The sequence below is a fragment of the Streptomyces abyssomicinicus genome (genome assembly GCF_008974245.1).
GTDB lineage: Bacteria > Actinomycetota > Actinomycetes > Streptomycetales > Streptomycetaceae > Streptomyces > Streptomyces abyssomicinicus.
In genome coordinates this window covers 549,147-602,655 of sequence record NZ_BBZI01000009.1, presented here as the reverse complement: position 1 = coordinate 602,655, position 53,509 = coordinate 549,147, and the positions used below count along the sequence as shown (strand labels likewise).

Here is a 53,509-nt window from a genome sequence, read left to right as displayed (position 1 = left end):
AGCGGGATTTGTCTTCCGGGCTGTTGGGCCCTTCCGACGTCTCAAACCTTAGCGGATCTTTCCCGTGGCGCCCAATCGGGTCCCATTCGGGTCCGGCGGGGATACCTCGAGCCCACGCGAATTCCATTCCGGGCATGCCGAAATAGTTCTCGCGAGGAGTGATCGTGCTTGGTGTGAGGTGCCGCTGAGAGCGGCGAACGGTTGCCTGCGAACCGTGACGGCTCGGTGGCAACTCGAAGAACCTTACGGACCGCAGGGGGTCGTGTCAAGGCGCCCGGGTGTGACGTCCGATGCGGGGGTCGGGCCGCCCTCAGTCCAGGTCGGTCAGACGACCGCCGGCGTCCGGCTGGGCGTGTTCGACGCGGATGAGGAGGCGGGTGAGGAGCTCCCCGAGGGTGTGGCGCTCCCCGGAGGAGAGGTCCTGGAGGAGGTCCTCCTCGAAGACGCTCGCCAGGCGCATGGCGTCGAGCCACTTCTCCCGGCCGACCGGCGTCACCTCGACGATGACGCGGACCCGGTTGGACTCGTCGCGCTCCCGGGTGACCAGACCCTCGGCGACCATGCGGTCGATGCGGTGGGTCATCGCGGCCGGCGTGAGGCCGAGACGCTTGGCCAGTTCGCCGGGTCCCATTCGGTAGGGCGCTCCGGAGAGCACCAATGCCTTGAGGACCTCCCACTCCGCGTTGCTGATGCCGAGGTCCGCGGTCTGGCGGCTGTAGGCGACGTTCATCCGGCGGTTGAGCCGGGACAACGCCGACACGACCTTCTCGACCTGAGGATCCAGGTCCTGGAACTCGCGCTGGTAGGCCGCGATCTGCTCCTCGAGCGGCGGCTCACCGGGCGCCGCTGCAGTCCGGTCTGCGGAGTTGTCGGCCATGTGCGGAGTATCGCATGCACAGGCTTCGCACCTGAAGCCCTTGAGGATGTAATGTTTAGCTTCGAACTTTAGGTTCTAAGTGTTCAGAGCTAACGATCGTGCGAGGCAGGTGACAGTGAGCAAGGCGATGCGGCGGATCCAGGTGGGCAGCGCACTCAGTGCGTTCGGTCTGGGTTTCACCGTTCCGTATCTGTACGTCTACGTGGCACAGGTGCGAGGGCTCGGCTCCGTGACGGCGGGGCTGGTCCTCGCGGTGTTCGCGGTGGCCGCCCTGATCGTGCTCCCGTTCGCCGGGCGGGCCATCGTCTCGCGCGGCGCGCTGCCGGTGCTGATCGGTTCGCTGGTGGCCGCCGCGGGCGGCTCGCTGGCGCTCGGCCTGTCGGCCGGCGCGGGCACGGTGCTGCTGTCGGCGGCGCTGCTCGGCGCCGGCCAGGCCGTGATGCAGCCCGCGCTCGCCACGCTGGTCGTCGACTGCTCGTCCACGGCCTCGCGCACGCGGGCGTTCGCCACCCAGTTCTTCCTGCAGAACCTGGGGCTGGGCGTCGGTGGCCTGATCGGCGGCCACCTGGTGGACCCGACGCGGCCCAGCTCGTTCACTCTGCTGTTCTCCATCCAGGCGGCGATGTTCGTGCTGCTGACCGGCCTGATGGCGACGACGCGGCTGCCGAGGGCCGGGCTGCCGGACGGCTCGCCCGAGGAGGTCCCCGCGGTCAAGGCCGACTGGCGTTCGCTAATGCGCAACCGGGCCATGGTGTGGCTGTGCGTCCTCGGCTTCGTGCTCTTCTTCGCCTGCTACGGACAGTTCGAGTCGGGGCTGAGCGCCTACGGCGTGGAGGCCGCCGGCATCTCGACGTCCACGCTGGGCACGGCGCTGGCCGCCAACACGGCGGTGATCGTGCTCGCCCAGTTCCTGGTGCTGCGCTTCGTCGAGCGGCGCCGGCGCTCCCGCGTGATCGCGGCGGTGGGTCTGCTGTGGACCTTCGCCTGGGCGGTCGCCGGGTTCTCCGGGCTGGCCGACGTCAGCCAGGCCGTCGCGACGGTCTCGTTCATCTCCGTGTACGCGCTCTTCGGCCTGGGTGAGGCGCTGCTCTCGCCGACCTTGGCGCCGCTGGTCGCGGACCTCGCTCCGACCGGGCTCGCCGGGCAGTACAACTCGGCCTTCGCACTGGTCAAGCAGCTGGCTCTGGCGATCGGTCCGGCCGTGGGCGGGCCGATGGGCGCCTCGCTGCACGGACCGTACGTCGTGCTGATGATGGTGTTCTGCGTGGGCATGGCCGGACTGGCGATCATGCTGGAACGGCGGCTCACCCCGGCGCAGAACCACCCCTACGCCTGGCGCAGCCGGATCGTGGCGCAGGGCGCGCCCGCCTCGCCGCCGGCCGCGCCGGTGGGTGCGGACGCCTGACGCCCAGGGGCGGGCACCGGGCCCCCGCGGCTCCGCGCTTCCCGCGGTGCGCCGCACCGTGATCAGCGCAGTGCGAACTCGCACCAGACGGCCTTGCCGCCGCCCGGGGTGCGGCGGCAGCCCCAGCTGGAACTGATGGTGGCCACGATGGCGATGCCCCTCCCCGACTCGTCGCCCGGTTCGGCGCGGCGCCGTCGCGGGAGGTGGTCGTCGGCGTCGGTGACCTCGACGATCAGGCGGCGGTCGGTGCGGCGCAGGCGCAGGCGCATCGGGGGGATGCCGTGCTGGAGCGAGTTGGCGACCAGCTCGCTGGCCGCCAGTACGCCCAGGTCGCAGAGGTCCGGCGGGAACCGCCAGCTGGTGAGGACGCCCGAGGTGAAGGCTCGGGCGTGCGGGGCGGCCTCGGCTCCGCCCAGGAGTTCCAGCTCGGCGTTGCGGAAGAGGTCGGCCTCGGCTCCCGTGCGCTCGGGGTGCTGGAGGACGAGCACCGCCACGTCGTCGTCGTGGTCGGCGGTGACGCCCGCGGAGCGCATCAGGCGGTCGCAGATCACCTGGGGGCTTCCGCCGGCGCCCGCCAGCGCCCGCTCCAGCGCGGTGATGCCCTCGTCGAGGTCCTTGTCGCGCCGCTCGACGAGGCCGTCGGTGTAGAGGACGGCGGTGGAGCCGGGGGTCAGCGGCACCGACGCGGAGCCGTGCACCCAGCCGCCCGCGCCGAGTGGCGGGCCGGTGGGCTCCTCCGTGCGGACGACCTCGCCGCTCGCGTCGCGGACCAGGATCGGCAGGTGGCCGGCCGAGGCGTAGACCAGGCGGCCCTCGTTGGGGTCGTGCACCGCGTAGACGCAGGTGGCGATCTGGTTGGCGTCGATCTCGGAGGCCAGGCCGTCCAGCAGCTGGAGCACCTCGTGCGGCGGAAGGTCGAGGCGGGCGTAGGCGCGGACCGCCGTGCGCAGCTGTCCCATCACCGCGGCGGCGCGGACCCCGCGGCCCATCACGTCGCCGATGACCAGTGCCGTACGGCCGCCGCCGAGGGTGATCACGTCGTACCAGTCCCCGCCGACCGCGGCCTCGGTGCCGCCGGGGTGGTAGGTGGCGGCGATGCGCAGGTCGTCCGGCTGTTCCAGCTCCTGCGGGAGCAGGGAGCGCTGGAGGGTCACCGCGGTCTCGCGCTGCCGGCGCTCGCTGGCGCGCAGCCGCTCGGCGGCCTCGGCGTGGTCGGTGACGTCGGCGGCGAAGATCAGCACGCCGCCGTGCCGCTCGCCCGCCACGTCCACGGGGGTGCAGGTGAAGGTGTAGCAGTGGCCGTCGGGGGCCTTGCGGGACTTCAGGGTGCGCGGGCGGCCGCTGCGCAGGACCTGGTCGAGGAGGGGGAGCAGGCCGATCTCGACGAGTTCCGGGAGGCCGTCACGGGCCGGTTCTCCCGGTCCGCGGGGCCCGAAGGCGGCGGTGTAGGCGGCGTTCACGTAGGCGACACGGTGGTCCGTGCCGTGGACCAGGGCGACGAGGGCGGGGACGCGGTCCAGGACGTCGTGGACGGCGAGGTCCTCGACGGCGGTGGCGCCGGGCCGGCGCGGATCGCCGGGCCGTTCGGCCCGGGCGGCGGGGACGGACCCGTCGGCCCGGCGGGCCGGGGCACCACCGTCCGGGGCTCCTCGGTCCTGGGCCTCCCGGTCCGGGGCCCCTCGGTCCGGGGAAGGGTTTGTTCCCGCCCGCGCTGCGGCGCGGCGCTGCGTTCCGGGGAGCCGGGCGCTCCAGCGCGTGAAGTTCACGAATCCTTGCCTCGGGTTGTCGTCTCCGGCCTGCTCCGGAATGCGGCCGGTTCGCCGGCCGCCGCGGACGGTGGATAAGTGTGGCAGTCCCGGAGCGGTCCGGGGCGGTTTGCACCGACATCCGTTGGACGCCTGGCGCGTTTGCGGAGTTCCTCCGTCCGGTCAGATGGACCCGTTCGGGTCGTCCGACGGGCCGTCGGAATGCTTTCCACCGACGGCCCGTTCGAACTCCGCTCGGGGATGCTCCAGCGAGCCGAGGGAGACGATCTCGCGGGCGAAGAGACCGGCGAGGGTCCATTCGGCGAGCACCCGCGCCTTGCGGTTGAGGGTGGGCAGACGGCCCAGGTGATAGGCGCGGTGCAGCAGCCAGGCGGGGCGCCCGGTGAGCCGGCGGCCGCGGAGCTGGGCGACGCCTTTGCGCAGACCGAGGGAGGCGACCGCGCCGAGATGGGCGTGGGCGTAGCTCTCCGGCGGCTCGCCCCGCAGGCTGCGCACCAGGTTGTCGCCGAGGACCCGGGCCTGGCGGACCGCGTGCTGGGCGTTGGGGGCCACGGTCGCGCCCGGCGCGGCGGCGGTGATGTCGGGGACCGCGGCCGCGTCGCCGGCCGCCCAGGCGTGCGGAACGCCCTCGACGGCGAGGTGCTCGGTGCAGCGCAGGCGCCCCCGGCCGTCCAGCGGCAGACCGGTGGCGGCGAGCAGCGGGGAGGGACGCACACCGGTGGTCCACACGAGGGTGCGCGCGGGCAGCCGCGCGCCGTCGTCGAGCATCACGACACGGTCGGTGCAGGAATACAACCGGGTGGACAGCCGCACGTCCACGCTGCGGCGGCGAAGCTGGGTGAGTGCGTACCGGGCGAGGCGCGCGTCGACCTCGGGGAGGATCCGGTCGGACGCCTCGACCAGGACCCAGCGCAGGTCCTCGGGGGCGATGGTGTTGTAGTGCCGGACCGCGTACCGCGCCATGTCCTCCAGTTCGGCGAGCGCCTCCACGCCGGCGTATCCGGCCCCGACGAAGACGAAGGTCAGGGCAGCCTCACGGACCGCGGGGTCGCGGGTGGAGGCGGCGATGTCCAGCTGCTCCAGCACGTGGTTGCGCAGGCCGATGGCCTCCTCCACGGTCCGGAAGCCGATGCCGTGGTCGGCCAGGCCGGGCACGGGGAGGGTGCGGGAGACCGAACCGGGGGCGAGGACCAGCTCGTCGTAGCCGATCGACTCGCCGCCGGGTGCCGACGGGTTGCGGGCGGCCCGCTCGGCGGAGGCGGCGGTGGTGTACCGGGCGAGGCGCCGGCCGTGGTCGATGCCCGTGACCTCGCCGACGACCACCCGGCAGTCGTCGAGGACGCGGCGCAGCGGCACCACGACGTGGCGCGGGGAGATCGACCCGGCGGCGGCCTCGGGGAGGAACGGCTGATACGTCATGTACGGATCGGCCGTGACCAGGACGACCTCCACGGCGCCGGACCGGAGCTCCGCGCGCAGGCGTCGCTGCAGCCGCAGGGCCGCGTTCATGCCGACACAGCCGCCGCCCACCACCAGCACCCGGGTGCGCTCCTTCACCATCACCCTCCCATGACGCACCCCGTTCCGGACTTTGTCCACAGCCTTGGCAATTCATGTGACCGGCGGCCGTTCCCGGCGACCGTCGGTGGCACCGCGGCGGCGTAAGCGGAATGCGCAGGTAGGAGGGGAAGCGGGGGCTCGCAAAGGGTGTGCGGTCGGGCCTGGCGCGCCCTGTACTCCATTCGTGCGGACCCGCACCCGGAACGGGGCTCTTCTGAATTGACGTCCACTCAACTATGTTCGTCTTGCGTCGGGGTGTGGGGGGATGCGCGGTTCGGTTGCGCGTCGGGCGGGTTTCGGTACACCTGCCGTCCCCGTGGCCCGGCCGTCCAAGGTGGGGAGTCTCCGGGGGGAGACGCATGAACCGGGGGGATCGGAAAATGCAGACGCAGGAATCTCACTGGCCGTCCGCGCCCGTGGCGCGGGCGGTCTCGGCGCCGGTCACCGCGACGGTGAGCGGCACCGGCAGCGCCATCGCGCACGCGACCGCTCGCGGGATGCGCACGACGCCGTTGCGCGTCGACGCCCAGCGGAACCTCGAGCACGTGCTGCGCGCGGCCCGCGAGGTCTTCGGTGAGCTGGGCTACGGGGCGCCGATGGAGGACGTCGCCCGGCGGGCCCGGGTGGGTGTCGGCACGGTCTACCGGCGCTTCCCCAGCAAGGACGTGCTGGTGCGGCGGATAGCCGAGGAGGAGACGGCCCGTCTGACCGAGCAGGCGCGGGCCGCGCTCGGCCAGGAGGACGAGCCCTGGTCGGCTCTCTCCCGGTTCCTGCGCACCTCGGTCGCCTCGGGTGCTGGGCGCCTGCTGCCGCCGCAGGTGCTGCGGGTCGGTGTGGCGGACGACGCGCGGGTGCCGCAGCAGCGGACCGTTCCGGCCGGCTCCGGGGAGTCCGGGATACCGGACGACGACGCCGGTGCGGCGGCGCTGCTCGACGTGGTCGGCCGTCTGGTCGACCGGGCGCGTGCGGCCGGCGAGTTGCGGGCGGACGTGTCGGTGGCGGACGTGCTGCTGGTCATCGCGACGGCGGCGCCCTCCCTGCCGGATCCGGCACAGCAGGCGGCGGCGTCGTCGCGGCTGCTGGACATCCTGCTGGAGGGACTGCGCTCGCGGCCGTCGTGACGTGGGCCGGACGGCGCGCCCGGAAGTGATGCCCGGGTGCGCCCCCGGATTGTTCCCGGCGAGGGTGAGGCGCGGGCCCGGCCCGGGGTGAAACCGCCCGGAAGAGTGGTCGTTCCGCTTGTCCGGCCGTCGGTCCGGTTCCCTGTGCCACGCTGGCCGCGACAGGACGGACCGGCGTGCGGGGGCCAGCCGATACATGGGCATGGACGAGCGGAACGAGCAGGGCGCCGTGACCGGCGGAGGAACCGACGGCGGTGCCGGTTGGATTCCCGAGCAGGCGGGGCCGGGTGCCTCCGCGCATGACGCCGGGGGCGCGGTGCCCCGGGGGCAGGAACCCTGGCTTCCCGCACAGCGGGACGCGGGCAGTGCCCTGGAGGGCCCCGACACCGCTCCCCCCGGTTCCGACGCCGAACTGATCGTGCGGATGCGGTCCGGGGACGACTCCGCGTACGAGGCCCTGTACCGCCGGCACGCCGACGCGGTCCGCCGTTACGCCCGCACCTGCTGCCGTGACCCGCACACCGCGGACGACCTCACCGCCGAGGTGTTCGCCGGCATGCTCCAGGCGGTGCGCGGCGGTGCCGGTCCCCGGCACGCCGTCCGCGCCTATCTGCTGACCACCGTCCGCCGCACCGCGGCCGGGTGGACCAGGACCGCGCGTCGTGAACAACTGGTCGACGACTTCGCCGTCTTCGTCGAGCAGACGGGCGGCACGTCCGACCGGGCGGACGACGACACGCTGGAACTCGCCGCCGACGTCCGGGCGATGCACCTGGCCGAGCAGTCTCTGGCCGTGCGGGCGTTCCGCTCGCTGCCCGAGCGGTGGCAGGCGGTCCTGTGGCACACCGAGGTCGAGGACGAGTCCCCCGGGGAGGTCGCCACCCTCTTCGGCCTGGACGCCAACGGCACCCGGGTGCTGGCAAGCCGGGCCCGGGAAGGGCTCAAGCAGGCCTATCTCCAGGCGCACGTGAGCGCGGCCCTCACCGCCGACGCGGAGTGCGCGCGGTACGCGGACCGGCTGGGCGCCTTCGCCCGGGGCGGGCTGCGGATCCGGGCGGAGCGGGGGATGCGCAGGCACCTGGAGGAGTGCGCGCGGTGCCGGACGGCGGCCGGGCAGATCAGGGACGTCGCGCAGGGCATCCCGGCGGTCGTGCCGGTGGCGGTCATCGGCTGGTTCGGCACCGCCGGGTACGCCAAGGTGGCGGGACTGCTCGCGGGCGGCGCCGGGACCGGCGCGGCGTCCGTGGGCGGCTCGGCCGCGGCGGGCGGTGGGGCGGCGAGCGGTGCGGCGGGTAGCGCCTCGGGTGGTGCGGCGGGCGGAGCCGGCGCGGGCGGTGGTGCGGGCGGCGGGGGCGGTGGCGGAGGCGGGGCGCTGGGGGAAGGGCTGGGCGCACCGGCCAAGGCGGGCATCGCCGCGGGTGTGGTGACGGTGGCCGCCGCGGTGCTGGCACTGGCGTTGGTGGGCAACGACGGCGCCCCGCGGGAGACCCCGCCGGTGGCCGGCCCGCCGCCCGTGTCGGAACCGGCCGCCGCGCCGGAGGACGTACCGGAGCCTCCGCCCGCCGCGGAGCCCGCCGTGCCGGCGGACGCCGGACCCACGGCGGGTCCCGCGCCCGAGCCCCGGCCGTCTCCCGCGAGGTCCTCGGCGGAGCCGGCCCCCTCGCCCTCCCGCACCGCCGGTCCGAAGTCCGTCACAGAGCCGGAGCCCGACCCCAAGCCGTCGGAGGCGCCACCGCCGCTGCCCGAGCCGGTGGTGCCGGCCGAGTACCGGTGGAGCGGACTGCCGTACGGCATCACCGGGGACGGCACCGGCCCGGAGATGCGGATCGGTGAGAGCACCTGGGTCTGGCAGCGGCGGTCCCTGTCGGTCGCGGGGGTGACCTATCCGCACGGGGTGACGGTCAACGGATGGTCGTCCGTGGTCGTGGACCTCAACCGGCCGTGCACCTCGTACCGGGCGATGGCCGGGATCGACGACATGGGGGCGGGGCTGGGCAGCGCCGTGTTCTCCGTCTTCGCCGACGGGGAACGGCTGTGGCGCTCCGGCGTCCTGCGCGGAGGTGATCCGGCGGTTCCGGTGTCGGTCTCCCTCTCCGGGCGGAGGACGGTCCGTCTGGTCGTCGAGCCGCACGACAGCGGCGTCCTCGTCCCCGCCGACTGGGCCGAGTCCCGGTTCACCTGCGGATGACCCCGGGTTCGCCTACGTGGTGATCCCGGCGGGCCGACCACGCCACCGCGCGGGCAGCGGCGGGCAACCGCCCTGCTCCGCCTGCGGGCGGCACGAACCGCCGGTACGGCACCCGCGGCCCGCCGGCCCTCGGAGCGACCGGGCGACGGAGCGACCGGGCGACGGGGTGACCGGCCGACCAGGCGACCGCGTGCCCCAGCAACCCGGCGACCGGCCGACCAGGCGACCGCATGCCCCAGCAACCCGGCGACCGGCCGACCAGGCGACCGCATGCCCCAGCAACCCGGCGACCGGCCGACCAGGCGACCGCATGCCCCAGCAACCCGGCGACCGGCCGACCAGGCGACCGCGTGCCCCAGCAACCCGGCGACCCGGCGACCCGGCACCGCGGAACCGCACCGCTGGGCACGGCTCGGCGGACCGTCGGCCGGTCAGCGGCCCGCCGTGCCGAGGGCCTTGCGGCGTGGCGGGGTGAGGCCGGCCGGGGCGGCACGGCGGCGGGCGGTGCCGGTCCAGCAGGTGCCGCGCCGGGACAGCAGGCGCCGGAGCCACAGCTCCAGCGACACGATCTCCGCGAGCCCCGCCAGCGGCAGCGGCTCACCGTCCGCGCCGGCCCGCAGCGCCCGCCGCACCACCCGCGCCTCCACCAGCCCCGCCTCCGCCAGGAACGGCGAGGCGAACAGGTCGCCCAGGGCGTCGCCCGCCACCCGCAGCCCGGCCAGGTCCGCCGCGGCCGCCGTGGCATGACTGGGTGCGCCCCACCCGGGCGGGAGGTCGGCCACGCCCGCGCCCTCGAGTACCGAGCGGAGGATCGCCGCCCGCGCCCCCGGCCGCACCCGCAGCGTCTCCGGCAGGGCCCGCCCCGCCCGCACCACCTGGTTGTCGAGGAACGGCGCGTGCAGCCGCTGCGCCCGCAGTTCCGCGGCCTGCTCCAGCACCCGCAGGTCCGCCGCGTGGCGGGCCAGCGCCGCCCGGGCACGGAAATCGCCGGGGCGCTGCCCCGGGCCGACGGCCGCCGCGCGCAGCGTCGCCGCCTGAAGGCGTCCGGAGACGTCGGCCAGGGCCTCTCCGGTCAGCCAGCGTGCGGCGGGGCCGGGTGTGGCCCACACCAGGGCGGCCAGCGAGGCCTCCACGGCACCGGCGACGGCGGTCGTGTCGTCGAACCGGCGGTGCCGCAGGCGTTCCGCCAAATCGTTCATGCCGGCCAGGTAGGAGGTGCGGGCCAGCTTGCGGGCGGCGCCGTACACCCGGGCCGGGACCAGCACCGAGCCGTCCGCCTTGGCCAACGCCATGGTGGGCCGGACCAGGTGGCGGCGCTTGCGGTCCATCAGCAGGTCGGCGAGCCGGGCGGGGTGGGCGTCCAGGACCTGACGGGCGCCGTGCCCGGTGAAGTGGTCGGCGCTGCCCGCCGCGAACCGGGCGCGGTGCCGGGTGGCGGTGACCAGGGACGGACCGGGCTCGTCGGTGAGTGGCCCGTCCAGGTCGGCGTAGGGCAGCGCCTCCTCGCCGCCCGCCACGACCACGTGACGCAGCCGGGGGTTGGCGGCGAGGGTGCCCGCCCGTTCCAGTTCGGCCTCGCGCCCGCGCACCGCCAGGTCGTTGAAGGTGACGGCGAGCAGCCGCTCCCCCGCACCCGCGCCGTGGCCGAGCACGGTGCCGGGGCGGCCGGGCAGCCCGGCGGCGAGCAGGGCCAGCGTCCCCGAGCCGGGGCCGCCGGACAGGTCGGCCCCGATGCCCGGTACCGGCATCCGGGCCGCACGCCGGTCGGCGGGCCCCATGCCTGGCACCGGGCCGGGGTCGATGCCGGTGCCCGGCATGTGCCGGGGCGCGGCCAGCCGCGTGCGGACCGCCTCCACCAGCGCCTCGCGCAGCGCGTCCACGGCGCTGTGCGGATCGGCGGAGGGCGCGGCCACGGCCAGCGACGCCACCGGCTCGTACCCGGCGACCTCCCGCGCGCCCGCGCGCAGGATCAGCGCGTGCCCGGGCGGGATGCGCCGCACTCCTTCGTACGGAGTCGAGTCCTGAAGGGCGGCCGGCACCTCGGGGGCGGCGAGCAGCGCGGCCAGGTGCCCGAAGTCGAGGTTGGCGCCGATCAGGTCGGCGAGGGGCAGCGCGGCGGTGGCGTAGGCGGTGCCGCCCCGCCAGGGCGTGTGGAAGACGGGGCGGGCGCCGGCCAGGTCGCCGCAGACGGTCGTGCGCCGGTCGACCTGGACGACGACGGTGTAGCTGCCCGGCCAGGCGGTGAGGTGGCGCAGCGCCCCGCCGCGGGCGGCGAAGAGGCCGGCGAGCAGCTGGTCGTCGGAGGCCCCGCAGAGGCCCACCACGGCGATCCGGGCGCGCTCGTCGGCGACCAGGACGCGGGTCTCGTCGGGCCGCCAGTCACCCACCGCCCACAGCGGGTCGGGACCGCCCCACAGCAACTGGGCCCCTACCGGCTCGGGGTTGTCGTCCTCGAACTCGTCGGCGTATCCGCCGGGTTCGCCGTACTCCCCGAAGAGGTCCGCGCCGGGCGGCCGTTGGCCTGCGGCGGCGCTGCTCCATCCCACCAACCACCGCATCGACGCCTCCACAGGCTGTGGACAACCAGTGCACGAGCGAACCCGTGCTCCATGCTGCCACGAAGGGAGTGTCACGGAGGCATGCCGACGCGCCCTCCGTACGCGCCGCAGAGACCGCTCCCGCGGGGGGCGTGCTGACGGGGCGACTTGAATGCGCCCCCAGGCGCGCCCCGCGGACCACCGGATGCGCCCTCAATCCCCTGGCGAGGGCGGTGGTTCGACCTGTCGGCGAAGGGCATATTTTCAGCCAATTACGCGGTACGTGTGCGGATTGAGGAGGCTCGCGCACACTCTCCGTACATACCGGGAGTTACGCACGGTCCGGGAGGCGGGCTGCGCCTCCCGGACCGGTCCGCCGCCCGCGGGGATGTGGCGGCGGTGTCCCCCAGCCCGCTGGATCCAGTACAGCGGGCCGACCCACGCAGCACCCATGGAACAGTCCGCACCGCCGCCGATGGAGAGCGCACGGCCGGGCGCACGGCCACACAACGGGAGCACGTGGACACGTTCCGTACTCCCGCACGGGCAGCAATCTCGCCATACGGAACTATGCCCCTTAACGCATGGGATTCGGAGAACTACGCTGGGTTTACGAATGCCGCGGGTTTATGCCAGCGGTGGCAGCCGTCTCTGCCGAGGGGGGACCCATGTCCAGGGAGCAACGCGGGCCGAACGAGAAGCTCGGCGCCGTTCTCGCCCTCGCGGGAATCAGCAACGCGGGGCTGGCGCGGCGGGTCAACGACCTGGGGGCGCAGCGCGGCCTGACGCTTCGGTACGACAAGACGTCCGTGGCGCGCTGGGTCTCCAAGGGGATGGTGCCGCAGGGCGCCGCTCCCCATCTCATCGCCGCGGCCATCGGCCAGAAGCTGGGCCGGCCGGTTCCGCTCCACGAGATCGGGCTGGCGGACGCCGACCCGACGCCCGAGGTGGGTCTCGCCTTCCCGCGCGACGTCGGGCAGGCGGTCAAGTCGGCCACCGAGCTGTACCGGCTCGACCTGGCCGGCCGCCGGGCGGGCTCCGGCGGCATCTGGCAGTCCCTCGCGGGCTCCTTCGCCGTGTCCGCCTACGCCACCCCCGCGTCGCGCTGGCTGATATCCCCGGCCGACACCTCGGTGGCGCGCGAGGCCGGGGCCACGGAAGGCTCCGGGGCGCCGCTCAAGGTCGGGCACAGCGACGTCCGCAAGCTGCGCGAGGCCGCCGAGGACGCGCGGCGCTGGGACTCCAAGTACGGCGGCGGCGACTGGCGGTCCTCGATGGTCCCCGAGTGCCTGCGGGTCGAGGCGGCGCCGCTGCTGCTCGGCTCCTACTCCGACGACGTCGGGCGCGCCCTCTTCGGCGCTAGCGCCGAGCTGACCCGGCTGGCGGGCTGGATGGCCTTCGACACCGGCCAGCAGGAGGCCGCCCAGCGCTACTACATCCAGGCCCTGCGGCTGGCCCGCGCGGCCGCGGACGTGCCCTTGGGCGGCTACGTCCTGGCGTCCATGTCGCTCCAGGCGACCTACCGCGGCTTCGGCGACGAGGGCGTGGACCTCGCGCAGGCCGCCGTGGAGCGCAACCGGGGCCTGGCGACGGCCCGCACCATGAGCTTCTTCCGCCTGGTCGAGGCGCGCGCCCACGCCAGGGCGGGCGACGCGGCGGCGGCCGGTGCGGCGCTCAAGGCGTCCGAGAGCTGGCTGGAGCGTTCCCGCGAGGGCGACAACGACCCGAGCTGGCTCGGGTTCTACGGCTACGACCGGTTCTGCGCCGACGCGGCCGAGTGCTACCGGGACCTCAAGGCGCCCGGGCAGGTTCGGAGGTTCACCGAGCAGGCGCTGTCCAAGCCCACGGAGGAGTTCGTCCGCTCGCACGGGCTGCGGCTGGTGGTCTCGGCGGTCGCGGAACTCGAGTCCGGGAACCTCGACGCGGCGTGCGAGCAGGGGGTGCGGGCGGTGGAGGTCGCCGGGCGGATCTCCTCCGCCCGCACGACCGAGTACGTCAAGGACCTGCTGACCCGGCTCGAGCCGTACGGCGACGAACCGAGGGTGGTCGAGTTACGCGAGCGGGCACGCCCCCTCCTGGGCACCCCGGCCTGACCTCGGGGCCCGGTTCCGGCCGCGGGAGCCGGGCCACGTCCCACCGCGGGAGGCGGGCAGGCCCACACCGCGGGACCCGGGCACGTCACACCGCGGCAGCCGGGCACCCACACGGAGGGGGGAGGGAGCCAAGCCGGGCCACGCCCGGCCACCGGCGGGGAAGGGTGCCGCGGACGCGGTGAACCGTGGCGTCGGCGGGTGCGCCGTAGACTCGTGGGCATTGTGTCTGACGCCCTGAACCCCAACCGTCGCCCCGCCCGGACCCCCCGGTTCCCGGACGGGCCGCAGCCCGACCCGGCCGGGTCGCACCACGAGCGCCGCATCCGCAGCTTCCAGCCCCGCCGCAGCCGCGTCACCGTCGGCCAGGCCGACGCCATCGAGCGCCTCTGGCCGCTGTGGGGCCTGGACATCGACGGCCGCCGGACCCTCGACCTCGCCGAGCTGTTCGGCGACGACCACCCCGTGGTCCTGGAGATCGGCTTCGGCATGGGCGAGGCCACCGCCCAGATGGCCGCCGCCGACCCGGGGACCAACATCCTCGCGGTCGACGTGCACACCCCGGGCCAGGGCAACCTGCTGAACCTCGCCGAGAAGACCCGGCTGACCAACGTCCGCGTGGCCAACGGCGACGCGATCATCCTGCTCCGCGAGATGATCACGCCCGACGCGCTGGCCGGACTGCGCGTCTACTTCCCCGACCCCTGGCCCAAGAAGCGGCACCACAAGCGGCGGCTGATCCAGCCCGAGTTCCTCGACCTGGCCGCCACCCGGCTGCACCCGGGCGCCGTCCTGCACTGTGCCACCGACTGGGAGCCGTACGCGGAGCAGATGCTGGAGGTACTGACCGCGCACCCCGGCTTCGCGAACACCCGGCCCGACGGCGGTTTCGCACCTCGGCCCGAGTTCCGCCCGCTCACACGGTTCGAGGGCCAGGGACTCGACAAGGGGCACGTCGTACGCGACCTGCTGTTCCGCCGGGTCTGAGCGGCGCAGCCCGGCCCGAGGATCCGGCCCGGGGATCCGGGCCGGGGGCCGGGCCTGCGGCCGGGCGGCGCCGCCCGGCCGTCGGTCACACCGGGGCCGTGACCGAGGAGGCCGCGTCCAGCAGGGCGAGCTCCGGGTCGTCGAGGCGCAGCCGCGCCCCCGCGACGAGGGCGGGCAGCTGGTCCACCGTGCGGGCGGAGGCGATCGGCGCCACCACGGTCGGCCGCGCGGCGAGCCAGGCCAGGGCCACCGAGGCCACCTCGGCACCGCGCGCCTGCGCGATCTCGTCGAGGGCGGCCAGGACCCGCTGCCCGCGCTCGCTCTCCAGGTGCCGGCCCGCGCCCGTCGCCCGCGGGCTGTCCACCACCGCCCCGGGGCGGTACTTGCCGGTCAGGAAGCCCGACGCCAGCGCGTAGTAGGGGACGGCGGCCAGACCGGCCCGCTCGGCGACGTCCCGCAGCGGCCCCTCGTAGGTGTCCCGGGAGACCAGGTTGTAGTGCGGCTGCACCGCCACGTAGCGGGCGAAGCCCTCGCGGTCGGAGAAGTCCAGCGACTCCTGGAGCCGCTCGGCGGTGATGTTGGAGGCGGCGATCGCCCGCACCTTGCCCTCGCGGACGAGCTGGTCGAGGGCGAGGAGGATCTCCTCGACCGGCGTCTCCGGCTGGTCGAAGTGCGTGTAGTACAGATCGATGTGGTCGGTGCCCAGCCGTCGCAGCGACGCCTCCGCGGCCGCCTTGATGTTGGCGCCCGACAACCCCCGGAATTCCGGATGCTGGCTCACCTTGGTGGCGATCACGACCTCGGAGCGGTTGCCCCGGGCCTTGAGCCACCTGCCGATGACGGTCTCGGACTCGCCGCCCTGGTTGCCCTCGACCCAGGCGGAGTAGGAGTCCGCGGTGTCGACGAAGTTGCCACCGGCCGCCGTGTACGCGTCGAGGACGGCGAAGGACTCCCGCTCGTCGGCGGTCCATCCGAAGACGTTGCCGCCGAGGGCGAGCGGGAAGACCTCGATACCGGACGTGCCCAGCTTGCGAAGATCAGTCATGCCCGTGTCCAACACGCCCGTGGGGCGGCGCATTCCGGCGCGCCGCCCCACGGATCACACGATGTGGCCGGGAAGCCTCAGAGGCTGACGCCCCGGTCGGCCAGCCAGGCCATCGGGTCGACGCCGTCGCCGCCGCCCGGGTGCACCTCGAGGTGAAGGTGCGGGCCGGTCACGTTGCCGGTCGCGCCCACGCGGCCGATGACGTCGCCGGTGGTCACCTTCTGACCGACGCTCACGTTGATCGAGGACTGGTGGCAGTACCAGAGCTCGGTGCCGTCCTCCAGGGTGAGGATGGTGCGGTACCCGTAGGACCCCGCCCAGCCCGCCTCGGTGACGGTGCCGGTGTGCACGGCCTTGAGCAGCGTGCCGGTGGGGGCCGCGAGGTCGAGACCCGTGTGGTACCCGGAGGACCACATGGAACCGGCCTGCATGTAGGTGGAGGTGACCGTGTACGAGGCGGCCGGCGAGGTGTAGCTGGCGGCCAGCTTGGCGAGACGTTCCGCCTCCGCCTTGGCCTTGGCCTCCGCCTCGGCCTTCTTGGCGGCCTCCTCGCGGGCCTCGGCCTCGGCCTTCTCCATCGAGGCCTGCTCGGCGGCGGCCTGGGCGGCGGCCTCCTCGGCCTCCTTCTGGGCCTGCGCCTCGGCCTCCTGCTCCTGCTGGGCGGCCTGCGCCATGATCCGGGCGCGCAGGGCCTCGCCGGCGTCGGCGGAGGACTCGGTGTCGACGGGCGCCACGCCCATCTCGCCGAGGACGCTGGGCGCGTCGTCGGCGACGGCGGCTTCGTCCCCGGAGCCGCCGGGGAGCAGGGAGGTGACCGGGTCCAGCGACGGCATCTGCGGCATGGTGATGTGCACCGGAGCCTTGCCGGGCGCCGCGGTGGCCATGCCACCCGCGCCGACGGCCGCGATCACGCCGACGCCGAGAACGGTCGAACTGCGGGCGAGCCCGCGCTGCTTGGCCACCCGGTGGCGGCCTCTCTGGACGGACCCCTCGCTGGGGTTCCACTCCTCGAGTGAGCCCTCGCCCGCGAAGCCGGCCGCGGGGCCGTACGCGTCGACAGCTTCACGTCGGCCGGGCACGAAGGGCAGTTCAGGGGCAGGGGCAGGGCGGTTGGACGCCACGGGGGCGCGCTCCTTTCCTTCCGTCTCGCCTACCGGGTTAGCTGACGGGTTCGGAGCGGGAAGGTCTCCTACGCGCGTATACGGCAAGAACCGCGATACGCCCGATTCACCCCGGAAAGTGGTTCCCCGGTTCCCTTGCGGGATTCGGCAGAGCGCACGGAGCCGTCGCTTGTGACGGCTGGGACAGCCGCGCGCTGCGTTATCGAACGTTAATAGAAGCGGTGGCTCATTTCCAAGCCGTTCCTTCACATCGCCCAACCCTCTGGCCTGAACCTTTGGAGGCTCAACAGGGCGAACCGGACATGGCGTAGGTCACATCGACTCCATCGCCCTGGCTTGATCACGGCGGTTCGATCACCGACGCGGCCCGGCACAGGCGCTCACCGGCACCGTCGTTCACCTGCGCGGGCGCTCACCGGGACCGGCCGTCACCTGCACCGGACGGCGAGCAGCGCCATGTCGTCCTTCACGTCGCCGCCGGCGTGCAGCGCCACGTCCTCGGCCAGGAAGTCCAGCAGTTCCTCGGGTTCGCCGAAGCTCCGGCCGTTCAGGCGGACGACCGGGTCGTAGAAGACTCCGTCCGCGTCGCGCGCCTCGGCCAGACCGTCCGTGTAGAAGAGGACCGTGGCGCCCGGCATCAGCTCGACGGGAGGGTCCGGCCGCGGCGAACCCGTCAGCTCCGAGAGGGCCAGCGGCCCACCGGGTATCCCCACGCCGAGCATCCGCGGCTCACGGCCGGGTTCCAGGAGCAGCGGCGGCGGGTGGCCGTGGTCGACCAGCTGCACCCTCCGGCCGTCCCGGGAGAACTCGGCCAGCACCGCGGTCACGAAGCCCTCCATGCGCTCCAGCTCCGTCCCCTGGCGGTCCCGCTCCCGGATCACGGCCTGGTCCAGCCGCCGGGCGCACTCCTCGATGGTCGGCGCCCGCTCCGCCGCCTCACGGAAGACGCCCACGACGACCGCCACCGCCGTCACGGCGGACATCCCCTTGCCCCGCACGTCCCCCAGGATCACGCGCACGCCGTACGGGGTGTCCTGCACGACGTAGAGGTCGCCGCCGATGTTCGCCTCCTGCTGCGCCGCCTCGTACCGGGAGGCGATCCGCAGGGCGCCGAGTTCGCTCTCCGGCACCGGCATCACGGCCTGCTGAGCCGCCTCGGCCATCTGCCGGGCGTTGGCCAGCCGCACGTCGCCCCGGCGCACCACGGTGTTGACCACCGCGGCCAGCACGGCGACGGTGAGCACGGTGAACAGCTCGGTGGCCATCTGGGCCCCGTACAGCTCGTCGCGGGTCAGCCGCACCAGGACGGTGCACCCCACCGACAGCACCCCGGTCAGCACGGTGGCGCGGAGGGTGTAGAGGGGGGCGGCGATCAGCGGCGCGGCGGCGAAGAAGGGCACCGGGGTCACGTCCGTCGGCGTGAGCCGGTCGTAGATCAGCCCGAACACGAGCACCAGGAACGGCAGCACCCGCAGCACCAGCCGGGCGTGGTGGAGCCACCACCGGCCACGGCCGGCGGCGTCCTCGACCGCCGGGTCCACCGGCCCGCCTCGCCGCAGCATGGACCTCATGCTTCCGCCCCCGGCGGGACCCGGCGACCGCTGGCCGCCGCGCGGATGAACCGGGGAGAGAGCGCGCCGCCCTGCAGACGCAAACACTCAGGGCCGGAATCCTTGAAGGATTCCGGCCCTGAGTCTTCAGTAGCGGGGACAGGATTTGAACCTGCGACCTCTGGGTTATGAGCCCAGCGAGCTACCGAGCTGCTCCACCCCGCGTCGTTGTGTCTTTACTGTACGACATACCTGGGGTGAAAAGCGAATCGGTTCACACCGACCCGCCGAGGAGGTGCAGATTGGGCGCCGTGGCCCGGTCCTGGAACTCCGGCAGCAGCACCACGTCGACGCCGCCCGCCGCCAGCACCCCGCTGCCGTCGGCGCCCGGCACGAACGTGTCGGGCTCACGCCAGGCGGTGACCACCCGACGCACCCCCGCCGCCAGGATCAGCCGTGCGCACGGCGCCGGCCGGGAGGCGCGGCGGGCACAGGGCTCCAGGCTGCTGTAGACGGTGGCCGTGGGCAGCCGGGGGTCGGCCCGGTCGATCCTGGCGAGGGCCGCCTCCTCCGCGTGCACCACCGGGTCACCGCCCTCCCGGGAGTGGCCGCGGGCCAGCTCGGTCCCGTCCTCGGCCACCACCACGGCGCCCACGCTGAACGCGGTCCGGGACGGCGGGCACTCCCGGGCCAGGTCGCAGGCGAGCCCCAGCCAGTACCGGTCGGCGGCCGAGGCGGCCGGGCCGGCACCCGGGGCGACCGGACGGTAGCGGGCCAGCACCACGTCGCCGACCGGCCGGGTCTCCTCCAGCCGCAGCCGGCCCGGCGGATAGCCGCCAGGGCCGAAGAGCCGCGGCGCGGCGGGATCGCCGACCAGCAGCGGGGCGACGGCCAGCTGGAGCTCGTCGGCCAGGCCGAGCCGCAGCAGCTGGGTGTGGACGCTCCCGCCTCCCTCCACCATCAGCCGTCGCACCCGGTACGCGGCGTGCAGGTGCTCCAGGACCGCCCTCCAGTCGAGTTCCGGCCCCACCGGCACCACGTCGGCGTCCTTCAGGCCACGCAGCGCCGCCTGCGCCCGCGGTGCGCCCCCGTCGGTCGTGTAGACGGCCTTGGGGCCACCGGTCCGCCAGAAGCCGGCCCCGGGGTCGAGTTCACCCGATCCGGTGACGAGCACCTTCAGTGGGAACTCCGGCCGCCCGGCGGCGGCACGTTCGGCGCGGCGGGCCGTGGAGCGGACCACCAGGCGCGGGTCGTCGGCCCGCAGGGTGCCCGCCCCGATCAGGATCGCGTCGCTGGCCGCGCGCACCTCGTCGACCCGGTCGAAGTCCTCCGGGCCGGAGAGGAGCAGCCGTTCGGGACCGGTGTCGTCCAGGCAGCCGTCGAGCGAGACGGCGGCGGAAAGCAGGACGTAAGGGTGCGGCATGAGGCGGCTCCTGGACGCACGGCGGCGCATGGGTCCGGCCGGGACCGGCCGGGCGCATGCGCCGCGTCAGAAGTAGGCCCTGTGGGACTCGAACCCACAACCAATGGATTAAAAGTCCACTGCTCTGCCAATTGAGCTAAGGGCCCACGGTGATGTTGCTGCCCCGAGCATAGCGGGACGGGGCCCGCCCTCCGAGCGGGTATCGCCGGAGCGGCGGCGCGCGGGGAGCGCGGAGGGCCCGCACGACCGGGGTCGTGCGGGCCCTCTCAGGCGTTGTGCGCGGGCGCGTCAGCCGTTGCGCTTCCAGCGCGGCTTGTCGTCCCGGCGGCCGAAGGAGCCGCCACGGTGGTCGTCACGACGGTCGTCGCGGCGGGCGAAGGGACGGTCCGAGGCGCCGCCGGCGCGGAAGCCGGGGCGGTCGTCGCGGCGGTCGCGGTTGAACGGGCGGTCGTTGCCGCGGAAGCCACCGCGGTCACCGCGGTCGTCACGACGCTCGAAGGAGCGGCCGCCACGGTCGTCGCGGTTGAACGGACGGTCCCCGCCACGGTCGTTGCGGTCGTCACGGCGGAAGCCGCCACGGTCGTCACGGCGCTCGAACGAACGGCCACCACGGTCGTCGCGGTTGAACGGACGGTCCCCGCCACGCTCGCCACGGTCGTCACGGCGGAAGCCGCCACGGTCACCGCGGTCGTCACGGCGGAAGCCACCGCGGTCGTCACGACGCTCGAAGGGACGGCCACCACGGTCGTCGCGGTTGAACGGACGGTCCCCGCCACGCTCGCCACGGTCGTCACGGCGGAAGCCGCCACGGTCGTCACGGCGCTCGAACGAACGGCCACCACGGTCGCCACCACGGTCACCCCGGTCGTCACGGCGGAAGCCACCGCGGTCACCGCGGTCGTCACGACGCTCGAAGGAGCGGCCACCACGGTCGTCACGGTTGAACGGACGGTCCCCGCCACGCTCGCCACGGTCGTCACGGCGGAAGCCGCCACGGTCACCGCGGTCGTCACGACGCTGCGGGCGGTCCTCGCGCTCGCTGCGGTCGACGTGCTGGGCGGTCGGCTGCTCCGGCACGGAGACGGCGGCGGCCTCCTCGGCGGCCTCGGCGGCCTCACGGACCACGGCGGCCTCGGCCAGCGCGGCCTCCGGGTCGTCCCCGCGCTCACGGGCCGCACGGGCGACGAGGCGGTCGGCCTCGTCGCGCAGCTCGGCGGCGCGGCGCTGCAGGCGCTCCAGCTCCTTGGTGAGCTGGGCGACCTCGCGCTCGGCCTGGGCGGCGGCACCGGCCACCGACTCGGCCTGGAGCTCGGTCATCGAGCGGGCGCCGGTGATCTCGGCGACCTCGGGCTCGAAGGCCGTGCCGCTCTGGATGATGTGGCGTGAGGCGTCGATGCCCGCGTCCTCCATCAGCCGGAAGATCTGGCGGCGCTGGTGCGGCAGCGACAGCGAGACCACGGTGCCGGTCCGGCCGGCGCGCGCGGTGCGGCCGGCGCGGTGCAGGTAGTCCTTGTGGTCACCGGCCGGGTCCACGTTGAGGACCAGGTCGATGCCGTCGACGTGGATGCCGCGGGCGGCGACGTCGGTGGCGACCAGGACGTTGACGTAGCCGTCCTTGAAGTCCGCCAGGGTGCGGGTACGCGCGCCCTGGGTCATGCCGCCGTGCAGGGCGTCCGCCTTCACACCGGCGTCGCGGAGCTGCTCGGCGATGCGGTCGGCGCCCAGCTGGGTGCGGACGAAGATGATGGTGCGGCCCTTGCGGGAGGCGATCGCCGCGGTGACCGGAGCCTTGTCCTTGGGCTTCACGATCAGGATGTGGTGCGACATCGTGGTGACGGCGCCCTGGGCGGCGTCGACCTCGTGGCTGACCGGGTTCTCCAGGTAGCGGTCGACCAGCGTCTTGATCTCGTTCTCCATGGTGGCGGAGAAGAGCATCCGCTGACCGCCGGCCGGGATCTGGTCGAGCAGCTCGGTGACCTCGGGCATGAAGCCCAGGTCGGACATCTGGTCGGCCTCGTCGAGGACCGCGACCTCGACGTCGCCCAGCGAGCAGGCGCCGCGGCCGATGATGTCGCGCAGACGGCCCGGGGTGGCGACGAGGATGTCGACGCCGCGCTCCAGGGCGTAGATCTGGTTGCCCATCGAGGTGCCGCCGCAGACGACCTTCATCTTGAGGCCGAGCACGTCGCCGTAGGGCTGGAGCGCGTCGGCGACCTGCATGGCCAGCTCACGGGTCGGCGTGAGGATGACGGCGCGCGGGCGCTTCTTCTCGGTGCGGCCGCCGGCCAGGCGGGCCAGGGTGGGCAGACCGAAGGAGAGGGTCTTGCCGGAGCCGGTGCGGCCACGGCCCAGGATGTCCTTGCCGGCCAGGGCGTCCGGGATGGTCGCGGCCTGGATCGGGAAGGGCTTGGTGACGCCGTTCTGCGCGAGCTTGCGCACGACGCCCTCGGGCAGGCCGAGGTCGGCGAAGCTCGGGCCCGTGTCCTCGGGGGCCTGGTCCTCGGCGGCGTCCGCGCCGTCCGCGGTCTCCGCAGGGGCGTCCACGGCGTCGGTGGCGTCGGTGGCCTCCGCGGCTTCGAGGGCGTGCTCGTCGCCGTCGAACTCGGCGGTCGTCACGATCTCGTCCTCGGAGACGACGAACTGATCAGTACTGGAAATGGACATGCTTATGCGAAACCTTCCGGAGTCTCGTCGGCACGCGCCCGTCAACTCCGTGTTTCGCGAGGAACCGCCTCGATGCGGTCAGCCACGGCAAGGGAGAGAACGCGCCACACGGCGCGCTCTTTTTCGCTGCGCCGGGCAAATGGGATCAAACGATCTACCACCATACGCACCCCATGCCCTCCGGCGCAAACGAGAACGGCGAACGCGAGCCACGCCACACTCGAAGGCGGCTACACGGGCACACCGGCCTCGGGCGCCGGAGCGGTGACCGACTGCTTCGGGGACTGCGCGGAGGTGGGCTGGGCCTGGCTGGGGTCCGGGGAGGGCGGTGGCGGGGACGGCTGCGGCGGGGCCGGACTGGTGACCTCGCCGGGCGGCTCGGGGGCGGGCTCACCCGGCTCGGGGGGCGCCGGCTCACCCGGGTCCTCCTCGGGCCGGCCCGCGTCGCCGTCCTCGGGTTCCTCCGCCTCTCCGGGGCGCTCGCCGTCCTCACGGTCGGCGTGGGCTTCGGGCTTCCCGTCCCGGCCGGAGCGGCGGGTGCCGCCGGTCTCCGGGCGGGTGCCCTCGTTGTTCACCCGGGGGTCGAAGCCCGCGGCGCCGCCGGGCTCGCCCGCTCCCCCGCCCGCGCTGTCGGAGCCGCCGCTCTCCGTGGAGCGCGCCGGGCGGGCGCGGTCGCCGTCCTCCCCCGCGACATCCACGCAGCCGGTGGCCAGGGCGGAGACGGCGAGGACCGCGGCGGCGAGACGGACGGGTACGTACACACGGCGCACGGGAGCCACCTCCGAGGGCGGGCAGGGCGGGAGAGTCACCCTGCCCAACTCCCGCCGCACGCAGGAGGACACGCCCGTCCGCCACACAATCCCCTCCGGAACGGGGCCGACGGGGACCCGAGGGGCCGAGGGGGCCCACCGCCCCTCGGCGGGGGCGGCTCAGCCGTAGCCGAGGTCGTGGAGGCGCTCGTCGTCGATGCCGAAGTGATGGGCGATCTCGTGAACGACCGTCACCTCCGTCTCCGCGACCGCGTCCTCCCTGGTGTCACACATCCGCAGTGTCGGGTTCCGGTAGATGGTGATCCGGTCCGGCAGCACCCCCGCGTACCACTCGCCCCGCTCGGTGAGCGGCGTCCCCTCGTAGAGCCCGAGCAGGTCGGGATCCTCGGCGGGCGGCTCGTCCTCGACGAACACGGCGACGTTGTCCATCAGCCGCGTCAGCTCCGGCGGGATCCGGTCCAGGGCCTCCGCCACCGTTTCCTCGAACTCCTCGCGCGTCATCTCCAGCACACCGCCATTCTGTGCCACAAAGCCCCGCCGCACACCCGTCCCGGAGACTCCCGCACCACTTGCCGCGTGCCGCGTACCGAGCCGGGGACCTGGGCATACGGTCCCAATGGCCCGCATCAGCGTCCGTCCGTCCACCGTGCCGCACCGCATACGCGCCCTGCTGGACCGGAGGTCCGCCGCCGGCGGCCGGCCCGAGCTGGGCCGCCGCGCGCACCCCGTGGCACGGGCCGCCGGGCTGGTCGCGGTGGTGCTGGCCGGCGCGTGGCTGGGCCTGACGACGGTCGGCGCGGTCCGCGTGCCCGTCGGCCCCGTGAACACCACGATGGCGCTGCACCCCTCCCTGGACGGCGGCACGGAGATCGACATCCCGCCGCTGGGCGCGCTCCACCTGGACACCCATACCGCGCCCTTCCGGCTCCAGGTCGACGTCGACCAGCTGGACCCCGAACGCTCCCGCGACCTGATCGACCACCCCGAACGCATATCCGGCCTCCAGGACGCCGTCGCCGAGGACGTGGGACGCGGCATCCGCACCCTGGCGCTCCGCTCCGGCGTCGCGGTGGTGGTGGGCGCCACGGCGCTGGGCCTGGTCGTCCACCGGCGCCCGCGCCGTGCCGCGGCAACCGGCGGTCTTGCGCTGGCCCTGCTCGCCGCCTCCGGGGCCACCGCGTGGGGCACCTGGAACCCCAACTCGGTTCTGGAGCCCCGCTTCTCGGGCCTGCTCTCCTCCGCCCCCTCGGTGGTGGGCAACGCCCGCAGCATCGTCTCCGACTTCGACGTCTACCAGCAGGAGCTGGCCCGTCTGGTCACCAACGTCACCAAGCTCTACGACGCCACCAGCACCCTCCCCGCCTACCAGCCCGACCCCACCACCGTCCGGGTCCTGCACGTCTCCGACATCCACCTCAACCCGGCGAGCTGGGAGATCATCGCCTCCCTGGTCGACCAGTACGAGATCGACGTGATCGTGGACTCCGGCGACACGATGGACCACGGCACCAAGGCGGAGAACCCCTTCCTGGACCCCATCCCGGACCTGGGCGCGCCCTACGTCTGGGTGCGCGGCAACCACGACTCCCGGGACACCCAGGCCTACCTGTCCGGGCTGGACGACGTACGCGTCCTCGACGAGGGCCGCGCGGTCGACGTCGCGGGGCTGCGGTTCGCGGGCATGGGCGACGCCCAGTTCACGCCGGACCGGAGCAAGCCGCACGGCGGGAAGGCCGCGGCGGAGCGGGCCGGGGTGCAGCTGGCCTCAGGGATCCGCGACCAGCGACGGGCGGGCACACCGGTGGACGTCGCCGTGGTCCACGACCCGCAGGCGGCGCGGAAGGTGGACGGGGTGGTCCCGCTGGTGCTGTCCGGCCACATCCACAAGCAGCGGACCCAGCTCATGGAACTGGGGACCCGGCTGCGCACCGAGGGCTCCACCGGCGGTGGCGGACTGCGGGCCCTGGAGGGCGAGGAGCCGGACCCGATCGAGGCGTCGGTCCTCTACTTCGACCGGGACAGCCGCCGGCTCCAGGCGTGGGACGCGATCCGGCTGGGCGGCCTGGGGCTCACCACCGCCGAGGTGAGCCGCCACCTGGTGGAGGAGAACCAGCCGGGCGGGGCCTCCCCCTCACCGTCCGGATCCGCCTCCGGATCGCCGGCCGCGCAGCCCTCGCCACGACGGTCCGGCGGCGAGCGCTAAACGTTTTGGCGATACCCGTCGGCATCACCTATGCTTCTCACGTCCCCGACGCGCTGAGAAGCGCCCAGGCGGGCCGTATAGCCCTCATCGTCTAGCGGCCTAGGACGCCGCCCTTTCAAGGCGGTAGCACGGGTTCGAATCCCGTTGGGGGCACGCAAGATCGTGTGCGACACTGTTAACGCAAGACGCGCACAAAGCTAGGTCCTGTGGAGCAGTTTGGAGTGCTCGCCACCCTGTCAAGGTGGAGGCCGCGGGTTCAAATCCCGTCAGGACCGCTGAGGTTTCACGTGAAACCTCGTGGCTGGGTAGCTCAGCTGGTACGAGCGTCCGCCTGAAAAGCGGAAGGTCCCCGGTTCGACCCCGGGCCCAGCCACCGCAAGGAAGACCCTCTCCGGTTCGCCGGAGGGGGTCTTGCGTTGTGTGCGGGCCCCACCGGGCCCCACCGGGCCCCACCGGGCCCCACCACTGTGTCCGGCCCCACGCGCGCCCCGGGGTTAATGCGCTCGCCACCCCGTTCGGGAAGGTGCGATCCTGGAATGCGTATGTCTACGCAGCCTGCCTCCGCCACCGCCGCGCCCGCCTTCGGCGACATCGCCCACCGCCTGGCCCAGCTCTCCCTGCGGGAGGCACACCGGCTGGGACGGCGACTCGAGGGCGCCCGGAAGATCCGAAAGCCCGAGGCCCGGGCCGCCGTCCTCGCCGAGATCACGGCCGAGGTCGAGAAGGCCGAGGCCAGGTCCGCCGAGCGCGCCTCCCGGGTGCCGGCGATCACCTATCCGCAGAGCCTTCCGGTCAGCCAGAGGAAGGACGCCATCGCCGAGGCGATCCGCGACCACCAGGTCGTGATCGTCGCCGGTGAGACCGGCTCCGGCAAGACCACCCAGATCCCCAAGATCTGTATGGAGCTGGGCCGTGGCGTGCGCGGGATGATCGGTCACACCCAGCCGCGCCGGATCGCCGCCCGCACGGTCGCCGAGCGCGTGGCGGAGGAGCTGAACACCCCGTTGGGCGAAGCCGTCGGCTGGAAGGTCCGGTTCACCGACCAGGTCGGCCAGGACACCTTCGTCAAGCTGATGACGGACGGCATCCTGCTGGCCGAGATCCAGACCGACCGCGACCTGCGCGCCTACGACACGATCATCATCGACGAGGCGCACGAGCGGTCCCTCAACATCGACTTCCTGCTGGGCTACCTGGCCCAGCTGCTCCCCCGCCGCCCCGACCTCAAGGTCGTCATCACCTCGGCGACCATCGATCCCGAGCGGTTCTCCCGGCACTTCGGTGACGCCCCGATCGTCGAGGTCAGCGGCCGGACCTACCCGGTGGAGGTCCGTTACCGCCCCCTGCTGGAGGAGAACTCCGAGGAGGTGGACCGGGACCAGATCACCGCGATCACCGACGCCTGCGAGGAGCTGATGGCGGAGGGGCCGGGCGACATCCTGGTCTTCCTCTCCGGTGAGCGGGAGATCCGCGACACCGCGGACGCGCTCACCAAGAAGCGGTACCGGTCGACCGAGATCCTCCCGCTCTACGCCCGCCTCTCGCACGCCGAGCAGCACCGGGTCTTCCAGCAGCACTCCGGCCGCCGGATCGTGCTCGCCACCAACGTGGCCGAGACCTCGCTGACGGTGCCGGGCATCAAGTACGTGGTCGACCCGGGCTTCGCCCGGATCTCCCGCTACAGCCACCGCACCAAGGTGCAGCGGCTGCCGATCGAAGCGGTCTCCCAGGCCAGCGCCAACCAGCGCAAGGGCCGTTGCGGCCGTACCAGCGACGGCATCTGCATCCGCCTGTACTCCGAGGACGACTTCGCGTCCCGCCCGGAGTTCACCGACGCGGAGATCCTTCGCACCAACCTGGCCTCGGTCATCCTTCAGATGACGGCGGCGGGCCTCGGCGACATCGAGAAGTTCCCCTTCATCGACCCGCCGGACCACCGCAACATCCGTGACGGCGTGCAGCTGCTCCAGGAGCTCGGCGCGCTGGACCCGGCGGAGAAGGATCCGCGCAAGCGCCTCACCACGATGGGCCGCAAGCTCGCCCAGCTCCCGGTGGACCCGCGGCTGGCGCGGATGGTGCTGGAGGCGGACAAGAACGGCTGTGTCCGCGAGGTCATGGTGATCGCGTCCGCCCTCTCCATCCAGGACCCGCGTGAGCGGCCCACCGAGAAGCAGGCGCAGGCCGATCAGCAGCACGCCCGGTTCAAGGACGAGTCCAGCGACTTCCTGGCCTTCCTCAACCTGTGGCGGTACGTCCGCGAGCAGCAGAAGGAGCGCGGCTCCTCGGCGTTCCGCCGGATGTGCAAGCAGGAGTACCTGAACTTCCTGCGGATCCGCGAGTGGCAGGACATCTACAGCCAGCTCCGGTCCGTGGCCCAGCAGATGGGGATACGCCTCAACGAGGAGGACGCCCCCGAGCAGTCCGTCCACGTCTCGCTGCTGGCCGGCCTGCTGTCGCACATCGGCATGAAGGACGTGAAGGACGCCGGGAAAGAGGGCGGCAGGGGCACGGGCAAGGACGCCGGGAAGGGCACCACGAGGAACGAGTACCTCGGCGCGCGGAACGCGAAGTTCGCGATCTTCCCCGGCTCGGCGCTCTTCAGGAAGCCGCCGCGGTTCGTGATGTCCGCCGAACTGGTGGAGACCTCCCGCCTGTGGGCGCGGGTCAACGCGAAGATCGAGCCGGAGTGGGTGGAGCCGATCGCCGGCCACCTGCTCAAGCGGACCTACAGCGAGCCGCACTGGGAGAAGGACCAGGCCGCGGTGATGGCGTACGAGAAGGTGACGCTCTACGGCGTCCCGATCGTCGCCCAGCGGAAGGTGAACTACGGCCGGATCGACCCGGAGATCTCCCGGGAGCTGTTCATCCGCCACGCGCTGGTGGAGGGCGACTGGCGCACCCACCACAAGTTCTACGCCGACAACCGCAAACTGCTCACCGAGGTCGAGGAGCTCGAGCACCGGGCCCGCCGCCGGGACATCCTGGTCGACGACGAGACGCTCTTCGACTTCTACGAGCAGCGGATCCCCGAACACGTCGTCTCCGGCGCCCACTTCGACTCCTGGTGGAAGCACAAGCGCCTTGAGGAGCCGGAGCTGCTCGACTTCGAGCGCTCCATGCTCATCAACGAGAAGGCCGGACAGGTCACCAAGGACGACTACCCGGACTCCTGGCGGCAGGGCCGGCTGAAGTTCCGGGTGACCTACCAGTTCGAGCCGGGCACCGACGCGGACGGCGTGACCGTCCACATCCCGCTCCAGGTGCTCAACCAGGTCACCGACGAGGGCTTCGACTGGCAGATCCCGGGTCTGCGCGAGGAGTTGGTCACCGAACTGATCCGCTCGCTGCCCAAGCCGATCCGCCGCAACTACGTCCCGGCGCCCAACTTCGCGCAGCGGTTCCTCGGCCTGGCGGTCCCCGGCCAGGAGCCGCTGGACACGGCGATGGCACGGGAGCTGCACCGCATGGTGGGCGTGCGCCTGGAGCCCGCGGACTTCGACTGGTCGAAGGTGCCGGACCACCTCAAGATCACTTTCCGGATCGTCGACGAGCGGCGACGGAAGCTGGCCGAGGACAGGGACCTGGAGGCGCTCAAGCTCGCCCTGCGCCCCAAGGCCCGTCAGGCGATCTCCCAGGCCGCCGCGGCCACCGCCGAACGGTCGGGCGGTCCCTCGCTGGAGCGGACCGGCCTCACCGACTGGACGATCGGCACGCTGACCCGGGTCTTCGAGACCAAGCGGGCCGGCCAGCCGGTGAAGGCCTACCCGGCGCTGGTGGACGACGGCGACACCGTCTCGGTGCGGCTGTTCGACAGTGAGGCCGAACAGGCCGAGGCGATGTGGCGGGGCACCCGCCGGCTGATCGTGCGCAACATCCCCGTCAATCCGGCGAAGTTCGCCCTCGACCGGCTCTCCAACGCCCAGAAGCTGGCCCTCTCCGCCAACCCGCACGGCTCGGTGCAGGCCCTCTTCGACGACTGCGCGCTGGCGGCGGCGGACAAACTGATCGCCGATTTCGGAGGCCCGGTCTGGGACGAGGAGTCGTACCGGAAGCTCTACGACAAGGTGCGGGCCGAGATCGTGGACACCACGGTGCGCGCCGTCGGCCAGGTGCAGCAGGTGCTGGCCGCGTGGCAGGCCTGCGAGCGGCGGCTGAAGTCGGTGAAGAGCCCCGCGCTGCTGGCCAATCTCACGGACGTCCGCACCCAGCTGGACGGCCTCGTGAAGCCGGGCTTCGTGACCGAGGCCGGACTGCCGCGGCTGCCGCACCTGATGCGCTACCTGGTGGCCGCGGACCGGCGGCTGCAGCAGATGGCGACCAACGTCCAGCGGGACACCACCCGCATGGAGAAGGTCCTGGAGATGCGGGACGAGTACGCGTGGCTCCTGGAACAGATGCCGAAGGGACGCCCGGTGCCGGCGGCCGTGCGGGAGGTCCGGTGGATGATCGAGGAGCTGCGGGTCAGTTACTTCGCGCATGCGCTGGGGACCGCCTATCCGGTGTCGGACAAGCGGATCGTGAAGACGATCGACACACTGGCACCGTGAGGCGAGCAGGACGGGCGAGCAGGGTGACGGTCCACTGACACACAGTGAGTTCGACCAGTGGGCCCCACTCCTGTAGAGTCCTTCTCGCAGCGCAACGCGGGAAACCGCAGAGTGAAGCACCTGGTCCTGTGGAGCAGTTTGGAGTGCTCGCCACCCTGTCAAGGTGGAGGCCGCGGGTTCAAATCCCGTCAGGACCGCAGTAGTTCGAAGGCCCGCACCGTTTCGGTGCGGGCCTTCGTCGTGCGTGTGGGCACGGCGGACCGGGGCATGCGGATCCCGGATGCACCTCCCCGAAAGGGCGTCAGTTCCCGCCCAGGGCCCCTGTGGGGCCCCGCCGCACGGTCCGCGCCCTCCGCGAGCCTCCACGGGCCGCACAGGGCCCTTCAGGCGCCTCGTGCGCCCCGCCCGGGGCGGCCGCCGCCCCGGCCTCGCCCCGGCTGCCGCATATGCCTCCGGCGCGCCCCTTTAGCGCATGCGCCACAGATCCGACAACCAGCCGTCGGTGTGAAAGGTGTCACCGAATCTGTTTTTCGAAGGTGGGAAGTTAACCCCTGCTTACATCGCGTCAATTTTATATGTGCAATTGCACGTTGCCCCGAGGTGCTCCCGGGTTCTCCCCGGAAGCCGTGGCCGCCTCCCTGATCTGCGACTACGCCCGGGGGTGGAGATCCGCCGAAGCTCCCGCGAAGAGGCCTGGGAGAGGCCTCCAGCCCCCGCCCCGAGGGCAAAAAAGATCGCGCTGAACCCGGCGGAGTTCAGCGCGATCGACGACGCGTCAACGTGCAAGGGGGTGTCCGGCGGGCCTGGGGCCCAGGACCAGGTCCTGTTGGGGCAGGACCGGCGTCGTATGGAGCTGGGTGACGGACGTCTCTGTCAGCTGGGGGACTGACCGACCCGTCCGGCTATTCGATTGTGGGCGCCGAGATGGTCGCGCGCCTTGGAAACGATGGCTCTCAGGCCTCGCTGCGCTGCTGGGGGATACCCGCCAGCAGGGCGCGGACCTCGGCCTCGCGGTAGCGCCGGTGTCCGCCGAGCGTGCGGATCGACGTGAGCTTGCCGGCCTTCGCCCACCGCGTCACGGTCTTGGGGTCGACGCGGAACATGGTGGCGACCTCAGCCGGGGTCAGCAGCGGCTCGGCATCAGGGGTGCGAGCGGTCATGAGCGGCCTCCTCGGGAGAACCGACGTTCTCGGTTCTTTCCTCTAAATTCTGCACCTTGACCCGCGTTGCCCGAAATGGCGGACGCGAGTCGAGTCGGTTATAGGACGAACGGCTTGTCCTCGGCACTACAACTACACCATCTGTCCAGCCGCGTCGGCCAAACCGATGGAATTGCCCTCCCAGGTGTTCATCCGCGACGGAAGCCGATGGACCGTGCCATAACGGACAGTCACTCCACTGTGACGATCAGTCACAGACTCCACAGAGGCCATCAGACCCCCCACGGGTTCAGCGCCGATGCACGCCCGAACGGACAGCGGGAGCCCGACCCGGGCTCCTTGTCCTATTTTGGCATGAGGGGTGGCAAGATACGCAAGGGCCGGGTACGTGCACTCCGTCACGCTAAGGGCTGTGTGTCCGTTTCGCGCCAGGCGCGAACCCGGATCCACGCGCTCCCGGCCCGCACCACCGTGAGCGCCGGCGGTCGGCCGGCCACCGCGCCGCGGGGCAGCCGGCCGTCGCGCCGGGCGGTCAGCTGGCGATGCCGCGCTGCCGGACCGAACGCCACCGGACCACCATGCGCTCATAGGCCTCGCCGGCCGCCTCGCCGTCGCCGCTGCGCAGGGCCGCCAGGGCCTCGGCGGCGTCCGCCGCCGAATGGTCCTCGGCGAGGTCGTCCTCCGGCAGCGCGTGGACCAGGCCGCCGTAGTCCAGCTCGACCAGCGAGCGCGGGTGGAACTCCTCCAGCCAGCGGCCCACCCCGGTCAGGGCCTCGGAGAGCGGGCCCTCCCCCACCGACTCCCGGACCGTGCGCAGGCCTCGGGCCAGGCGGCGCCGCGCCTCGACCATGCGGGTCCGGTAGCGCAGCACCGGCGGCTCGTCGTCCGTGCCGGCCCGCCACTCCCGCTCCTCGTCGGCGACCAGCACGAACCAGTGGCCCGGAACGTGCCAGGTAGCGCTGCGGATCCAGGGCCGGGCGTCGGGATTGCGCGCCAGCCAGTGCTCGTAGTCCCGGGCGGCCTCCTCCCGCACCACCGGGGGCAGCAGGGCGTCGAGCACGGTTGGCGGAAAATCGCCCCCGAACTCCTTGAGGGCCTGCCATCCCCGCAGCCGTGTGCGCCACGGGCACACATGGACGACGCCGTCCACCTCCGTCACGAACGCCTCCCCGCTCTCGTGCACCGGCACCGGCGTGGGCGGGGTCGCCAGGAGATCGGCGAGCGACCGCCGGAGTTCGTCCTGGCAGGTGGGCCGGCCGGGGCGGGCCGCGTACCGCTCCCAGTGGGCGCGCTCCTCGCGGGGGAAGGCGTCCAGTGGTTCGTAGACCCGCAGATAGGCGGGGTAGGGCACGATCACCGAGGTCACCTTGGGCACCTCTCCACCCTCCCCGACGTGATCCGTCCGAAACCCGTCCCACTCGTATCCGAAGCGGGCGGAAAGCAAGGGAGAAACGGCCGGAACAGTCCTGCTCCTGACCGCGGATACTCCTCGCGAGGGTGATCCTGTGTGTGCGCGGCCAGGGTGGCCCTCCAGGCTCTACGCTTCGTGCCACGGTTTCCGCCACCCGTACGGGAATCGCCGTAACCGCCGCTACTCATCCAGGAGTCACCACCGTGACCGAAGTGACCGACGGCGTCCTGCACACCCTGTTCCACTCGGAGCAAGGGGGCCATGAGCAGGTCGTGCTCTGCCAGGACCGCGCCAGCGGACTGAAGGCCGTGATCGCCATCCACTCCACCGCCCTGGGCCCCGCCCTCGGCGGGACGCGCTTCCACCCCTACGCCACCGAGGCCGAGGCCGTCGCCGACGCCCTCAACCTGGCCCGCGGGATGTCGTACAAGAACGCCATGGCCGGCCTCGAGCACGGGGGCGGCAAAGCGGTGATCATAGGAGACCCGGAGAAGATCAAGTCCGAGGAACTCCTCCTCGCCTACGGGCGGTTCGTGGCCTCGCTGGGCGGTCGGTACGTCACGGCCTGCGACGTCGGCACCTACGTGGCCGACATGGACGTGGTGGCCCGGGAGTGCCGCTGGACCACCGGCCGCTCCCCGCGGAACGGCGGTGCCGGCGACTCCTCGGTGCTCACCTCCTACGGCGTCTTCCAGGGCATGCGGGCCTCCGCCCAGCACCTGTGGGGCGACCCCACGCTGCGTGGCCGCACGGTGGGCATCGCCGGTGTGGGCAAGGTCGGGCGCCACCTGGTGGAACACCTGCTCGCGGACGGCGCCGAGGTGGTCGTCACCGACGTGCGCGAGGACGCGGTGCGGGCGCTGCGGGAGAAGCACCCCACGGTGCGGGTCGCGGTGGACGCCGACGAGCTGGTCCGCACTCCGGGTCTGGACATCTACGCCCCGTGCGCGCTGGGCGGCGCCCTCGACGACGCCACCGTGGCGGCGCTCACCGCGACGGTGGTGTGCGGCGCGGCCAACAACCAGCTGGCCCACCCCGGCATCGAGAAGGACCTGGCGGACCGGGGCATCCTCTACGCCCCGGACTACGTGGTGAACGCCGGCGGCGTGATCCAGGTGGCCGACGAGCTGCTCGGCTTCGACTTCGACCGGGCCAGGGCCAAGGCGACGAAGATCTTCGACACCACCCTGGAGCTGTTCGCTCGCGCCAAGGCGGACGGCATCCCGCCCGCCGCGGCGGCCGACCGGATCGCCGAACAGAGGATGGCCGAATCCCGTCGGTCCCCTTCGGTGACCCCTTCGGTGACCCCGGTCGCCTGACGCGCGGCGGGACCGACCCGACGGCCGGCGCGTCAACCTTTCGCCCGATGCTTCCTCCATCAGAGGGAAGAAACGCGTCGGCGACGGGACGGCGACGCGCCGGTTCCGGGTGAATGATCGCCTCGCGGTGCCGCAGTTCGGGGGCCGGAAGGTCCGGACAGCGGGAGACAACTGTCACTTCTCCGGGCGGGTCTTCCGGGCAGAAGTGGTTAAAATCGGCACTGACCAGCGAGGACGGGGCACCTCGCGGGTGCTGGGCACACACGCTTGGTGCGGGCGACGTACCGTATGGGCGCGGGCTCAGGTACCGTGGAAGCCCTACGGACCGGTCTCTCTGCGGAGAGTCCGTTTCGGATCATGAACGCGTCAAGACTCTGGGGCCGTCGAGCCCCGTCGTTGAGGGGGTCGAGCCATGGGGCGCGGCCGGGCCAAGGCCAAGCAGACGAAGGTCGCCCGCCAGCTGAAGTACAACAGCGGCGGGACGGATCTCTCACGCCTGGCCGAGGAGCTGGGCGCATCGACGTCGAATCCGACGCCTAACGGCGAGCGGTTCGAGGACGATGAGCAGGACGACGACCTGTATTCGCGGTACGCCGAGCTCTACGGGGCCGACGACGAGGACGAGGACGAAGAACCCTCTCAACGTCGCGGTGCCTGACAGCGTTCACCGCTCATACTGATCTGGACCCGGTTCGGGGCTTCGGCCCCGGGCCGGGTTCGGTGTTGCCCGGACCTGGTCGGCACGGCCGGTCCGGTGCCCGAGGAACCCGCCGGGCGGGGGACGCCGTGGTACCCGCGGCGCACAAGACGCACGGGACGCCGTGGCTCCGGCCGCGGTTTCCTGGCGGGCCGGGCGGTCCCGGCGGGCGGCGCCCGCCGGGACGGGTGGCATCAGCCCGCGTAGTCGCCGATCAGCTCGGCGCCCGTGCTGTGCTCGCCGCGGGGGACGATCTCGCCGGCCACCCACGCCTCGACGCCTCGGTCGGCCAGGGCGGAGAGGGCGACCTCGACCGACTCCTGGGGCACGATGGCCATCATGCCGACGCCCATGTTGAGCGTCTTCTCCAGCTCCAGCCGCTCGACCCCGCCGGTCCGGCCGACCAGGGAGAAGATCGGGTCCGGGGTCCAGGTGGACCGGTCGACCACGGCGTGCAGGCCGTCCGGGATCACCCGGGCCAGGTTGGCCGCCAGGCCGCCTCCGGTGATGTGGCTGAAGGCGTGCACCTCACAGGTCCGCATCAGCGCCAGGCAGTCCAGCGAGTAGATCTTGGTCGGCACCAGCAGTTCCTCGCCCAGGGTCCGGCCGAGCTCCTCGACGTGCGCGTCGAGCGCCATGCCGGCACGCTCCAGCAGCACGTGGCGCACCAGCGAGTACCCGTTGGAGTGAAGACCGGAGGAGGCCATCGCGATCACCGCGTCGCCCTCGCGGATCCGGTCCGCGCCGAGCAGCGCGTCGGCCTCCACCACGCCGGTACCGGCACCGGCCACGTCGAAGTCGTCGGCCCCGAGCAGGCCCGGGTGCTCCGCCGTCTCGCCGCCGACCAGCGCGCAGCCGGCCAGGACGCAGCCCTCGGCGATGCCCTTGACGATGGCGGCGACCCGCTCCGGGTGGACCTTGCCCACGCAGATGTAGTCGGTCATGAAGAGCGGCTCCGCCCCGCAGACCACGATGTCGTCCATGACCATGGCGACCAGGTCGTGACCGATGGTGTCGTAGACACCCATCTGCCGCGCGATGTCGACCTTGGTGCCGACGCCGTCGGTGGCGGAGGCGAGCAGCGGACGCTCGTAGTTCTTCAGGGCGGAGGCGTCGAAGAGGCCGGCGAAACCGCCGAGGCCACCGAGGACCTCGGGGCGCTGGGTCTTCTTCACCCATTCCTTCATCAGCTCGACTGCGCGGTCGCCCGCCTCGATGTCGACGCCGGCAGCCGCGTAGCTGGCACCTGTCTCAGTGGACATGACTGTGTGAGCTTTCTGTCGGGTACAGCTGGAGGGCTGCGGGGGATCTACGAGGGATCTTCGTGGGATCTACGAGGGATCGGAAACGGGCCGCGGGGCCGCCGGGCCGGGCACGGAAGGACCGGCCCGGCAGCGCGCGTCGTGGGGCTACGGGCGCCGGATGGCGGCGCTGGCAGCGGTCTCCACCGGAGCGGCCAGCTCCGTCTCCAGCAGCTGCTTGCCGAGCAGCTCGGGGTCGGGGAGCTCCATGGGGTACTCACCGTCGAAGCAGGCACGGCACAGGTTCGGCTTGGCGATGGTGGTCGCCTCGATCATGCCGTCGATGGAGATGTAGGCGAGCGAGTCGGCGCCGAGCGAGGTGCCGATCTCCTCGATGGTCATGCCGTTGGCGATCAGCTCCGCGCGGGTGGCGAAGTCGATGCCGAAGAAGCAGGGCCACTTCACCGGGGGCGAGGAGATCCTGATGTGGACCTCGGCGGCGCCGGCCTCGCGGAGCATCCGGACCAGGGCGCGCTGGGTGTTGCCGCGGACGATGGAGTCGTCCACCACGACCAGGCGCTTGCCCTTGATGACTTCCTTGAGCGGGTTCAGCTTCAGCCGGATGCCCAGCTGGCGGATGGTCTGCGAGGGCTGGATGAAGGTCCGGCCGACGTAGGCGTTCTTGACCAGGCCGGCGCCGAACGGGATGCCGGAGGCCTCCGCGTACCCGATCGCGGCGGGCGTGCCGGACTCGGGCGTCGCTATCACCAGGTCGGCCTCGGCGGGCGCCTCCGCGGCCAGGCGGCGGCCCATCTCCACGCGGGAGAGGTACACGTTCCGGCCGGCGATGTCGGTGTCCGGGCGGGCCAGGTACACGTACTCGAAGACGCAGCCCTTCGGCCTCGCGTCGGCGAACCGGGAGGAGCGCAGGCCGTTCTCGTCTATCGCGACGAACTCGCCGGGCTCGATCTCGCGCACGTAGCTGGCGCCGCAGATGTCCAGGGCGGCGGACTCCGAGGCGACCACCCAGCCGCGCTCCAGGCGGCCCAGGACCAGCGGGCGGATGCCCTGCGGGTCACGGGCGGCGTAGAGCGTGTGCTCGTCCATGAAGACCAGGGAGAAGGCGCCGCGGACCTTCGGGAGGATCCGCGCGGCCGCCGCCTCGATGGACAGCGGCTTGCCGTCCTCGTCCGTCTGGCCGGCCAGCAGGGCCGTGACCAGGTCGGTGTCGTTGGTCGCGGCGGGGGCGGAGCCGTTGTTCCGCTCGGGCAGGTCGGCGACCATGCGGGCGAGCTCCGCCGTGTTCACCAGGTTGCCGTTGTGACCGAGGGCGATGGAGCCCTGAGCGGTCGCGCGGAAGGTGGGCTGGGCGTTCTCCCAGACAGAGGCTCCGGTGGTCGAGTAGCGGGCGTGTCCGACCGCGATGTGACCTTGGAGCGAGCTGAGGGAGGTCTCGTCGAAGACCTGGGACACGAGGCCCATGTCCTTGAAGACGAGGATCTGGGAGCCATTGCTGACCGCGATACCCGCGGATTCCTGACCCCGATGCTGGAGGGCGTAGAGCCCGAAGTACGTGAGCTTTGCGACCTCTTCACCCGGAGCCCAGACACCGAAGACGCCGCAAGCGTCCTGGGGGCCCTTTTCGCCGGGAAGCAGGTCGTGATTGAGGAGACCGTCACCACGAGGCACGTCTTCGAGTGTAGGGGAGAGCGGCCGTTGCGCCGAATGGGGTGGTGCTGGCACGAATGTCGGGGACGGCACCCCAGAGGCAGCACGCCGGAGGACGTTTCTGCAGGTCAGGTGGCACATGAGGGTACCGGTCGGGCGGCCTGGCGAGGGGGGTGCGGGACGCGGCGGGAACTTCCCGGGGCCGGTGCGAGTGAGGCGACGCACACCCGGTGGTCCCACGGAGCGGACAACGCCTCCACGGACCGTGACGTCCAGGGGCCCGTGCGCGGACCTCCGGCGGCGCGCACGGGCCCCGCCGAGCGGCCGCTCAGCCCATCAGGGGCAGCCACGGGGACAGGTCCGCCCGCTCCCCGCTCGCGCTCACCGCGGCCGCCTCCCGGGCCTGCGCCCAGGTGAGCCGGCCGGTGGCGAGGCGGAGCCAGGTCAGGGGGTCGGTCTCGACCACGTTGGGGGGCGTGCCCCGGGTGTGCCGGAGGCCCTCCACGCACTGCACCACGGCGAACGGCGGCACGCGGACCTCGGTGGAGCCGCCCGGCGCGGTGTGCGCGAGGGCGTCGGCGAGGACCCGGGTCGCGGCCGCGAGGGCCTGGCGGTCCTGCGGTGTCACGGGGCCGTCCACCGCGGCCAGGGCGGCGTTCAGGTCGTCGGTGTGGACGGCGAGCTCGACACACCGGGTGGCCAGGTGGTCGGTGAGCGTGAGGGCCCCGGTGGGGCCCGCGAGGACGCGCCGGCCGGGGTTGGCCGCCAGGTCCGCGGCCAGGCGGTCCGCCGTGTCCGCGTAGAGGGCGTCCAGGTCGGGGTGGGCCTCGGCGGACTCCCGCACGGACGCGGCGATGCGGGCGGCGTGCCGGGCCGAGGTGGCGGCCCAGGTGGCGGGGACCAGCTCGGCCTTCGCCGGTTCGGGGGCGTCGAGCAGACGGCTGGTGCTGCCGGTGGCCAGGGCGATGTGGACGGCGAGGTCACGGACCGTCCATTCGCCGAGGCGGGTCGGGGCGGCGAGCTGGTCCGGCGTCAGCGAACCGACCGTCCGGCGCACGCTGGCGAACTGGGCCAGTACGGCAGTGCGGGTGCGGAGGGCGTCGTAGGTGCGGGGCTTCTTCCGGTTGCCGGGTGCCATGCCGGCGAGGGTAGCGCCTGTGCCGCTCCCGCCGTCCCTCCCCCCGCGACCCGGCCGCCCTCCTTCCGTCTCCCGCCGCCGGGACGCCCAAGGGCGCGGGCGAGGGGCCGGCACGCGGCAGGCGCCGGAGGGGCGGGGGGCGAACGCGAAGGCACCCGGCGCCGCGTGACGCGGTACCGGGTGCCTCGGTGCTGCGGGATCAGGCCGCGTGATGCGGGATCAGGCCAGCAGACCCTCGATCACGCCCTGGTGCGCCTCGCGGAGTTCCGCGAGCGGCAGCGTGAACTCGCCCTGGAGCTCGACGGCGTCACCGTCGACCACGCCGATCCGGGTGGCCGGCAGCCCCCGCGCCCCGCACATGTCGGTGAAGCGCAGCTCCTCCGAACGCGGCACGGACACGACGGCCCGGCCCGCGGACTCGGAGAACAGGAAGGTGAACGCGTCCAGCCCGTCCGGAACGACCAGCCGCGCGCCGACCCCGCCCTCGAGGGAGGACTCGACCACGGCCTGGATCAGACCGCCGTCGGACAGGTCGTGCGCTGCGTCGACCATCCCGTCCCGCGAGGCGGAGATCAGGATCTCGCCGAGCAGCCGCTCCCGCTCCAGGTCCACCTTGGGCGGCAGGCCGCCGAGGTGGTCGTGGACGACCTGGGACCAGGCCGAGCCGCCGAACTCCGGCTCCGTGTCGCCGAGCAGGTAGATCAGCTGACCCTCCTCACGGAAGGCGACCGGGGTACGGCGGGCCACGTCGTCGATCACGCCGAGCACGGCGACGACCGGCGTCGGGTGGATGGCGGCGGTGCCCGTCTGGTTGTAGAGCGAGACGTTGCCGCCGGTGACCGGCGTGCCCAGCTGGAGGCAGCCGTCCGCCAGACCGCGCACGGCCTCCACGAACTGCCACATCACCGCCGGGTCCTCGGGGGAACCGAAGTTGAGGCAGTCCGAGACGGCCAGCGGCTTGGCGCCGGTGGCGGCCACGTTGCGGTAGGCCTCGGCCAGCGCGAGCTGGGCGCCCGTGTACGGGTCGAGCTTCGCGTAGCGGCCGTTGCCGTCCGTGGCGATGGCGACGCCGAGGCCGGTCTCCTCGTCGACCCGGATCATGCCGGAGTCGCCCTCGGTGCGGGCCAGGACCGTGTTGCCCTGCACCAGGTGGTCGTACTGCGAGGTGATCCAGGACTTGGAGGCCTGGTTCGGGGACCCGACCAGCTGGAGGACCTGGGCCCGCAGCTCGTCGGCGTTCTCCGGGCGGGGCAGCTTGGCCGCGTCGTCGGCCTGCAGCGCGTCCTGCCAGTCGGGGCGCGCGTACGGGCGGTCGTAGACCGGGCCCTCGTGGGCCACGGTCCGCGGGTCGACGTCGACGATCTTGCCGCCGTGCCAGTAGATCTCCAGGCGGTCGCCGTCGGTCACCTCACCGATGACGGTGGCGATGACGTCCCACTTCTCGCAGATCTCCAGGAAGCGGTCGACCTTCGACGGTTCGACCACGGCGCACATGCGCTCCTGCGACTCGCTCATGAGGATTTCCTCGGGCGAGAGCGTGGAGTCGCGCAGCGGCACGTCGTCGAGCTCGACGCGCATGCCGCCGGAGCCGTTGGAGGCCAGCTCGGAGGTGGCGCAGGACAGACCGGCCGCGCCGAGGTCCTGGATGCCGACGACGAGCTTCTCCTGGAAGGCCTCCAGGGTGCACTCGATGAGGAGCTTCTCCTGGAACGGGTCGCCGACCTGGACCGCGGGGCGCTTCGACGGCTTGGCGTCGTCGAAGGTCTCGGAGGCGAGGATCGACGCGCCGCCGATGCCGTCGCCGCCGGTGCGGGCGCCGTAGAGGATGACCTTGTTGCCGGCGCCGGACGCCTTGGCCAGGTGGATGTCCTCGTGGCGCATCACGCCGATGGCACCGGCGTTGACCAGCGGGTTGCCCTGGTAGCAGGCGTCGAAGACGACCTCGCCGCCGATGTTGGGCAGGCCGAGGCAGTTGCCGTAGCCGCTGATGCCCGCGACCACGCCGGGCAGCACGCGCCGGGTGTCGGGGTGGTCGGCCGCGCCGAAGCGCAGCGGGTCGACCACGGCGACCGGGCGGGCGCCCATGGCGATGATGTCGCGCACGATGCCGCCGACGCCGGTCGCGGCGCCCTGGTAGGGCTCCACGTACGACGGGTGGTTGTGCGACTCCACCTTGAAGGTGACCGCGTAGCCCTGGCCGACGTCGACGACGCCGGCGTTCTCGCCGATGCCGACCAGCATCGCCTCGGACTGCGGGGCCTTCTCGCCGAACTGGCGCAGGTGGACCTTGGAGGACTTGTAGGAGCAGTGCTCGGACCACATCACCGAGTACATGGCGAGCTCGGCGCCGGTCGGGCGGCGGCCGAGGATCTCGCGGATCCGGGCGTACTCGTCCTTGCTCAGGCCGAGCTCGGCCCAGGGCTGCTCCACGTCGGGGGTCCCGGCCGCGTGCTCGACCGTGTCCAGAGGGGTGCGGCTCATGCGCTGACCAGCTTCTTGATGATCGAGGTGAAGAACGGCAGACCGTCGGTGCCGCCGCCGGTGAGGGACTCCACGGCGTGCTCCGGGTGCGGCATCAGGCCGACGACGTTGCCCGCCTCGTTGGTGATGCCGGCGATGTTCCGCAGCGAGCCGTTGGGGTTGCCGTAGCCGTCCGCGTCGGGGCCGTCGGTCAGGTAGCGGAACGCGACCCGGCCCTCGGCCTCCAGCTTGTCGAGCGTGTACTCGTCCGCGGTGTAGCGGCCGTCGGCGTTCTTCAGCGGGATCAGGATCTCCTGGCCCGCCTCGTAGTCCGAGGTCCAGGCGGTGGCCGCGTTCTCCACCCGCAGCTTCTGCTCGCGGCAGATGAAGTGCAGGTGGTTGTTGCGCAGCATCGCGCCGGGAAGCAGGTGCGTCTCGGCGAGGATCTGGAATCCGTTGCAGATGCCGAGGACCGGAAGACCGGCCTTCGCCTGGTCGATGAGCGTCTCCATCACCGGCGAGAAGCGGGAGATGGCACCGGCCCGCAGGTAGTCGCCGTAGGAGAAACCGCCGGGCAGGACGACCGCGTCGACCTGCTTGAGGTCCTTGTCCTTGTGCCAGAGGGCGACCGGCTCGGCCCCCGCGATCCGGATCGCGCGCTGCGCGTCACGGTCGTCGAGGCTTCCCGGAAAAGTGACGACGCCGATACGGGTGGTCACTTCGCGGCCTCCGCGACTTCCTCCACCTTGACGGTGAAGTCCTCGATCACGGTGTTGGCGAGGAAGGTCTCGGCGAGCTCGTGGATACGGGCGAGCGCCGCATCGTCGACGGGACCGTCGACCTCGAGCTCGAAACGCTTTCCCTGACGGACGTCGGAGATGCCCTCGAAACCGAGGCGCGGCAGCGCGCGCTGGACCGCCTGGCCCTGGGGGTCGAGGATCTCCGGCTTGAGCATGACGTCGACTACGACGCGTGCCACTGGCACTCCCGATGTGTGGTGCTGAGCAGGTTCCTTCAGACTACCCGGACAGAATTTCTACGCGAGTAGATTAGGAGGAAAGCACGTGTCGCGGATCACCTCCTCCCTGAGCGCACCGGGATTGTCGCGGATGATCACCGAACCGCCGGAAAAACTCCGGGTGGAATCTCCTGGATATCGGGCCCGAGTGCGTGAAATGATTTACCCGCACTTCCCATTTCGACGAACAGCACTGTACAAAGGAATTACCGGCCGTTGACGCCTCGGCCGGTACCGACCGGACGGCCCGGTGATCCGCGCCGCTTTCCCGGACGACGTTCGCGCACGTCACGCCGTTTCAGCGGCGCCCGGGAAACCGACGGGATCCCGCAGGAAGGACCGAATCTCGTGGCTCAGCGTGTCGTGGTCACCCTCTCCGACGACATCGACGGCTCGGAGGCGGCGGAAACGGTCGCTTTCGGCCTCGACGGCCGGACGTACGAGATCGACCTGAACGAAACGAATGCCGGGAAACTGCGCGCCGCGCTCGCCCCGTACGTGGAAGCAGGCCGCAAGCGGGCCCGGTCCGGAAAGGTCTACCGGCAGACCGAGGTCGCGCCCGACCCGGCGGCCGTGCGGGCGTGGGCCCAGGCGCACGCCATGGAGGTGCCGGCCCGCGGCCGGATCCCCAAGCGGGTCTACGAGGCCTTCGCCGCCGCCCGCGGCTGAGCGGGCGGCCCGGCCCGCGACCCGAGAGACCCGGCGGTCCGCCTGAACGCTGCCCGGCTGCCCGGCCGCCCGCCATGCCGCGGGGGCGGCGGGCACCTCGCGGTCACCCGTCCGGGGAATGGACTTGCGCTGCACCCCAGGTGATCAGTTAGAGTTCAGGCACGCCGAGGGGCAAGGCCGAAAGGCCGGAACCCCGAACCGTGCGGGTGTAGTTCAGTAGTAGAACACCCCCCTTCCAGGGGGGAGGCGCAGTGTGCGATTCCTGTCACCCGCTCTCACCGGTCCATCGGTACGGAGCACCCCTCCGCATCCGGTAGGCTGGACCACGCGCCGATCGGTGAAAGCCGGTCGGAGGCAATGCGGACGTAGCTCAGTTGGTAGAGCGCAACCTTGCCAAGGTTGAGGTCGCGAGTTCGAGCCTCGTCGTCCGCTCCAGTTTCGAAGGCCCCGGTCATACGACCGGGGCCTTCGGCGTTCTCCCCCACTCACTTTCCGGCGCCCTTCGGATCATCGGATCTCGACTGACATTTGTCATACGAGCCGATGACACGAGGCACTGTTGTGCGCCCCCGCCCGACGGGAGGCTGAGGTCATGGACATCAGCAAGGGTGAGCGGGTGATTGAGGTCACCGACCTCCGCCGCGTCTACAAGGGCGGGTACGAGGCGGTGCGCGGCATCTCCTTCTCGGTGGACCGCGGCGAGGTCTTCGCGCTCCTCGGCACCAACGGGGCGGGCAAGACCTCGACCGTGGAGCTGCTGGAGGGCATGGACCGCCCGGCCGGCGGGCGCATCCGGGTACTGGGGCACGACCCGTACCGCGAACGCGCCGCCGTCCGTCCCCGCACCGGCGTGATGCTCCAGGAAGGCGGCTTCCCGGCCGGGCTGTCCGTCGCCGAGACGGCCCGCATGTGGGCCGGCTGCACCAGCGGCGCCCGCCCCGAGGGCGAGGTCCTGGAACTGGTCGGGCTCGGCCACCGCACCGGCGTGAAGGTCAAGCAGCTGTCCGGCGGCGAACGCCGGCGTCTGGACCTGGCGCTGGCCCTGCTGGGCGACCCCGAGGTGCTGTTCCTGGACGAGCCCACCACCGGCCTGGACGCCGAGGGCCGCCGGGAGACCTGGGAGCTGGTCCGGGCGCTGCGCGACCAGGGCACCACCGTGCTGCTGACCACCCATTACCTGGAGGAGGCCGAGGACCTGGCCGACCGGCTGGCCATCCTCCACGAGGGCCGGATCGCCGCCTCCGGCACACCGGCCGAGGTGACCGCCGCCCGGCCGTCCCGGATCTCGTTCGAGCTGCCGCCCGGCCGTCTGCCGGGCGACCTGCCGCCGCTCGCCCCGATGGGCGTCGTCGGCCACGAGACCGAGGGCACGCTGCTGCGGCTGCACACCCGCGAGCTGCAGCGGACCGCCACCGAGCTGCTGACCTGGGCGGCCGCCGAGGGCGTGGAACTGCGGCGGCTCGACGTGCGGTCCGCGTCCCTGGAGGAGGCGTTCCTCGACATCGCCCGCGAGGCCGGCGGACGGCCGGGCAAGCCGGGGACCGGCCGGGCCGCCGGCCAGGGCGCCGGCCAGGGCGCCGCCCGCGAGACGGAGAAGACGGAGAAGGCAGCATGAGCACCCCCACGATCGCCACTCGCACCCCGCGGAGCGGCGCGACCACCCCCGCCGGCCGTCTGCTGGCACTGAGCCGGGCCGAGTTCACGCTGCTGCTGCGCAACCGCAGTGCCGTGATCACCGCCCTGTTCGTCCCGCTGCTGCTGCCGTTCAGCGTCCACCAGGGCATGCGGGAGATCGACCTGGCGGCCCATGGACTCAGTCTCGGCGTGATGATGCTGACCTCCGGGATCGGCTTCTCGCTGCTCTTCGCGGTCTACTCCACGCTGGTCTCCACCTACGTCGCCCGCCGCGAGGAGCTGGTGCTGAAGCGGCTGCGGACCGGGGAGGCCTCCGACGCCGAGATCCTCGGCGGCGCGGCCGTCCCCGTGCTCGCCGTCAGCGTGGTCCAGTCGCTGCTGATGGGTGCGGTCTGCGCCGCGCTGCTGGACATCGGCGCGCCCCGGGCGCCGCACCTGCTGGTGCTGGGCGTGGTGCTGGGCACCCTCCTGTGCGCGGCGCTGGGCGCGGCGACGGCCGGCCTCACCCGGACCGTGGAGAGCAGCCAGGTCTCCTCGCTGCCGTTCCTCTTCGTGACCCTGCTCAGTTCCGGTATGGCGTTCCCCACCGAGGCGATGCCCGACGAGATGGCCGCGGTGTGCGACCTGCTGCCGCTGTCCCCGGCGATCCGCCTGATCCGTGAGGGCTGGCTCGGGACCATGACGGCCGGTGAGGCGCTGACCGCCGTGGTCACCGCGCTGGCCTGGATCGCGGTGGCCGTGTTTGCTGTACGGCGGTGGTTCCGCTGGGACCCCCGGCGCTGAGGTCCTGACGGGGCCGAAGGGCGCCGTGCAGGAGGGTCCGAAGAGCGCCGGTGCAGAGGGCCCCACGGCCCCGGTACGGCCGGTACGGCCGGTACGGCCGGTACGGCCGGTACGGCCCCAGTACGGAGGAGAGGACGTCGCGTGCGGCAGTGGTGGGGGAGGAAGAGCACCCCGGCGAAGGTGGAGACGTACACCAGGTGGTCGTTCCACGGCTTCGCCCTGACCGAGGCCGGCGCTGCGGTGCCGCTGGCGGCTCCCCTCGGGTTCCCCGACGCGGTGCCCGTGGTCCTGGTGGTCGTCGTCCACGCCGCCCTGTGCGCGGTGACCGCCTCGCGCGCCCTGGACTGGACGCGCGGCCTGCGTGAGCACCCGCGGCGTCTGACGTACACCCTCGGCGCGGTGACCGCCGTGGTGGCGGTGGGAGCGGTACTGCTGGCGGGCCGGACGGGCGCGGACCCCGTCCGGCAGACGGCCGGCGCGGTCTTCGCGATGGTGCTGGCCTTCGGCGGCGGCATCATGGTCCTCGGCGTCCGCAACCGGGCCCGGATCCCCGCCGCGGTGGCCGGCTTCGGGGTGGGGACGGGCGTGGTGACCGTGGCGGACGGCATGCCCGTCGCCTCCGCTCTCGTGGCCTCCCTCGCCGTCCTGCTCATCACCGGCTTCATGGCCTTCACCTCCGTCTTCACGGTCTGGCTGCTCGACGCCGTCTACGAGCTGGACGAGGCCCGGGAGAACCGGGCCCGGCTGGCGGTCGCCGAGGAGCGTCTGCGGTTCGGGCGGGACCTGCACGACGTGCTCGGGCGCAACCTCGCGGTGATCGCGCTGAAGAGCGAGCTGGCCGTGGAACTGGCACGGCGCGGACGGCCCGAGGCGGTGGACCAGATGACCGAGGTCGAACGGATCGCCCAGGAGTCGCAGCGCGAGGTGCGCGCGGTGGTGCGGGGCTACCGCCAGGCCGACCTCGGCGTCGAGATCGCCGGCGCCCGGGGCGTGCTGGAGGCCGCCGGGATCACCTGCGAGGTGTCCGTGGCCGCTCCCGAGCTGCCGGCCGAGACGCAGTCGGCGCTGGCCTGGGTGGTGCGGGAGGCGACGACCAACGTGCTGCGGCACGGGAACGCCCGGCGGTGCGTGGTGACCGTCGGCAGGAAGGACGGACGAGTGGTGCTGACCGTGGAGAACGACGGGGCGCGGGCCGCCGGCGGACCCGGCGGCTCGGGACTGGCCGGGCTGCGCGAACGGCTGGCGGCGGTGGGCGGGACGCTCACCGCGGGTCCGGCGGGCGACGCCGGTCCGGCGCGTGACGCGCGTGACGCGCGCGGTGCCGGTGCTGCCGGTGAAGCCGGTGCTGCCGGTGACGCGCGTGAAGCCGGTGACTTCGGTGACACGTTCCGGCTGGTCGCGGAGGTTCCGGCGTCCGCCGTCCGTTCGGAGCGGCGGGCCGTGCGGGAGGCCGCCTCGTGACCACCACCACGGTGCGGCTGCTGCTCGCCGACGACGAGCACCTGATCCGCGGCGCGCTGGCCGCGCTGCTCGCCCTGGAGGACGACCTGGTGGTGGTCGCCGAAGCCGCCACCGGACCCGAGGCGCTCGCCATGGCGCGGGCGCACCGGCCCGACGTGGCCGTGCTGGACCTGCAGATGCCGGGGCTCGACGGTGTGAAGGTCGCCACAGCGCTGCGGGCCGAGCTGCCCGGTTGCAGGGTGATGGTGGTGACCAGCCACGGGCAGCCCGGCCACCTCAAGCGGGCGCTGGCGGCGGGGGTGCGCGGGTTCGTGCCGAAGACGGTGAGCGCCCGGCGGCTGGCCGAGATCATCCGCACCGTGCACGCGGGGAACCGTTACGTCGACCCGGAGTTGGCGGCCGACGCGATCTCCGCGGGGGACTCCCCGCTGACCGCGCGGGAGGCCGAGGTGCTGGAGCTGGCCTCGGACGGGGCGCCGGTCGCGGAGATCGCGGAGCGGGCCGGGCTCTCCCAGGGCACCGTCCGGAACTACCTGTCCTCGGCCGTCTCCAAGCTGGGCGCCGAGAACCGTCATACGGCGGCGCGTACCGCTCGTGAACGAGGTTGGGTATAGTTGCTCTCGCGCCACGGCGCAAGGCGGACGTAGCTCAGTTGGTAGAGCGCAACCTTGCCAAGGTTGAGGTCGCGAGTTCGAGCCTCGTCGTCCGCTCCACGAAGGAAGCCCCCGGTCATCGACCGGGGGCTTCCTCGTGTCCGCCGTCAGCTCCAGCGGAGGCCGGTCAGGCGCTCGTAGGCCTCGACGTACTTGGCGCGGGTCGCGTCGACGATCTCCTGGGGGAGGGCCGGCGGCGGCTGCTCGCTCCGGCGGTCCCAGCCGGAGGCGTCCGAGGTCAGCCAGTCGCGGACGAACTGCTTGTCGTACGACGGCTGGGCGTGGCCCGGCTCCCAGACGTCGGACGGCCAGAAGCGCGAGGAGTCCGGGGTGAGGACCTCGTCGGCGATGATCAGGCGATCGCCGTCGAAGCCGAACTCGAACTTGGTGTCGGCCAGGATGATCCCGCGGTCGCGGGCCACGTCCCGGGCGCGTCCGTAGACGGCCAGGGTGGTCTGGCGCAGCTGCGCGGCGACGTCGGCGCCGACCTTGCGGGCGACCTCCTCGTAGGAGACGTTCTCGTCGTGCTCGCCGACCTCGGCCTTGGTGGCCGGGGTGAAGATCGGGGCGGGCAGTTCCGAGCCGTCCACCAGGCCCTCGGGGAGGGCGAGCCCGCAGACCGTGCGGGACTCCCGGTACTCGAGCAGGCCGGAACCGGTGAGGTAGCCGCGGGCCACGCACTCCACCGGAACCATCTCGAGGTTCTTGCAGACCAGGGTGCGGCCGGCCCAGTCCTCGGGAGCGCCCTCGGGCAGCTCGGTGTCCAGGACGTGGTTCGGCACCAGGTCGGCGAGCTGGTCGAACCACCACAGGGACAGCTGGGTGAGCACCCGGCCCTTGTCGGGGATCTCGGTGGGCAGCACCCAGTCGTAGGCGGAGATGCGGTCGCTGGCGACCATCACGAGGTCGCCCGCCTCGTTGCGGTACAGATCGCGCACCTTGCCGGTGTGCAGGTGTACCAGGCCCGGTACCTCGACCGGCTCGGGCTTTTCGACGAATCCGGACACGGTTCCTCCCCGTGGTTTGGTCCAATGCCTCGATTCTCCCGTACCGGGAGATCCGAGGCAGTCCGGGGGTACGCGGGTGCGGCGCGCGGGGCGGGGCGGAGTACGGGCGGGGCGGGGCGGGCGGGGTGCGGTGCGGTGCGGTGCGGAACCGTTCGGGGCGGTCCGTTCAGTCCCGCTTGCAGATGCGGTCCAGCAGGTTGGCGGTCGCCTTCTGGATCCGCGGGTCGACGTGGCCGGGCCGGTCCAGGGCGGGGGACCAGGCGAACGTCCCGGAGGCGAAGACCAGCGCGCCGGACGGCGCCCGGTACAGGGACGTCTCCTGGTGCCGCCGGACGCCCGCGGAGTCCCGGTAGGGCGAGTGGGCGAGCAGCACCCGCTCGTCGTGCCCGGGGAGCGGGGCGCGCGGGAAGTAGCGGTCCGCCTCCCCGGCCACCAGGCCGGGGATCTCCTCGCCCTCCGAGATGCCGGAGCCCTCCCACAGCCAGTGGCCCGCGTTGCGGACGGTCATCGGCCCGGGTTCGGGCACCTGGCCTCCGTACTGGATGCCGAGCACCTCCTGCTCGGCCCGGTCGATCTCCCGCCAGAGCACCGGCCGGCCCGGCCCCCGGCGCTTGCGGCAGGTCAGCATCCGGTCCGGCTCGCCGGAGGCGGACGGGCCCAGCTCGACCTGCCAGTACATGGTGTTGGCGGAGAGGAAGACCAGGGAGGTGCCCTGGTCGCGGGCGAGTTCCACGGCCCGGCGCATCGGTTTCGACCAGTACTCGTCGTGGCCGGGGAAGACCAGGCCCCGGTAGCGGCCCGGGTCGACGCGGCCGGCGTGCAGATCGCGGGCGTCGGCGTAGGCGAGGTCGTAGCCGTACCGCTCGGCCCAGCGGACGAAGTCGTAGGCGTGCCCGACGTGCAGGGGCATCCCGGACCCCGCGTAGGGGCGGTCGAAGGAGACCGTGGTGGCGGCGTCCGCCTCGCCGAGCAGCCCGCCGCCGGTGTCCCAGGCGTGGTAGAGGCTGGCACCGGTGCGGCCGTCCTCCGGGTACAGGTTGTACGCCTGCCAGGTGATGTCCGGCAGCAGGAGCAGCAGGTCGGCCGGGCGGCCGTCGCGGACCGTGAAGGGGACGTGCGAGCGGTGGCCGTCGGCGGTGGTGAGCACGGCGACGTACGCGCCGACCTGCCAGTCGGCCGGCACGGTCAGCCGCCAGGAGAGCCACCAGTGGTGGCAGGAGACCGTGCGGTCGGCGACCAGGGGCGGCGGCTGGACCAGCCCGGCCAGCCGGGGACTGCTGGTCACCTTGGCGGCGCCGTGGCCGTCGTAGTGGCCGATCCGGTAGACGTCGATGCCGAACTCCTGCGGCGGCTCGACGGTGATCCGGAAATCGATCGGCTCGCCGGGCGCGACGGCGCCGGGCGAGGCGAAGCCTTTGATCTGCCGGTGCACGTCGTCCGCGGGACGCGGGCCACCGGGCCGCGGGCCCGGCTCGTCCACGTACCAGGGCACCACGTTGCCGGTGTCGTCGAAGTACGTCTCGCCGCCGCGCAGCCACGGTAAGGGCCCCTGGCCGAACGGATCCGACACGCCGTGCGCGAGCGCCCCCGACTCCCAGCGGCGGATCCGCTCAGGCCCCATGTACAGCTCCCCTCCCTGGACTTCTCCCTGCACCCGGCTCGTGTCCCCGGGTCCTCCCCACAGCGCCGTTCCCCGCGGGCGCCATGTGTGCCGTCTCCCCCCGCCGGCGGTGTCCGGCGGGGGCCGCCCGGTCACACCAGCCGTACCGGCTTCTCCGTGCGTACGCCCAGGTCGCGCAGCCAGGCGCGCAGGGGCACGGGGTCCCCCTCCTCGACCAGGCTCAGCACCCGGGGACCCAGATCGGCGACGCGTTCGCCGCGCACCAGGAGGGCGGGGCCGTCCAGCCAGTCCAGCCCCGGGGCCGCGCCGGCCGTGTCGACGGCGGCGCAGCAGACCATGGCGGTGACGTGGTCGGCCAGCAGGTCCCGGCCGGAGCGCGGTGGCGGGGGCGGGAGCAGCGGGAGCCGCCCGTCGTCCCACCAGGTCGCCCCGGCGCCCGGTCCGCCTGCCCCGGCCGCCGCCGGGCCGTGGCTCCCCTCCCGCGCGGCGTGCGCCTCCTCGCGGGCCAGCTCGGCGGTGATCCCGGCGGCCAGCGCGGCGGCCCGCTCGTTGTCCCGCAGCGGATCGGCCGCACCGGTCCCGTGCGTCCCCTCCGTCCCGTGCGTCTCCTCGGTCCCGTACGTCCCCTCCGCCTGGGCGGCCTCGGTGGGCTCGGCGGCCTCGTCCGGTTCCGCGCCGGGCGGCGGCGTGGCCGCGGGGGCGGATGCCCCGGCATCGGGCGGCGCCGGGGTGCCGCCGGCGGTGGACGGTGCGCTGCCGGCGGTGGACGGGGCACTGTCGGGAGCCGTGGAAGCCGTATCGCCCGCGGAGGCGGACGGCTCGCCGGGGGCGGTGGTCGCGTCGTCCGGGGTCGCAGTGGCTGCTGCGGCGGCGCCCGGCGCCGGGGCGCTCTCGACAGCGGACGACGCCCGGCCGGGAACGGGGTTCGTCTCACCGGTGGGCGAATCGGTGTCCGCACCGGCGGACGCCGGAGCACCGTCGGCGGCCCTGGCGGCCCCGGCGGTGGACGGCCGCTCGCCGGAAGCCGTGGACGGCGTGCTGCCCGGAACCACCGCCGCGTCGCCGGCGGGCGGACCGGTGTCCGCGGCGGCAGGCACGGGGCCTTCGGCAGCCGCGGAGGGCGCCCGGCCGGGGGCGGAGGTGGCGTCGTCCGCGGGCGGAGGGGCGGGAAGCTCGGTGGCGTGGGCCAGGTGGTCCAGGACGCGGGCGAGACTGCGGTCCCCCGGGGCGCGGTGGGGGCCGAGGCTGTCCAGGACGCGGTGGAGGCGGTCCGCGTCGGTGCGCCAGGCGCGGTCCACCACTTCCTCCGGGTACTCCTGCCACTCCACCGGGGCCCACTGCCCGGCGGGGCCGGCGGGCGCGCCGTGGAAGAGGCGGGCCGCGAGCAGCGAGGTCGCCTCGTCGACCACCCCCGGCTCCTCCAGCAGGTCGCACGCCGGGCGCTCGCCGAGCCGGGAGGCGAAGCCCTCCGCCAGCCGGTCCCGGCGGGAGAGCTCGGTGAGCGCGGCGACCACGCCGACGTCCAGCCGGGCCGGCCACCGCCGCATCCGCCAGGCCGGCAGCGCCACCCGGGTCAGCAGCCGGTCCCAGCCCGCGTAGGCGAGCCCGACCTGCTCCTGGGCGACGACGCGCAGCCCGTGGTCCACAGCCTGTGCACGCTCGGCGGCCGCCGCGGCCACCCCGCGCTCCATCTCCGCGGCGTGCGGCGCGCAGCCGCGCAGCATCAGCCGCACCACGCGCGCCACCCCGCCGAGCGCCAGCCGGGCCGCCCCGCTCCGCCGGCCGTCCGCAGCCACGGCCATCGCCGCGTCGAGACCGCGCACGAACCGCCGGGCGGCGGCTATGTCCGGGTGCGCGGAAGGGCCGGTGCCGGCCACCACCGGCGCGAGCACCGCGCGCAGTTCGCCCACCCGCATCCACCACAGGAACGGTGAGCCGATCACCAGCACCGGGGCCGTGCGGTCACGCCGGTGCGGATCGGTCAGACGGCGCAGCACGGAGATCCGCCGGCCGGACCCGGCCTCGTGGGCCGGATGCGAGCGGTCCTCCAGCCAGCTGTCGCAGTCCGGGGTCAGCTCTATGGCGGACGGCGCGGGGACGCCCAGCCGGTCGGCGAGGTCCCGGACCAGCCGGTAGAGGTCGGGCGCGGAGCGCTCGGGGATCGGGACCGTCGGGCTGGTGGCCGGACGGGAGCGCGCGACCACCAGCGAGACCGCCGCCGCGGCGCACAGCACCAGCACGGCCAGGACGGCGGTCACCAGCCGCGACAGGTCCCAGAACGGCCCGGCCAGGCGCCCGGTGGCACCCCCCGCGACCAGCACCACGAGGACCGCGGCCGGCAGCAGCGCCGTGCCCAGCGCCCAGCCCCGGACGCGCAGTACGGCCAGCGCCCTGGCCCGTGGGCCCGGCGCGGCCTCCATGCCCGTACCGGTCACGACCGGACCTCACCCCCTCACGTGTCCGTCGCCTGTCAGTCGTCGGTCTGTGCTGCGCATGCCCCCACTGTGGCACCGGGCCAGGACATCGCAATGCCTGTGGGCCAAGTGCCGGAACGCTCGCGGGGCACACTAGTTGGGGTCCGGACCCCAGTCAGCCATACCGCCCATCGCTCACTCGATGGAATGGCTTTGGGGAAAGGTGGATGACGCAGCGCAAAGATCAGGCCCCGGATTCCGGCCCTCGATGGGCCCGGAGTCCGGGGCCTGTGCTCTGCGGTGGGGACGACGGGTCAGACGGGTCAGGCGTCCAGGGCCGCCTTCAGCGCGATGTCCGTGCGGTGGTGGGAGCCGTCCAGGTTGATCCGGGCGGCCGCCGTGTAGGCGCGGTCACGGGCCTCGGTGAGGTCGGAGCCGGTCGCGGTGACCGACAGGACCCGGCCACCGGCGCTGACCACGGCGTCGCCCTCCCGGCGGGTGCCGGCGTGCAGCACGTAGGCGTGCGGGGCGTCCTTCTCCGCGACCTCGTCCAGACCGGTGATGGGATCGCCGGTACGGGGCGTGCCGGGGTAGTTGTGCGAGGCGACGACCACGGTGACCGCCGCGTCGTCGCTCCAGCGCAGCGGCTCCAGGTCGCCCAGGTTCTCCGTGGCGGCGGCCATCAGGACACCGGCGAACGGGGTCCGCAGGCGGGCCAGGACCACCTGGGTCTCCGGGTCGCCGAAGCGGGCGTTGAACTCGATCACCCGCACACCGCGCGAGGTGATCGCCAGGCCTGCGTAGAGCAGGCCGGAGAACGGGGTGCCGCGACGGCGCATCTCGTCGACGGTGGGCTGCAGCACCGACGCCATGACCTCGTCGACCAGCGCCGGATCGGCCCAGGGCAGCGGCGAGTAGGCGCCCATGCCGCCGGTGTTGGGGCCCTGGTCGTCGTTGAGCGCGCGCTTGAAGTCCTGCGCGGGCTGGAGCGGGACCACGGTGGTGCCGTCGGTGATGGCGAAGAGGGAGACCTCGGGGCCGTCCAGGTACTCCTCGATCACCACGCGCTCGCAGCCGGCGGCGTGCGCCTTGGCGGCCGCCAGGTCGTCGGTGACGACGACGCCCTTGCCGGCGGCGAGACCGTCGTCCTTGACGACGTAGGGGGCGCCGAACGCGTCCAGCGCCTGGGCGACCTCCTCGGCGGTGGTGCACACGTAGGAGCGGGCGGTGGGCACGCCGGCGCCGGCCATCACGTCCTTGGCGAACGCCTTGGAGCCCTCCAGCCGCGCGGCCTCCGCGG

At 73.1% G+C, this 53,509-nt stretch carries 37 protein-coding genes, 9 tRNA genes and 1 riboswitch (1 of these 47 running past the window's edge); of the genes, 21 read left to right on the top strand and 25 right to left on the bottom strand.

Going from position 1 to position 53,509, the window contains the following annotated elements; translation table 11 throughout:
- Positions 1 to 310: 310 nt before the first annotated feature.
- Positions 311 to 877, bottom strand: a complete 567-nt coding sequence (locus GBN72_RS23050) for a MarR family winged helix-turn-helix transcriptional regulator (protein WP_151773747.1) — start codon at positions 875 to 877, stop codon at positions 311 to 313.
- A gap of 115 nt (positions 878 to 992) precedes the next feature.
- Between GBN72_RS23050 and GBN72_RS23045 the strand changes: the two genes are divergently transcribed.
- Entirely contained in the window at positions 993 to 2,282 is a 1,290-nt protein-coding gene (locus GBN72_RS23045; protein ID WP_151773812.1) for an MFS transporter, read from the top strand.
- A gap of 62 nt (positions 2,283 to 2,344) precedes the next feature.
- Here GBN72_RS23045 and GBN72_RS23040 read toward each other — a convergent pair whose 3' ends face one another.
- Both GBN72_RS23040 and GBN72_RS23035 read right to left on the bottom strand, forming a co-directional pair.
- Positions 2,345 to 4,048, bottom strand: a complete 1,704-nt coding sequence (locus tag GBN72_RS23040) for an ATP-binding SpoIIE family protein phosphatase (protein WP_151773746.1) — start codon at positions 4,046 to 4,048, stop codon at positions 2,345 to 2,347.
- A gap of 162 nt (positions 4,049 to 4,210) precedes the next feature.
- Positions 4,211 to 5,608: an NAD(P)/FAD-dependent oxidoreductase gene (locus tag GBN72_RS23035; protein WP_151773745.1), complete on the bottom strand. Its 1,398-nt coding sequence runs from the start codon at positions 5,606 to 5,608 to the stop codon at positions 4,211 to 4,213.
- 380 nt (positions 5,609 to 5,988) lie between these two features.
- On the opposite strand from GBN72_RS23035, the gene GBN72_RS23030 reads away from it, so the two are divergent.
- Both GBN72_RS23030 and GBN72_RS23025 read left to right on the top strand, forming a co-directional pair.
- Positions 5,989 to 6,729 (top strand): TetR/AcrR family transcriptional regulator, encoded by a 741-nt coding sequence (locus GBN72_RS23030; protein ID WP_151773744.1) that lies wholly within the window; start codon positions 5,989 to 5,991, stop codon positions 6,727 to 6,729.
- A 196-nt stretch (positions 6,730 to 6,925) separates the two neighbouring features.
- Positions 6,926 to 8,917 (top strand): sigma-70 family RNA polymerase sigma factor, encoded by a 1,992-nt coding sequence (locus GBN72_RS23025; RefSeq protein WP_151773743.1) that lies wholly within the window; start codon positions 6,926 to 6,928, stop codon positions 8,915 to 8,917.
- A 431-nt stretch (positions 8,918 to 9,348) separates the two neighbouring features.
- On the opposite strand, the gene GBN72_RS23020 is transcribed toward GBN72_RS23025, so the two are convergent.
- The gene (locus GBN72_RS23020) at positions 9,349 to 11,475 is read right to left on the bottom strand and encodes an asparagine synthase-related protein (protein WP_151773742.1); all 2,127 of its coding nucleotides are present in this window, start codon (positions 11,473 to 11,475) and stop codon (positions 9,349 to 9,351) included.
- Between the two features lie 647 nt (positions 11,476 to 12,122).
- Between GBN72_RS23020 and GBN72_RS23015 the strand changes: the two genes are divergently transcribed.
- Together GBN72_RS23015 and trmB are read left to right on the top strand one after the other, a co-directional pair.
- Positions 12,123 to 13,547: an NsdA family TPR-like regulatory protein gene (locus GBN72_RS23015; protein WP_151773741.1), complete on the top strand. Its 1,425-nt coding sequence runs from the start codon at positions 12,123 to 12,125 to the stop codon at positions 13,545 to 13,547.
- A 213-nt stretch (positions 13,548 to 13,760) separates the two neighbouring features.
- Positions 13,761 to 14,531 (top strand): tRNA (guanosine(46)-N7)-methyltransferase TrmB, encoded by a 771-nt coding sequence (trmB, locus tag GBN72_RS23010; protein WP_439959798.1) that lies wholly within the window; start codon positions 13,761 to 13,763, stop codon positions 14,529 to 14,531.
- A gap of 85 nt (positions 14,532 to 14,616) precedes the next feature.
- On the opposite strand, the gene GBN72_RS23005 is transcribed toward trmB, so the two are convergent.
- The 9 genes from GBN72_RS23005 to GBN72_RS22965 all read right to left on the bottom strand — a co-directional run bounded on the left by GBN72_RS23005 (position 14,617) and on the right by GBN72_RS22965 (position 23,614).
- A complete protein-coding gene (locus tag GBN72_RS23005; protein WP_151773739.1) occupies positions 14,617 to 15,576 on the bottom strand; it encodes an aldo/keto reductase in 960 nt (319 codons plus the stop codon).
- Positions 15,577 to 15,653: 77 nt separating this feature from the next.
- Entirely contained in the window at positions 15,654 to 16,697 is a 1,044-nt protein-coding gene (locus GBN72_RS23000; RefSeq protein ID WP_151773738.1) for a M23 family metallopeptidase, read from the bottom strand.
- 11 nt (positions 16,698 to 16,708) lie between these two features.
- Positions 16,709 to 16,857, bottom strand: a riboswitch (cyclic di-AMP (ydaO/yuaA leader).
- Between the two features lie 268 nt (positions 16,858 to 17,125).
- Positions 17,126 to 18,259: a PP2C family protein-serine/threonine phosphatase gene (locus GBN72_RS22995; protein WP_151773737.1), complete on the bottom strand. Its 1,134-nt coding sequence runs from the start codon at positions 18,257 to 18,259 to the stop codon at positions 17,126 to 17,128.
- Between the two features lie 139 nt (positions 18,260 to 18,398).
- Positions 18,399 to 18,472 (bottom strand) — tRNA-Met (locus tag GBN72_RS22990).
- A gap of 49 nt (positions 18,473 to 18,521) precedes the next feature.
- Positions 18,522 to 19,670, bottom strand: a complete 1,149-nt coding sequence (locus tag GBN72_RS22985; protein ID WP_151773736.1) for a dihydrofolate reductase family protein — start codon at positions 19,668 to 19,670, stop codon at positions 18,522 to 18,524.
- 73 nt (positions 19,671 to 19,743) lie between these two features.
- Positions 19,744 to 19,816, bottom strand: a tRNA-Lys gene (locus tag GBN72_RS22980).
- 142 nt (positions 19,817 to 19,958) lie between these two features.
- Positions 19,959 to 22,334, bottom strand: a complete 2,376-nt coding sequence (locus tag GBN72_RS22975; protein WP_151773735.1) for a DEAD/DEAH box helicase — start codon at positions 22,332 to 22,334, stop codon at positions 19,959 to 19,961.
- A 230-nt stretch (positions 22,335 to 22,564) separates the two neighbouring features.
- Positions 22,565 to 23,104, bottom strand: coding sequence for a hypothetical protein (locus GBN72_RS22970; RefSeq protein WP_151773734.1), 540 nt, complete (start codon positions 23,102 to 23,104; stop codon positions 22,565 to 22,567).
- A 159-nt stretch (positions 23,105 to 23,263) separates the two neighbouring features.
- On the bottom strand, positions 23,264 to 23,614 hold the full coding sequence (locus GBN72_RS22965) for a metallopeptidase family protein (RefSeq protein WP_151773733.1): 351 nt from the start codon (positions 23,612 to 23,614) through the stop codon (positions 23,264 to 23,266).
- A 106-nt stretch (positions 23,615 to 23,720) separates the two neighbouring features.
- Between GBN72_RS22965 and GBN72_RS22960 the strand changes: the two genes are divergently transcribed.
- The 6 genes from GBN72_RS22960 (at position 23,721) to GBN72_RS22935 (ending at position 30,051) form a co-directional block, all read left to right on the top strand.
- On the top strand, positions 23,721 to 25,307 hold the full coding sequence (locus GBN72_RS22960; RefSeq protein WP_151773732.1) for a metallophosphoesterase family protein: 1,587 nt from the start codon (positions 23,721 to 23,723) through the stop codon (positions 25,305 to 25,307).
- Positions 25,308 to 25,387: 80 nt separating this feature from the next.
- Positions 25,388 to 25,460 (top strand) — tRNA-Glu (locus tag GBN72_RS22955).
- Between the two features lie 47 nt (positions 25,461 to 25,507).
- Positions 25,508 to 25,582, top strand: a tRNA-Asp gene (locus tag GBN72_RS22950).
- A gap of 24 nt (positions 25,583 to 25,606) precedes the next feature.
- Positions 25,607 to 25,680: transfer RNA gene (locus tag GBN72_RS22945), tRNA-Phe, on the top strand.
- 169 nt (positions 25,681 to 25,849) lie between these two features.
- Positions 25,850 to 29,854, top strand: a complete 4,005-nt coding sequence (hrpA, locus tag GBN72_RS22940) for an ATP-dependent RNA helicase HrpA (protein ID WP_151773731.1) — start codon at positions 25,850 to 25,852, stop codon at positions 29,852 to 29,854.
- Positions 29,855 to 29,976: 122 nt separating this feature from the next.
- A tRNA-Asp gene (locus GBN72_RS22935) sits at positions 29,977 to 30,051 on the top strand.
- Positions 30,052 to 30,807: 756 nt separating this feature from the next.
- On the opposite strand, the gene bldC is transcribed toward GBN72_RS22935, so the two are convergent.
- Entirely contained in the window at positions 30,808 to 31,014 is a 207-nt protein-coding gene (bldC, locus tag GBN72_RS22930; RefSeq protein WP_003949541.1) for a developmental transcriptional regulator BldC, read from the bottom strand.
- Positions 31,015 to 31,546: 532 nt separating this feature from the next.
- On the bottom strand, positions 31,547 to 32,389 hold the full coding sequence (locus GBN72_RS22925) for a DUF8083 family protein (RefSeq protein WP_151773730.1): 843 nt from the start codon (positions 32,387 to 32,389) through the stop codon (positions 31,547 to 31,549).
- 239 nt (positions 32,390 to 32,628) lie between these two features.
- Between GBN72_RS22925 and GBN72_RS22920 the strand changes: the two genes are divergently transcribed.
- Both GBN72_RS22920 and GBN72_RS22915 read left to right on the top strand, forming a co-directional pair.
- On the top strand, positions 32,629 to 33,744 hold the full coding sequence (locus GBN72_RS22920) for a Leu/Phe/Val dehydrogenase (RefSeq protein WP_151773729.1): 1,116 nt from the start codon (positions 32,629 to 32,631) through the stop codon (positions 33,742 to 33,744).
- 412 nt (positions 33,745 to 34,156) lie between these two features.
- Positions 34,157 to 34,402, top strand: a complete 246-nt coding sequence (locus GBN72_RS22915) for a DUF3073 domain-containing protein (protein WP_151773728.1) — start codon at positions 34,157 to 34,159, stop codon at positions 34,400 to 34,402.
- 233 nt (positions 34,403 to 34,635) lie between these two features.
- Here the strand turns inward: GBN72_RS22915 and purM are convergent, their stop codons facing one another.
- The 6 genes from purM to purS all read right to left on the bottom strand — a co-directional run bounded on the left by purM (position 34,636) and on the right by purS (position 41,927).
- Complete coding sequence (gene purM, locus GBN72_RS22910) at positions 34,636 to 35,703, bottom strand: phosphoribosylformylglycinamidine cyclo-ligase (RefSeq protein ID WP_151773727.1); 1,068 nt, start codon at positions 35,701 to 35,703, stop codon at positions 34,636 to 34,638.
- 147 nt (positions 35,704 to 35,850) lie between these two features.
- Positions 35,851 to 37,371, bottom strand: coding sequence for an amidophosphoribosyltransferase (gene purF / locus GBN72_RS22905; RefSeq protein WP_151773726.1), 1,521 nt, complete (start codon positions 37,369 to 37,371; stop codon positions 35,851 to 35,853).
- A 307-nt stretch (positions 37,372 to 37,678) separates the two neighbouring features.
- On the bottom strand, positions 37,679 to 38,488 hold the full coding sequence (locus GBN72_RS22900; RefSeq protein WP_151773725.1) for a sterol carrier family protein: 810 nt from the start codon (positions 38,486 to 38,488) through the stop codon (positions 37,679 to 37,681).
- 219 nt (positions 38,489 to 38,707) lie between these two features.
- Positions 38,708 to 40,969 carry a phosphoribosylformylglycinamidine synthase subunit PurL gene (gene purL / locus GBN72_RS22895; RefSeq protein ID WP_151773724.1) on the bottom strand — a complete coding sequence of 754 codons (2,262 nt, stop codon included), beginning with the start codon at positions 40,967 to 40,969 and terminating at the stop codon, positions 38,708 to 38,710.
- On the bottom strand, positions 40,966 to 41,667 hold the full coding sequence (purQ, locus tag GBN72_RS22890; RefSeq protein ID WP_151773723.1) for a phosphoribosylformylglycinamidine synthase subunit PurQ: 702 nt from the start codon (positions 41,665 to 41,667) through the stop codon (positions 40,966 to 40,968). Before purQ ends, purL begins: the two co-directional genes overlap by 4 nt.
- On the bottom strand, positions 41,664 to 41,927 hold the full coding sequence (gene purS, locus GBN72_RS22885) for a phosphoribosylformylglycinamidine synthase subunit PurS (protein WP_151773722.1): 264 nt from the start codon (positions 41,925 to 41,927) through the stop codon (positions 41,664 to 41,666). Before purS ends, purQ begins: the two co-directional genes overlap by 4 nt.
- A gap of 387 nt (positions 41,928 to 42,314) precedes the next feature.
- Here purS and GBN72_RS22880 point away from each other — a divergent pair, with 387 nt between their 5' ends.
- The 8 genes from GBN72_RS22880 (at position 42,315) to GBN72_RS22845 (ending at position 47,227) form a co-directional block, all read left to right on the top strand.
- Positions 42,315 to 42,635: a histone-like nucleoid-structuring protein Lsr2 gene (locus tag GBN72_RS22880; RefSeq protein ID WP_151773721.1), complete on the top strand. Its 321-nt coding sequence runs from the start codon at positions 42,315 to 42,317 to the stop codon at positions 42,633 to 42,635.
- Positions 42,636 to 42,837: 202 nt separating this feature from the next.
- Positions 42,838 to 42,909 (top strand) — tRNA-Gly (locus tag GBN72_RS22875).
- A gap of 85 nt (positions 42,910 to 42,994) precedes the next feature.
- Positions 42,995 to 43,070: transfer RNA gene (locus GBN72_RS22870), tRNA-Gly, on the top strand.
- A 157-nt stretch (positions 43,071 to 43,227) separates the two neighbouring features.
- Positions 43,228 to 44,250: an ABC transporter ATP-binding protein gene (locus GBN72_RS22865; protein ID WP_151773720.1), complete on the top strand. Its 1,023-nt coding sequence runs from the start codon at positions 43,228 to 43,230 to the stop codon at positions 44,248 to 44,250.
- Positions 44,247 to 45,053: an ABC transporter permease gene (locus GBN72_RS22860; protein WP_151773719.1), complete on the top strand. Its 807-nt coding sequence runs from the start codon at positions 44,247 to 44,249 to the stop codon at positions 45,051 to 45,053. The genes GBN72_RS22865 and GBN72_RS22860 overlap by 4 nt, the downstream gene beginning before the upstream one ends.
- A gap of 141 nt (positions 45,054 to 45,194) precedes the next feature.
- A complete protein-coding gene (locus GBN72_RS22855) occupies positions 45,195 to 46,514 on the top strand; it encodes a sensor histidine kinase (protein WP_151773718.1) in 1,320 nt (439 codons plus the stop codon).
- A complete protein-coding gene (locus tag GBN72_RS22850) occupies positions 46,511 to 47,128 on the top strand; it encodes a response regulator transcription factor (RefSeq protein WP_151773717.1) in 618 nt (205 codons plus the stop codon). Before GBN72_RS22855 ends, GBN72_RS22850 begins: the two co-directional genes overlap by 4 nt.
- 23 nt (positions 47,129 to 47,151) lie before the next feature.
- Positions 47,152 to 47,227: transfer RNA gene (locus tag GBN72_RS22845), tRNA-Gly, on the top strand.
- 47 nt (positions 47,228 to 47,274) lie between these two features.
- On the opposite strand, the gene GBN72_RS22840 is transcribed toward GBN72_RS22845, so the two are convergent.
- The 4 genes from GBN72_RS22840 to purD form a co-directional block, all read right to left on the bottom strand.
- Positions 47,275 to 48,174 carry a phosphoribosylaminoimidazolesuccinocarboxamide synthase gene (locus GBN72_RS22840; RefSeq protein WP_151773716.1) on the bottom strand — a complete coding sequence of 300 codons (900 nt, stop codon included), beginning with the start codon at positions 48,172 to 48,174 and terminating at the stop codon, positions 47,275 to 47,277.
- A 166-nt stretch (positions 48,175 to 48,340) separates the two neighbouring features.
- On the bottom strand, positions 48,341 to 49,795 hold the full coding sequence (locus GBN72_RS22835) for a N,N-dimethylformamidase beta subunit family domain-containing protein (protein ID WP_151773715.1): 1,455 nt from the start codon (positions 49,793 to 49,795) through the stop codon (positions 48,341 to 48,343).
- 131 nt (positions 49,796 to 49,926) lie between these two features.
- Positions 49,927 to 52,230, bottom strand: a complete 2,304-nt coding sequence (locus GBN72_RS22830) for a hypothetical protein (protein WP_439959797.1) — start codon at positions 52,228 to 52,230, stop codon at positions 49,927 to 49,929.
- A gap of 302 nt (positions 52,231 to 52,532) precedes the next feature.
- On the bottom strand, positions 52,533 to 53,509 hold the 3' portion of the coding sequence (purD, locus tag GBN72_RS22825; RefSeq protein ID WP_151773714.1) for a phosphoribosylamine--glycine ligase. 277 nt of this gene lie beyond the right edge of the window; the window shows 977 of its 1,254 coding nt (coding positions 278-1,254); its start codon lies off the right edge, out of view; its stop codon occupies positions 52,533 to 52,535.

Coding starts and splice junctions, on each gene's coding strand:
- GBN72_RS22865 (WP_151773720.1), top strand. CDS start 43,228: ATGGACATCAGCAAGGGTGAGCGGGTGATTGAGGTCACCGACCTCCGC.
- bldC (WP_003949541.1), bottom strand. CDS start 31,014: ATGACCGCTCGCACCCCTGATGCCGAGCCGCTGCTGACCCCGGCTGAG.
- GBN72_RS23030 (WP_151773744.1), top strand. CDS start 5,989: ATGCAGACGCAGGAATCTCACTGGCCGTCCGCGCCCGTGGCGCGGGCG.
- purM (WP_151773727.1), bottom strand. CDS start 35,703: ATGTCCACTGAGACAGGTGCCAGCTACGCGGCTGCCGGCGTCGACATC.
- GBN72_RS22975 (WP_151773735.1), bottom strand. CDS start 22,334: ATGTCCATTTCCAGTACTGATCAGTTCGTCGTCTCCGAGGACGAGATC.
- GBN72_RS22835 (WP_151773715.1), bottom strand. CDS start 49,795: ATGGGGCCTGAGCGGATCCGCCGCTGGGAGTCGGGGGCGCTCGCGCAC.
- GBN72_RS23015 (WP_151773741.1), top strand. CDS start 12,123: ATGTCCAGGGAGCAACGCGGGCCGAACGAGAAGCTCGGCGCCGTTCTC.
- GBN72_RS22995 (WP_151773737.1), bottom strand. CDS start 18,259: ATGCTGCGGCGAGGCGGGCCGGTGGACCCGGCGGTCGAGGACGCCGCC.
- purL (WP_151773724.1), bottom strand. CDS start 40,969: ATGAGCCGCACCCCTCTGGACACGGTCGAGCACGCGGCCGGGACCCCC.
- GBN72_RS23005 (WP_151773739.1), bottom strand. CDS start 15,576: ATGACTGATCTTCGCAAGCTGGGCACGTCCGGTATCGAGGTCTTCCCG.
- GBN72_RS23020 (WP_151773742.1), bottom strand. CDS start 11,475: ATGCGGTGGTTGGTGGGATGGAGCAGCGCCGCCGCAGGCCAACGGCCG.
- GBN72_RS22960 (WP_151773732.1), top strand. CDS start 23,721: ATGGCCCGCATCAGCGTCCGTCCGTCCACCGTGCCGCACCGCATACGC.
- GBN72_RS23025 (WP_151773743.1), top strand. CDS start 6,926: ATGGGCATGGACGAGCGGAACGAGCAGGGCGCCGTGACCGGCGGAGGA.
- GBN72_RS22915 (WP_151773728.1), top strand. CDS start 34,157: ATGGGGCGCGGCCGGGCCAAGGCCAAGCAGACGAAGGTCGCCCGCCAG.
- GBN72_RS23050 (WP_151773747.1), bottom strand. CDS start 877: ATGGCCGACAACTCCGCAGACCGGACTGCAGCGGCGCCCGGTGAGCCG.
- GBN72_RS22985 (WP_151773736.1), bottom strand. CDS start 19,670: ATGCCGCACCCTTACGTCCTGCTTTCCGCCGCCGTCTCGCTCGACGGC.
- GBN72_RS23035 (WP_151773745.1), bottom strand. CDS start 5,608: ATGGTGAAGGAGCGCACCCGGGTGCTGGTGGTGGGCGGCGGCTGTGTC.
- GBN72_RS22860 (WP_151773719.1), top strand. CDS start 44,247: ATGAGCACCCCCACGATCGCCACTCGCACCCCGCGGAGCGGCGCGACC.
- hrpA (WP_151773731.1), top strand. CDS start 25,850: ATGTCTACGCAGCCTGCCTCCGCCACCGCCGCGCCCGCCTTCGGCGAC.
- GBN72_RS22900 (WP_151773725.1), bottom strand. CDS start 38,488: ATGGCACCCGGCAACCGGAAGAAGCCCCGCACCTACGACGCCCTCCGC.